Origin of the sequence: Tenacibaculum halocynthiae, assembly GCF_964512825.1 — a bacterium.
GTDB classification, from domain to species: Bacteria; Bacteroidota; Bacteroidia; order Flavobacteriales; family Flavobacteriaceae; genus Polaribacter; species Polaribacter halocynthiae.
Genome location: NZ_CAZELG010000021.1, coordinates 57,672 through 115,342 on the forward strand (window position 1 = coordinate 57,672; position 57,671 = coordinate 115,342).

Here is a 57,671-nt window from a genome sequence, read left to right on the forward strand (position 1 = left end):
TGTGGTATAACATCAACCCAGTTTTCTTTTGAAGTTTTCTTTTCTGGAGTTTTCATTAATTTAAAATTAGTAGCCCCATCCTTATTGGTTTTTATATAAAAATGATCTTCATAATGTGCTATATCATATTCTAAATTGCGCTCACGAGGATGAATAACCTTAAAATTTCCATTAGGCTTATCTGCTTCTAATACTTGATATTCCGAAGAAACAGTATTGTACGAACCTATTACTATGTATTTTTTTGATTTTGTTTTAGTTACAAAAGTACCAAAGGTTTCATCTTCTTCCTCAAATACTAACACATCATCTTTAGTATCAGTTCCCAAAATATGTTTATATATTTGTGAACTTCGTAAAGTTACAGGATCTTTTTTAGTATAAAACAACGTTTTATTATCATTTGCCCATACAGATCCTCCAGTAGTATTTTCTATCTTATCAGAATAAATTTCTCCTGATTCTAAATTTTTAACCTGAATAATATATTGACGTCTACTAACTGTATCTACAGCAAAAGTAGTCAGCTTATTATTTGGAGATATACTTAACCCTCCTAGTTGAAAATATTCATGTCCCTTTGCTTCATCATTTACATTAAACATGATTTCTTCCTTTGCCTCTAAATTTTCTTTTTTTCGGCTAAAAATAGGATATTGCTGACCTTTTTCATAACGAGTTATATAAAAATAACCATTACTTTTATAAGGTACTGATTCATCATCTTCTTTTATTCTTCCTTTCATTTCTTGAAACAACTGCTCTTGAAAATCATTAGTTTCAACAGTCATTTTATCATAGAAATCATTTTCGGCATTCAAATAATCATACACTTTTTGAGTTTGATTATCTTTAACTTCTGCATTTTTTTGCTCGTCTGTTAAACGCATCCAAAAGTAATTATCCTCTCTAATATCACCGTGTTTCTCTAGCTTAGTTAATTGCTTTTCAGCTACTGGTGCTTTAATGTCTTTTTTCATTATATCATTTTTGCAGAATGCAAAAATAAGATTAAAAGCCATAGCAGGTAGCATTATTTTTTTCATTTTTATCAAGAATGATTAAAACTCTTATGAAAATACTACATTTGTTATTGAATAAATATGTAAATAATAAATCAATGTTTGGAGATATTTCTGGTATGATGGGTAAATTAAAAGAAGCCCAAGAAAAAGTAGAAGAAACAAAAAAAAGATTAAATACTGTTTTAATCGATGAAACTGTTGCTAATAATAATATAAAAGTTACTGTAACTGCCAATAGAGAAATTAAAGCTATTACAATTAATGAAACCTTACTTGAAGACCGAGAAGAACTAGAAGATTATTTAATTTTAGCATTAAATAAAGCTTTAAAAAGAGCTGGTGAAATAAATGAGCAAGAATTAGCTATTGCTGCTAAAACTGGTATGCCAAATATTCCCGGAATGGATATGTTTAAATAAAAAATATGTTTTTAAAGTTAGAAGATTACATGTTACCATGTTTAAATAAAAAACTCTTTGGAGTTGATTGTTTAGGCTGTGGTTTTCAAAGAGCGATTGTGCATGTTTTAAAAGGTGAGTTTATCGATGCTTTTAAAATGTATCCTGCAATCTATTCATTATTATTTTTTTTAATATATATTCTTCTAAATTTTAAATTCAAATTTAATAATTCTCAAAAAACAGTTCGTTTCTTACTTTTATTAAACTTAATTTTAATAGTAGGAAACTTTATTTTAAAAATACTATAAACTATGGAACCTAAACAATTACAATACGGACCTCTTATTTATATTTTGGCTATTGTAGGACTTCCTTTATGTTGCTGTGCTGGAATTGGTATTATACCTTCTGGTATTGCCTTTTACATTGCTCATACTGAATTAAAAAAATACTACGAAGATCCTGAATCATATACTAACCAAGACAGTATTTATACTGGTAAAATAGTTGCTTTGGTTATTTTAATTATTAATGTTTTGTATTTAGCCTATACTGCTTATCAAATATACACTATAGGTTGGGACAATATCATGGAGCAATCACGACAAATGATGGAACAATACGAGCAATAAAAAATTAACCTATAAAACTAAAAACACCATTCTATTATATATATAAACTAGGATGGTGTTTTTAATTTATACTATTTTTTATCTAAGTAATTGAATACTTAAAAGATAAACTCCTTCATCAAAAAATTGTTAATTAAAACACTTCTATTTCTAAATAGAAATAATTTAAAACTCTTATTTTCGCCATTCTCCCCCACAAAATTACTTTTAATTTAGAGCACTTAAAGCGCACGAATGGATAACGAAAAAAACTGGCTACATTATTATAAAAACAGTTTATTTGATAGTGAAAACTTGGCTATTGATATTTCAAGAATCAAAAATTTATTTCATCAAAATAATGCTGATTTAACCACAGCTCTTTTAAACCCAAAACAAGCTAATGAACTATTAGATGTAGAGGAAAGAAGAATAAATAGGTTAAAAGGAATTAGTAAAAAAGATAGTCCTAAATGGCATGAAGTAAGCGAAACTCAAATTCTTATTGCCCCATTTCATTTACAATATCAAACTGATAATCCTAACTTTAAACAACGAACAATATATCCTTTTTGGGTAGCGGCAAAAGTAGACCGTTCAGGAAACTTATCTCCACCAAACGATTTGTTCCCTCTTATTGTTCGTAACTATTTAGATCCTATTGCAGATGTAAAAAATGATTTCATTTTTTCGTCCTTAGATACTGTCATGATGGCTAGAGATATTGAACAACCTGAACCTCCATATGGAAGTGAGTTAATAGGTTGGGATGATTACTGGACGTATGTAAATGAGGTCTTTTCAGAAATTACTTTTAGTAATCTATCTAATTATAAAAAAGAAAAATATACCACCGAATATAAACTCACTTATTTTTCTATTAGCTCAAAAATATCTACAGCCAAAAGTATTTTATTCTTATATCAAAACTTATTAAATGAGACTGAAGAATTACCTGTATTATCTAAAATAATAAATCCTTTTAATAGAGCCAGAAAAGAACCAATAACAGACTATGGTTTTTTAAATTATAATCATTTACATTTAGGACAAATGTCTAATGAATTTCCTTTATCTATAAGTCAACGTAAAACATTATTATCTTATTTAACTGCTGAAGAAAACTCAGTAACTGCAGTAAATGGCCCACCAGGAACAGGCAAGACTACATTACTACAAAGTTTAGTAGCTACAGAAGTTGTTAAAGCTGCTATTAAAGGAGAAGATGCTCCAATTATCTTAGCTTGCTCTAATAACAACCAAGCTGTTACAAATATTATTGATAGCTTTATTAACTCAGAAAGTAGTATGGGAGAATTAGCTGAACGTTGGGTTCCTGATTTTAATGGTTACGCTACTTATTTACCCTCTAACTCCAAAAGTGAAAAATACTTAAAGAATATTAATTTTTTAAAAGGTAATTTATTTGGGCATGAAGGAACTTTATGTGATTTAGAAAATGAAAAATACGTTTACGAAGCTGAATATTATTTTTTAACGAAGTATAATAATTATTTTGGAGTAGAAACTAATTCCTTAGAAGATGCCTGTATGCATTTACAGGAAGAAATAATTACTATTGAAAACCATCTTATTGATAGTGTAGATTTTTCTAGTGATTACCTAAATTATATTGACAAAATTAATGCGATATTAGTAAACAAAGAGGATCTTATTGAAAAAAACACGTTTAAAATATCTAAACTACAAGAATGGAGAACTCTTTTTACTGAACTTAAATCTTATGCTAAAGACAGTGATTTTATTAATAAAATTAAAACTCATTTTATAGTAACCTCTTCAAAAAATAAAGAGATAGAAAGTTCTGATTATATTTTTAAAATTAATGAAGATGTTATTTCTAATAATGAATCTGCTTTCTCTTTTATAAAAGACTGTATTTATAATGTAAATATGGTGCTACAAGCTAACTTAAAATTAAACAACTGGAAACTTGAAAATAACATTCAAGGGTACCCTTTTGTTTCCGAAGAAAAAATGTGGCATTATGAATATGAAAAAGCAAAGAATAAAGACAAAACACATCGTTTTTTTTATGACGAAATTGACCTTGGCTTACGTCATACTGCTTTTTTATTAGCTACTCATTATTGGGAAGCTCGCTGGTTACTTGAAACCATTGATCTTATTGAAAATGATACAGAAAAAGGAACTGGTGAAAATGTTATTAAAGCCAAATGGAAAAGAAGAGCAATGCTTACACCATGCTTTGTTGCTACTTTTTACATGGCTCCTACACACTTTTTATATAGTCAATTTCAAGGCGAAAATGAAGAAGGTAAACCTGTTTTTGAATACCTTCCTTTGTATAATTTTTTAGATTTATTAATCATTGACGAAGCAGGACAAGTAACACCAGAAGTAAGTATCCCAGTTTTTTCATTAGCAAAAAAAGCTTTTGTTGTTGGTGATTTAAAACAAATTGAACCTATTTGGTCCATTCCACCAAAAATTGATATTGGTAATTTAACATCTTTAAATATTATAGAAGAAGAAAAAGAAAATGAGCACTTACATGAGCTAGGCTTTTTAGCTTCTAGTGGTAGTATTATGAAAATGGCTCAAAATGCTTGTGAATTTGAAACCTCAATAGCTTCAAAGAAAGAAACTGGCTTAATACTTCTAGAACACAGAAGGTGTAATGATGAAATTATTGGTTTTTGTAACGAATTAGCTTATGAAGGTATTTTAAAGCCTATGAAAGGTAAAGCTAAAGAAGATCAAATTTTTCAATCGATGATAGCTTATCATGTTGAAGGGGTTAGTGAACGTAAATATAATAGTAGATGTAATTTAAATGAAGTAAAAGCAATCATTTCTTGGCTACAACAAAATAAAGAAGCAATACAAGAAGCTTATGATGTAACTTCTATTGAAAGTGTTTTAGGAATAATCACCCCATTTGCAAGTCAAAAAGGAGAGTTATCGAAAGCCTTGATAGAAGCAGGTTTTAAAGTGAATCAAATAAAACTTGGAACTGTACACGCTCTTCAAGGCGCAGAACGCAATATCATATTATTTAGTTCTGTATACAGTAATGAAGATGAAGGTACTATGTTTTTTGACAAAGACAACAAACCTAACATGCTAAACGTAGCGGTTTCAAGAGCAAAAGATAGTTTCATTTTATTTGGAGATACGAGGATTTTTGATGAAACCAAAAACACTCCATCTGGAGTTTTAAAAAAGCATCTAAATATTTTAGAAATGGTTAATTAAACCAATAAAAAAAAGGAGTAATTTAAATTACTCCTTTTTTTTAACACTAAGAATAAAATTAATTTTTAAACTCAGAAATTGTTTTCTTTATAATAGAGATACAATCCATCAACTGCTCCTCATCCATTACTAATGGTGGTGCAAAACGAATAATATTTCCATGAGTTGGTTTTGCTAATAAACCATTATCACGTAATTTAATACATATATCCCAAGCTGTAGAACTATCTTCAGTATCATTAATTAAAATAGCATTTAATAACCCTTTACCTCTAACAGATTTTACTAAATCAGTTTGGTTTGCAAATTCAGATAATTCTGCTCTAAAAATTTTCCCTAAGCGTTCAGCGTTTTCTTCTAAACTTTCTTCTTTAACAACTTCTAATGCAGCTATAGCTACAGCAGCAGCAATAGGGTTACCTCCAAAAGTAGAACCATGGTTACCAGGTTTAATAACATTCATAACAACATCATTAGCTAATACTCCTGAAACTGGATATGCTCCTCCACTTAATGCTTTTCCTAATATTAAAATATCTGGTTTTACATTTTCATGATCAACGGCTAACATTTTACCAGTTCTAGCAATTCCTGTTTGAACTTCATCAGCAATAAAAAGTACATTATGTTTTTCACATAATGCCTTAGCAGCGGCTAAATATCCTTCAGAAGGAACATATACACCTGCTTCACCTTGAATAGGCTCTACTAAGAATCCTGCTATATTATTTTCATTCTCTAAAGCTTCTTCTAAAGCCTTCAAGTTATTATACTCAATTTTGATAAATCCATTAGTAAATGGTCCAAAGTTCTTACGAGCTACTGGATCATTTGAAAAAGAGATAATTGTTGTTGTACGTCCGTGAAAGTTATTTTCACAAACTACAATTTGAGCATCATTTTCATTAATTCCTTTTACTTCATAAGCCCATTTTCTACACAATTTCAAAGCAGTTTCTACAGCTTCTGCTCCTGTGTTCATTGGTAATAATTTATCAAAACCAAAAAGTTCGGTAGCAAACTTTTCATATTTACCTAACATGTCATTATAAAATGCACGAGAAGTTAATGTTAATGTTTGTGCTTGATTTACCATTGCACCAACAATTTTTGGATGACAATGTCCTTGGTTTACTGCTGAATAAGCTGATAAAAAATCGTAATACTTTTTTCCTTCAACATCCCATACATACACACCTTCACCTCTACTCAACACTACTGGTAGTGGGTGATAATTGTGTGCTCCATACTTGTTTTCTAAATCGATCGCTTGTTGCGAAGTTAATTGGTCTAAAACAGCCATTTTTAATAATTTGTAATTTATAAAATAACCATTCCTTATCTACCTTTATCCTTTCGAAGAATTCCGAAAATTCAGCGTGGGAAAGAAATCATCCCTAATTTAGCAAAAGTACTAAATTTAAATCTAAGGTAAGTTGACTTTTTACATTTTTCACATGTTTACTACTATAAACAAGAGTGAAAGTGTATTTATCTTTTTTTTATTCATACTATATTAATAGAACTCTTTTACACAACAAAAGCTAAAAACCACCTTTGAAAAATAGTTTTTAGCTTTATATTTTATTAACACTAATTAATATCAAAACGAACTCCTAAAGAAATATTTCGAGTTTCTGTACCTTTAAATAATGGATTTAAATCATATTTAGCATACAAACCAATACCTTCATAAGCAAGATACGTACTCAGCCCATAATTAACTGTGTTCATATTAAAATCTCCTTTCTGTACTTCTTCTACACGTATTGATTCATTATTTTCAAACTCCAAGTACTGTCTTGTTCCTAACTTAAAACCAAAGAATCCTCCTATCCCAAACCTTAATCCATCATGAGTTTTATCAATAACTCTTCCATCAGACAACTTTTTATTTTTTGAAAAATCAAATTCTAAATGCATCGGAAACGTCATTTGAACATGCCTCAACCTACTTTCTGATAATGACTTCACATGTTGTTCTAAATTTGTAACTCCATTATTTACAACGTGGTGTTGATTGTTTTTAGCTCTTAAGTTGTTCCATAAAAAAGACAACCCATATTTAAAATATAACTTAGATGCTTCTTTACTAAATCTAGTTTTAAATGTAAAACCTAGTTCATAAAAATGTGATTGCCAAAACCTATATTGTGAATTATTTAAAGAGTTAAACTCATTATTCTCTAACACATTATTTACTCCAAAAGCAAACACAAATTGTGAGGTTGTTCTTTTATTATATTTTTTCTTTTTCCTTTTTTTATTTTTTCCGTCAAAAACAATAATATCATTATCAAAGAAACGGATACTAAAAGAGTCGTCCTCTTCTACACTAGCAATTTTACCATTTGTTTTATCCTGAACTAACTCTTGAAGTTTATGCTCTTGCAAACTAACTTTTACCTCTATTTGCTTTGCATGATAATTAGCTGCTTCGTTTTTTTGTAACAAAGCTTGTTCTTTTGTTATTTTATTCTCTTTTAAGTCTTTGTTTATTAATTTAATTTTTTGCTTTAGTGAATCTTTTTGTTGTCTCGTAATTTTATCAATTTTTTTTGATATTTTACTTACTTCTTTTTCAAATACTCTTTCTTGAGAAAAGGCAATAGTTGTGCTAAACAACACTAGTATTAGTATTATTCTTATCATTTTGTTTTGTTTTTAGATGTTAAAAAATTAAGCTAATTTATTTTTAGTAAGACCTTACATCTTATTTGTTTCTATCAGCAACAGCGATAGCAATATCAGATATTTTTAGTTTTATTTTACGCATAAAACTTCCTCTAAATTGATCATTAATCAAGTCGCTTTCTACCTCTGCTAAAATTGTTTCCGGATTAATTTTAAGGTTTGACTTTTTTAATTCTCTTTCAATTGTATTAATGATTTTATTTCTATTTAATTTATGCTTAGCATAGTATTCTTTTACTTCATCAACATTATGCGTTACAGCAAATAGTAAATCTTTACCACTAACTTTTATTGTATTTATATTTATTGGTTTTTTACTTTTTTCTTTACTAGCACTAGCTATCAAAGTTTCAATTTTCACATTTTTTTCTTTATCAACTTTAATAAAAGTATCCTCATTCTTTTTTATATTTATTTTTCTATCAATTTTTCTTAAATTATTTTTCTCTATTTTGACTTCTGGTATTGGAATATACTCTTGTTTAGCAATTGTAATTGTTTCTTCATTAATTAAGTTATCTATACTTTTTAATGTATCAACTTTTAATATCTCTAATTTAGTGTTTACTAAAATTGGTTTTATTTTTTCTTTCGAATTAAATTTGAAATAAGAAAAACCAATACTTAACAATAGTAATAAACTAGCTGCATAGCCGTAATAAATCTTTTTTTTATTTTTGGTTTTATATTGATTCTCATCCAGCTGATTACTTAATCGTTCCCAGGCTGAATTAGATGGCTCTATAGACCTGTTATCAAGCTTACTTTTAATTATTTTATCTATTCTATCTTCCTTCATTTTCTAACTTGTTCATTTTAATATAATTTGCTTGCAACCATTTCCTAGCTTTAAACAACTGTGACTTTGATGTACTTTCAGAAATCTTTAATTTTTTAGCTATTTCAGAATGCTTATATCCCTCTATTGCATATAAATTAAAAACTACTTTATATCCGTTAGGTAACTTATCTATTAACTTTTGAATATCCTCAACACTTGTATTTTCTAAACTATCAATCGACTGCCCATCAAAAACATATTCCTTATCAGTAAGTTCTAAAATATTCTTCTTTTTTAAATACGTTAAACATGTGTTTACCATTATTTTACGAATCCAACCTTCAAAACTGCCTTGAAATTTAAATTTATCAATATTCGTAAAAACCTTAAAAAAACCTGATAACATCATTTCTTCTGCATGGTAATCATCTTTAACATACTGTCTGCATACGCCTAACATTTTAGGAGAATACTCTTCAAATATTTCTTTTTGAGCTTCTCTGTCTTGCTTACAAGCTTTTTTTATAAGCTTTGAAGTAGTGTTATGTAATGATATTACTTTCAATTCAGTTACAAATAATTTGTGCTTTCAAATATAAAGACGATTGTAAAATAAAAAAGGTTGCCTACAAAAATAAAAACTCTCCAATTTATTTTTAAAATGGAGAGTTCTCACTAAAATTAGAATGATAAAAACGGGGGGACTACTTATTTCTTTTCTTATTCTCTATAAATTTAAGGGTTAAAACCACAACAAAAACAGGAAAAACACTGATTAACAAATATTTACCAAAATCAAATTGATTTAACATATAAAAAATAAAATTTAAACTTCTTTTTACTCTTCAATTATATTATTAAGATATTTGCATATTTAAATTTGATTTATGAGCTTCATTGTATATATAATTTCTTATCCTTTCCTTTGGTTACTTTCAAGATTACCAATACGTATTTTATATATAATTTCTGATTTTTTTTATTTCATAATATATTATGTTGTTGGCTATAGAAAGAAAGTAGTAAAAAGTAACTTAGAATTAGTATTCCCTTTAAAAACTGATTCAGAAATAACACAACTTTCAAAACAATTTTTCAGGCATCTTATAGATTTAATGATTGAAAGTGTCAAATCTTTTTCTATTAGTGAAAAAGAAATTTTAAAACGCTACAAGTACAAAAATCCTGAACTTATAAATAATTTAGCTAAACAAGGTAAAAGTATTGCTTTAGTTGGAGCACATAAAGGTAACTGGGAGTGGATTGTTAGTTTACCTTTTGCTATAGATATAGATGTTTATGGTTCATACACCAAACTTGCGAATCCTTATTTTGAAAAAAAAATTAAAAAAGCTAGATCTAGATTTGGATTTATAGGAATAAAAACCACGGAAACTGTAAAAAAAATTCACTTAAATAGTCTAAAGAAAAAACAAGGTTTATACATATTATTGAGTGATCAATCTCCTATGGTACATAAATCTCATTATTGGAAAGAATTTTTTGGTGTAAAAGTACCTATTCATACTGGTGCTGAAATGCTTGCTAAAAAATATGATTTTGCAGTGGTTTATTATAATACGACAAAAATTAAAAGAGGGTATTACGAAAGTGAATTTACACTAATTACTGACACTCCAAAAAAGTATGAAAAGTTTGAACTAATGGATGAATATTTATCTATTACAGAAAAAGTGATAAAAGAACAACCTGCCTATTATTTATGGTCTCATAAACGCTTTAAACATAAAGATAAATATAATCAATGGTTAAATTCAAGAAAAAAATAAATTATTATACACTTTTATCTATACACACTTCCTTTATTTCATTAATAAAACAATAAAAATATCAAGCTTAATATTCAATAAATTATTCATTGAATTTTATAAAAACAATCATTTAAAAACATAAAACATTACTACGTTTTATAAAAAATTTGATTTAATAAAAGTTTTTTATAACTTTATGTGCTTAAAACCAAACCTACTACCCCTTAACCATGAGAAACTTTTTAAAAGCTTTTCTCGTTTTTTTATGTTGGGCTGCTTTAGCTCTCTTTCTTTACAATCCTAATGAAAATTATGATTCGTTAGAGACTAAAGTAAATGCAATAGAAAATAAACAGTCAAGTTTATCGAATAAAAAAACTGATACTACAAAAAAGGAGATTTTAAAAAAAGCTGAGATAACTAAGGCTATTTTAAAAAAGCAAGTTAAAATGAACGCCAATACTTTTCCTTTGGTTTTTAATGACAAATTTATAACTAATTCAGCACATACAAGAGTACTTCTTCCTAAGAAATTTTACTATTTTAAAGATTCTATATTTAACTTTTTAAACAGTAATAATGGTAAGGAAATAGTTATAAATGCAGTTTACAAAGTAAATGAAATATTGACTGATAAAACTAATTTTGGAATAGCAAGAGCAAACAATCTCAAAAACAAATTAGTTAAATATGGTATAAACTCAAATAGAATTACATCTAAAGCAACGGTAAAAGAATATAAATACGATAAAGAAGGATATTATGCAGATGGCGTAACCATATTGGTTAAAAATATCTCTGAAAGTAAACGTGTTCTTATAGAAAAAGAAATTTCACACAAAACACTATACATTTCTTTTAGAAAAAGTAGTTTAGAGCCAACTAAAGCCTTGTTAACTTACACTTTTGAAATTAAGAATTACCTTAAAAAGCATTTGTCTAAGAAAATAACAATTATTGGACACACTGACAATCAAGGTAACACTGAAACTAATCAACTTATTGGATTAGAAAGAGCTAACCTTGTTGCTGAGTACTTTACTAAAAACGGTATAGATAAAAATAGAATTAGCGTTCAATCTAAAGGAGAAACCTCTCCTATTACCAACAATAAAACTCTAAAAGCTAGAAAAAAGAATAGACGAATTGAAGTAATAATTAATTAACCTCCCCTTAAACATGATTTTATTTTTAACAACCAAAACATCACATTTACTTGAATTCTTTTTTTGGATGTTGGGTTCCTTTTTAATTGGTTATATATTTTCTTGGTTTTATTTCAAGAATAAATACAAATCAGAATTAAACGAAAACTCAGAAACAATAACAGAATTAAGAAATGAAATGCAATCAACCATACGTGCGAAAAAAACCGTAGAAAGAGGTGGTATAGAAATAAAACAACCTAAAGAGCTTGACTTTAATAAAATTGGTATTGCTACTGAAAAAGACAAAAATGATTTAACCCAAATTAAAGGAATTGGTGGTTTTATTGAAACAAAACTAAATAGCATAGGCATTTATACCTATAAACAAATAAACAATCTTACCAATGAAGACATAATCACTATAACAGATTTAATTCAATTCTTTCCAGGTAGAATTGTTCGAGATAATTGGAAAGGACAAGCAAAAGATCTTTTAAATAGTAAGGGAAAATAAAAATATTTCTCTAATAAACACTTATTTATTAGGGAAATATTTTTATTATTTTTAACCATAAATTAATTACTATTCATACTTCTTCATTTCTTCATCATAAAACTCGCCTGCTTTATCCATTAAATCGGCCAATTCTGTAGCCACATCCTCTTCTTTTTCACCAGTTAAATCTTCAAACCATTCTATTTCATCATCTTTAAGATTAATTAAAAAACGAGGATATTCAGTATGTAATACAAAAACATCGTCAGGATGATTACTATTATCTGCTAGTAAAAATTTAGGTAAGTTCATTATTGTTTATCAGTTTTAAAGTTAAATAATTAAATCGTAAATATAAAAGAATTGAAGCTGTGGTTAATCCAGCTAGTAACCCTAACCAAATTCCAAAACTACCATACATGCTTTCCTTACCAAAATAAAAACTAATAGGAAAACCAATAATCCAATAAGATATAAATGTTATTATTGTTGGTATTTTAACGTCTTGTAACCCACGTAAAGCCCCCAATACCATTACCTGAATACTATCGCTAATTTGAAAAAAAGCTGCAGCTATTAATAAATTCGATGCCAACTTTAACACTTCCATATTATCAGCGTAATTTTCTACATCATTTGAATCTATATATAAATGTGGTAAATATTCATGTAACGCAAAAAATAAAAAGCAAAAACCGACAGCTAATATTGTTCCTAATAAAAATATAGAAAAAGCTATTCTTCTTAATTCATTATATTTTTGTAGCCCTTTTTGGTTACCTACTCTAATCATAGAGGTGACTCCTAAGCCCATCGCAACCATGAATGTCATTGATGAAAGGTTCAAGGCAATTTGATTAGCTGCTTGTGGATTTTTACCTAACAAACCACTCAACCAAATAGCCGCTGTAAAAATAGCTACTTCAAAAAACATTTGCATGGCACTTGGTGCTCCTAAATTTATAATTTTTCTCAACATTAAACTATCTAAAACAAATAATTTAATATTTGTTACAAGTTTTTTAGATCGTTCATTTTTAGTCAACAACCACCACAAATAAATGACCATTATAAATCTTGACAATAGAGTTCCATATGCTGCTCCTACAATTCCCATTGCTGGGAACCCAAACTTTCCAAAAATTAATACATAGTTTAATAAAACATTAGAAACATTTGCTAATAAGGTAGCATACATAGGATACTTAGTCATAGACATTCCATCACTAAATTGTTTAAATCCTTGGAAAATAATCATAGGAATTAAAGAAAAAGCCACTAAATCTAAGTATGGAATTGCTAAATCAACTACTTCAGTTGGTTGCTTCATAAAATATAATAAAGGCTTAGAGAAATAAACTCCTAAAAACATTAAAACTCCCATACTTATGCATAAAAATAATCCATGCTTAAATGTTGACTTTGCCTTATCAAAGTTGTTTGATGAATCTGCTTCAGCTATTAAAGGAGTTATAGCTGTAGAGAAACCAATTCCTAGCGACATAGCTATAAACATAAAACTATTCCCTAATGATACTGCTGCTAACTCTGCTGTTCCTAATTGCCCCACCATTATGTTATCTACAAAACTAACAAACGTATGTCCTAACATGCCCAACATTACTGGTGCTGCAAGTTTCCAATTATAACTAAACTCAGATGTGTATTCCTTAAAATTCAATTTGTTTTACTCTATTATTTTTAATCTGCGAAGATACTTCTTTTTAAAGGTCAAAATATTTTATTACCTCCATTTTTTAAATTATTTAACTACCTTTGAAAACTGATTAAATTTGAAAAAAATGGCAAAAATAACATTACAAGGAAATCCTTTAGAGACTGTTGGAAACTTACCGAACACAAATACAAAAGCACCTGATTTTAATTTAATAGCTGGTGATTTATCCGAAAAAAAATTAAGCGATTTTTCTGGTAACAAGCTAATTTTAAATATATTTCCAAGTGTAGATACTGGAACTTGTGCTACTTCAGTTAGAGAGTTTAATAAAAAAGCTGCTAGTTTAGAAAACACCAAAGTTTTATGTATTTCAAGAGATTTGCCTTTTGCTCAAGGACGTTTTTGTGGAGCTGAAGGTATTGAAAACGTTGTAATGCTATCTGATTTCGCGACTGGTGATTTTGGTAAACATTATGGATTAGAAATAGCTAATGGTCCTTTAAAAAGTTTACATTCTCGTTGTATAGTTGTAGTTAACGAAGAAGGAAACGTAACATATACTGAACAAGTAAGTGAAGTAGTTGATGAACCTAATTATGACGCTGCCTTAAAAGCATTATAGTTTTATATGAAAAACCCAAATGATGGATTTATAAAAGGTAGATTAAGAAGTATCAAATTTGCTGTTAAAGGAATGTGGCTATTACTAACTACAGAAGATAGTATTAAAGCTCAAACTTTTATAGGTTTATTAAGTACTTTAATGGGATTCTACTTTTCTATATCAACTACCGAATGGATGATTCAATTATTAACAATTGGCCTAGTTTTAGTAGCTGAAGCTTTAAACACAGCTGTAGAAAAAGTAGCCGATTTCATACATCCAGATTATCATAAAAAAATAGGTTTTATAAAAGATATTGCAGCAGGAGCACCTGCTTTTGCTGCTCTTATTGCACTTATTATTGCAAGTATTATTTACGTTCCTAAAATTATAGCTATATTTTAGCGTTTAGACTATTGTCAATTAACATATATGGTAAAAAAAAAGAAGACAACTGTTAAAAGTAAAAAAAGTGAAATCTCTATATTTACTAAGATTGGGGTATTTATTAAGAACAGACAAAACCAAACTATTTTTGGTGCTTTTCTAATCCTTTTCTCAATTTTTTTAACCGTAGCTTTTATTTCTTTTTTCTATTCATGGCAAGAAGATCAAAGCTCATTACAGCAATTCTCTAACAGGCAATTACCAACTCAAAATTTATTAGGTAAAGTAGGTGCAAAATTAAGTAACCTTATAGTATTTAGAGGTTTTGGACTAGGTGCTTTCATTTTAAATGTTATACTTTTTTTTACTGGAGCACGAATACTTTTACAAACTAATTTAAGAAAAATTATTACTTCATGGAACTGGGGATTATTAGGTATGCTTTGGACTGCTATTTCTCTTGGTTTTGTTGAAAGTAAATATGCTGTTTTATCAGGTATAATTGGGTTTGAACTTAATGAATACCTTCAAACATTTATAGGTAAAACGGGATTAATTATTTTATTACTTTTTTTCTTTATAGCTTATTTAATTATTCGATTTAGTATTGACCCTGACGCTATAGTTGAGAACATAGATGCTAAAAAACAACAAAAAGAAGCTGAAAAAGCTGCTAAAATTGAGCAAGAAGCTATTGAAAAAACTGCTAGAGAAATTCATAAAGAAGAGGCTGATAATGAGAAATCTGATTTTGAACTTTCAGTAGAAAACCTACAGCCTACTATAACAAACCATTCTAATGTTAATCAACAGTCAATTAAAAAAGAAGATGACAAAGAGATTTCTTTAGATATTACCTCTACCGAAACTCCTGAGTTAAAAATTTCTGAAGAAACTATAAAAGAAGTTGAAGTTGCAATTGAAAAAATTGCTGAAGAAAAAAGTGTGTCGGAAAATTTATCTGACCAATTAGTAAAAGATTTTGGAGAATTCGATCCTAAATTAGAATTAGGTAACTTTAAATTCCCAACATTTAACTTATTAAAGGAATATCATGAAAGTATCTCTGTAGACCCTGCTGAATTAGAAGCTAATAAAAATCAAATTGTAGAAACTTTAAAGAACTACAAAATTGGTATTGCTCAAATAAAAGCAACAGTTGGTCCTACTATTACTTTGTATGAAATTGTACCCGAAGCTGGGGTACGAATTTCAAAAATAAAAAATTTAGAAGATGATATCGCTTTATCATTAGCCGCTTTAGGTATTCGTATTATTGCTCCTATTCCAGGAAAAGGAACTATTGGTATCGAAGTACCAAATAAAAAATCTACCATAGTTTCAATGCATTCTGTTATTTCTTCTAAGAAATTTCAAGAATCACCTATGGAATTACCTATCGCTTTTGGTAAAACCATTTCTAATGAAACTTTTGTTGTTGATTTAGCTAAAATGCCTCACTTATTAATGGCTGGTGCAACTGGACAAGGTAAATCAGTAGGTTTAAACGCTATATTAACTTCACTCTTATATAAAAAACACCCAGCTGAAGTAAAATTTGTACTGGTAGATCCTAAAAAAGTAGAACTTACTTTATTTAATAAAATTGAGCGTCATTATCTTGCTAAATTACCTGATGAAGGAGAAGCAATTATAACAGATACAACCAAAGTTGTAAATACTTTAAATTCATTATGTATTGAAATGGATGCTCGCTACGATCTTCTTAAAAATGCAATGGTTCGTAACATTAAAGAGTATAACACTAAATTTAAAGCTAGAAAATTGAATCCTGAAAATGGTCATCAATTTTTACCATATATCGTTTTAGTAATTGATGAATTTGCCGATTTAATTATGACAGCAGGTAAGGAAGTAGAAACACCTATTGCTCGTTTAGCACAATTAGCTCGTGCCATTGGAATTCATTTAATCGTAGCAACTCAAAGACCTTCCGTTAACGTAATTACTGGTATTATTAAAGCAAATTTCCCTTCTCGAATAGCCTTCAGAGTAACTTCAAAGATAGATAGTAGAACTATTTTGGATGCTCCTGGTGCTGATCAATTAATAGGTAGAGGTGATATGTTATATTCTGGAGGAAATGATATTACACGTATTCAATGTGCATTTGTAGATACTCCTGAGGTTGAAAAAATAACTGATTTTATTGGTTCACAACGTGCATATCCTGACGCACATTTGCTTCCTGAGTATGTTGGTGAAGATGGTGGCACAAATGTTGATATTGATATAGCAGATCGCGACAAATTATTTAAAGATGCTGCTGAAGTTATTGTAACGGCTCAACAAGGTTCAGCTTCATTATTACAACGTAAACTAAAATTAGGGTATAATAGAGCAGGTAGATTAATTGATCAATTAGAAGCTGCTGGTATTGTAGGCCCTTTTGAAGGTAGTAAAGCTAGGCAAGTTTTAGTTCCTGATTTAGTATCTTTAGATCAATTACTAGAAAACGAAAAAAACAACAATTAAAATCCGAAAACGGAAATCATATATCAAATGAAAAACATAGGTTTATTTTTTATAGGAATATTTATAAGTTTTAATACAATAGCTCAAGATTCTTCGTCAAAAGCAAAACTTTTACTAGATGAAGTTTCTACAAAAATGGGAGCATATAAAAATATGGTAATAGGCTTTAACTCTACTTTAGTAAATAAAGAAGCTGGCATAACAAACGATCCTCCTATTCGTGGTAATATAACAATCGCTGGAGAAAAATATAATTTAGAATATTTAGGTAACAACTTTTTATTTGATGGTAAAAAGCTTGCGGTAATTAACCATGATGAAAAAGAAATAAATATTTCTAATGGAGACCTTGAAGAAGAAGATGGATTCATCTACCCTTCAAAACTTCTAACTTTTTATAAAGAAGGTTATAATTACAAAATGGGAAAATTAAAGAATCATAAAGGGCGTAAAGTTCAATATGTTGATCTAACTCCAATTGATAGTAACTCTGATATTATAAAAGTAAAACTTGGTATAGATGCAAAAACAAAACATATATATAAGTTAGTACAAATAGGATCAAATGGAGCTGAAACTACATTTACAATTACTAAATTTAAAAGTAATCAACCTATTTCAGAAAAATACTTCTCTTTCAATAAAGAAAAATACACTAGTCAAGGTTACTTAATTGACTAAATAATCTAAAAGTTTTGTTATTATTTAAACAATAACAAAACTTTTAGGTTTTTATAAAACTAACAAACTACCTTTGTTTCTGTGAAAACACTAGACAGATATATTTTAAAAAGTTTTTTAATTCCTTTTTTAACAACTTTTCTAATTATATTATTTGTATTAATAATGCAAATGCTATGGTTAGCTTTTGATAATTTTGCAGGTAAAGGAATTGGTATTTTTATAATACTTAAGTTTTTGTGGTACTCTACTCTTATGGCTGCACCACAGGCCTTACCTATTGGTGTATTACTATCTTCAATAATGACTTTAGGTAGTTTATCAGAAAACTACGAATTTGCAGCAGCAAAATCAGCAGGAGTATCTTTACAAAGAATGGTTCGTCCTCTCGTTTTCTTAGCTGTCTTTTTAAGCTCTATTAATTTTTTATTTTTAAATTATGTATACCCATATGCAGTTTTAAAACAACTAAATTTAAAAGCTAATATAAAAAAGAAACAGCCTGCTTTAGCATTAGTGCCTGGTAGTTTTAATACAGAAATACCTAATTATCAAATTAAATTTGAAGAAAAATACGGTGAAGAAAAAAACTTATTAAAAAAAGTTTTAATTTATGACTTATCTTCTAAAAGAGGGAATAATAAAATAATTACAGCTAAAAGAGGTAAAATTACTTCAGAACAAGGTAGTCGTTATATGACCTTGATACTTAATGATGGATATTATTTTGAACATCATAGAAAATCAGGAGAAACATTTGAAGAAAGGAAAAAAATGCCTGCCTCTCATGCTAATTTTGAAGAATACATTATAAATATTGATATCTCTTCACTTGACAATACAGATTTAGATGAATTAAAATATACAAAAAACTTCAACATGCTAAGTTTAGGGCAATTAAAAGATACTATTCCTGCCCTTAAAAAAGGATATGATGAATATATTGCTAGTAGAGCTAAAAACCTATTTCTTACTCTAGATGTTGAAGACCTTCATAACTACCCAGATTCTCTTATTAACAAAGAGTTATCTCCAACCATATTAAACAACTTTGAACTTAGAGAGAAAACTAACATTTTAAACATTGCTATTTCTAAAATAGATAGAACTTTAAGTAATAATAAATCATATAAAGAACCTTTAAAAAACAGAAGAAAATGGCTTAACCACCATGACATTGAATATTATAATAGAATAGCCTTTTCTTTATCTTGTCTTTTATTATTTTTTATTGGAGCTCCATTAGGTTCTATTATAAGAAAAGGTGGAATGGGACTTCCTATGATTTTAGCTATCTCAATATATGTTTTGTATTTTTTCACAAATACATTTGGAAGAAATATGGCAGAAGAGAGTTCTGTAACTGCCTTATTAGGTTCTTGGTTAGCTGTAGTTTTAATGTTACCTTTAGCCCTTACATTAACTATAAGAGCTGCTAAAGACAAAGGGTTATTCAGTATTAGTAACTTATTTATACCAATAACAACATTTTTTAAAAATATATTCTCTAAAAAAGAGAAAACAACTTAACTAAATGACAACACATACAACTCCTAAAATTCAATTAAATTCAATTGAAGAAGCTATAGAAGATATAAAAAAAGGTAGAGTTATTATTGTAGTAGATGATGAAGATCGAGAAAATGAAGGTGATTTTCTTGCTGCTGCAGAAAAAATTACTCCAGAAATGGTTAATTTTATGGCTACACATGGACGCGGATTAATTTGTACTCCCTTAACTGAAAGTAGATGTAAAGAGCTAGAACTAGGTATGATGGTTAGTAACAATACTGACCCTATGGAAACTGCTTTTACTGTATCTGTTGATTTAAGAGGTAATGGAGTAACTACAGGTATTTCTGCATCTGATAGAGCCAAAACTATTGAAGCTTTAGTTAATTCTAAAACTAGATCATTTGATTTAGCAAGACCTGGTCATATTTTTCCTCTAAGAGCTAAAAACGGAGGTGTTTTAAGAAGAACTGGCCACACAGAAGCTGCTATTGATTTTGCTCGTTTAGCTGGTTTAAAACCTGCTGGTGTTATTGTTGAAATAATGAATGAAGATGGAACAATGGCCCGTTTACCTCAACTTTTAGAGGTTGCAAAAAAATTCGACTTAAAAATTGTTTCTATTGAAGATTTAGTTGCTTACAGAATGGAGCATGATTCTTTAATAGAGAAAAAAGAAGATTATACTATTCAAACTCGTTTTGGTGATTTTCGTTTACGTGCTTACCAACAAACAACTAATAACCAAGTTCATATAGCATTAACAAAAGGAAGTTGGACTAAAAATGAATCAATATTAACAAGAATTAATTCAACTCTAGTAAATAACGATATACTTGGTACATTAACCAATAATGCTGATAAAAAACTTGATCAAATGTTTAAGGTGATAAATGAAGAAGGGAGAGGTGCTATTCTTTTTATAAATCAGCAAGCTCAATCTTTAAATTTATTAAACAGACTTAAAAGCTTAAAAGAAAATCAAGCAAATGGTATAATGAAAGCTCCAAATGTTGTAATGGATAATAGAGATTTTGGTATTGGAGCTCAAATTCTTCATGATTTACACATTCATAAACTACGTTTAGTATCTAATTCTCAACAAACTAAACGTGTTGGTATGATTGGATACGGTTTAGAAATAGTTGACTACGTTAATTATTAATTTTACTTTAAAAACAATTTATTTCTTTTTAGGAATAAAAATATAACGCCTAAAGTTATAAACAATAATATCCATACCCAGTTACTGTAATTAGTACTGGGTATTATTTTTATACTATCTGGATTTCCAATTAATATTACAGATGCCCAAAAATATGGTGATGTTTCACTTAATTGATGCGTTTTTAAATAGTCTTTCTTTGCTATATTTAGAGCCTTCAACTTTGTTTTACCTGCACTTAATTCTTTATAAAATACTTTTAAAATTTCATTAGTTGACTTTTCATTTGCTTTCCATTGTGTTGTAATCACACTCTTTGCTCCTCCTCTAAAAAAACCTCTAGACAAACTCATAATTCCCTCACCTATTTCTTGTTTTCCTGAAGCTCCATTACAAGCATCTAAAACTACTAACTCTGCATTATTTGACAAACTCAATAACTCCTTTAAATTAATTTTTTTATCCCGGAAAGCTATCCATGGATCATTATCTATTTTATTTAAACCAGCATGAGTGTTTAAATGTATTATTGAATAATTTTTTAACTCTTTTATAAAAGTTTCTTTTGTAGATTTCTCCTCTATAAATAACTCAGTTTCACAAATTGATGCAACTTCTTGCATTGCCTTTTTACTTCTTTTAAGTGATTGAAGAGTTTTTTGATTAAAATCTACTGGAGCAAATGCCAATATTTTATCAATCGATTTCTTAGTGTTCCTATTTAATTTTTCAAATACTGAAGCTGATAATAAATAATTAATCTCTGTATGCTCTAATAAGTATTCACCTGTTAAGGCATCTGGAATTAATGCTTCAAAATTAATACGTTGTAATTTATAATCTGGAATTACTATTAATCCTTTATTTTTTATTTTCTTAATAGAATTTTTAAAAGGAAATAGTTTTAAAAATACATTATTTGCTAACCTCTTGTATTTTTCTTTATCATCTTTATAAATAAAATATTTAGACATTTTATTTTTTAAACTATCAACTTGATTAATTAATTCTGGTACGTTTTCTAATTTGTAAAATATTTTTTCATTCTCATTACAAAAAATTCCAAAACCTCTTTTTTCATTTAAAATATACTCTACCAAGTTTTTTTCTTTACCTATATGTTGTCTAATACTTTCTTCTAAACTAATTATTAAAGATTCTTTTTTGTTACTGCCCTTAGTATTATTTAATCCTTCTAATAATAATAAAGCCTTATTTTTTTCCATAAAATAAAATGCTTGAGAAACATCATTTTTATAATACGATAAAGTAACAGCTTTCATGTAAAAACTAGCTGCTTTGCGTATCCAAAACAGCTTAGAAGTATCAACAATACTTTCTAATCTAATAAACGAAATAAGTTTATCAACTAAAATACTTATTTCAATTGCTTTATTTAAATCATCATTTTTTAAAGTCGATTCATAATTTTTAATACTAGCTTCTACGTTTTCTATTAAATAGTCAAGAATATCTAACGTATAATCTGAATTCGTAATTTCTTTTAAACTAAGTACGGTTTCATCATAACCTCTATCTAAAAGAATGCCTATCGCCTTTTTATTATAACGTATTTTAATTTCAGGAGTTAAATAATCTCCCATATTACTATTTACAGCAGCAATTGCTTTTTTATCTGTTTTAATTTCTAATGCTTTATCAAAAAAATAATTTGCTTTTTTCCTTTTCTTTAACTTATTATATACCCTTCCTATATTACTGTATACTCTACCTACATTACCAAAATCATTCTTTTCTTCATAAACTTTTAGTACCTGTTTATACAACTCAATAACTTTAAATGGCTTATTTAAGTTTTCGTAAATATTTGCTAAATTATTTTTATAGCCTATATCAGTAGAAAGATAATTATGATTTTTTAAAATATTATCAATACTGTTTATATGATAATTTATTTCTTCTAAATACCTTTTTGTTTCATCTATATAACTATAAGTAGCAATCACTGCTTCATGAGCTTTTAATAAAGTTCTTGGATCTTTATAAGATGTATAGTTTTCAATTACTTTATTAAAATTTATTAAAGCATTAAAATAATCACCTTTATTAGTAAAAATAAACCCTAAATCTATATATGATTTATAAGTAAATTTATTTTTTACAGGTTGACTTTGCAGTTTTATAATTATTTCTTTTTGCTTTTTCTCATTACCCTGAACCTTATAGTAATAGTTTAAATTATAAAAACTATTATTTAATTTATAATAGTTAATTGAATCAGTATCTATTCTTATACTAATTGATTTCTGTGTAACAGAAATTGCTTTTTCATAATTATTTTCAAATGAATATAAAATACCTTGCTTATGATAAGCATACGATATATTCTCTTTAGTTAAATTTTCTCTTTTAGTTATAAATTCTTCTAAAATTTGAGTTTTTAATGTATTCTCAATATTTAATTTATAAATAGAATCGATTTCTTTTTCTTGATTTAGTTTACTTTGACTAAAGGATTTTTGATGAATGATTAAAAACGATAAAAAAAGAAAAAGAAATCGATTCATAAGTATCTCATTATTATTATGGAATACTAATTTAACAATTTATTATATTTTACAGGTCTCGAATACAATTGATTTACACCTATAACATTTAATGCGTCTATAATTTGGTTGGGACTATATAACATTCCAGACTCAAATAATACTTTGGCAGAAATTGCTGTTACTAAAGGTGCAGCGTATGAAGTTCCTGAAATATATACAGGAGTGCCTAAAATATCATAAAACAAAATATTGTGGCCAGGAGCATAAAAATCTACGGTATTTATTCCATAATTGGAAAAAGAAGCAATATTATTTCTCTCTGAATCTGATGCTGCTATTGCTAAAATATTACCTTGTGGATATGATGAAGGATAATGACTTACATAATCATTATTAACACCAGAATTTCCTGCTGAAGTAACAATTAAAACATTATTATATTCTGTAATTAAGTCATTAAAAATAGAGTTAACATATGTATTATTATCATACCAACCTAAACTCATTTGAACAATATGAACTCTTGGTAAAGCATATTTTAAACCACATAAAATATTAAAATAGCTAGCTATCCCGTTTTGATCACATACTTTTACTGGTAAAATTTGATGTGGCACCCCTTGTTCATTCAATTTATTGTTAACAATATAAGTAACTTTTGTTCCATGAATTAATTCATAATCATCATAAAAATCATTGTCGTGATTTACAAAATCCCATCCCGATAATTCATTAGCCATATTAACCCCAGAAGAATTATATAAAAAAGGAGTTACAAACAATGGATAGTTCGCATTGACTCCAGTATCTAACACACCAATTGTTACTCCCGTATTATTCGGTACAATTTGAGATATAAAACTATTATTATCAGTATTTGACATTCCTGAATTATTTTCATTTTCTAAATGAAATACAAATTCATTATCTACATTTGAAATATCCCCTTCCGGGCCTCCACTTCCACCTTGTATAGTTAATTTTTTATCTTCAACATCCGCATTACTTCCAAAATCCCATTTCTCTATTAATTTATCATCACATAAATCACAAAATTGGTATTTGACAACCTCATAGAGTTTTCTCAATTTTTGTTTTTTACTAGTACTTACCCCTTCTCTAAACTTAATAATAAGTTCAGTTTTTGAATATCTTGGTGTTGGTAGAATAACTTTTTTTGTTTTAATCATTCTTGATTTTGCTTGATTTTCTGTTAATTCAGTATCATTTACTGTACACTCAACAAAGCCTAAACATAGAGTTAAAACAAATAATAATTTTAAGAGTTTCATTGTTTTTCTGTTTATAATTATTTTAGGAAACTTAGTAATATTACTATTTTTAATTTATATTACTATAATTATAGGCTTAAAATTATTAAAATCATTACCCATTTATTTTATTAAATTAATTTATTTTTGAACTATATTTTAAATTTATGACAGAAAGTGAAAGGTATTTAAATGCTTTATTGAAAGGGAATGAAAAAATAACTGCAGAGATATACACAAAATTTTATAGAAAAGTTAGTTCTTTTATTTTAGCCAATAAAGGAAAAGAAGAAGATGTAGAAGATGTTTTTCATGATGCCTTAATGTACTTAATAGTTGCTCATAAAAAACAAGCCTTAAAAATAAACTCTTTTGAAGGCTATTTTTTCACCATTTGTAAAAACATTTGGAAAACTTCATTAAAAAATAAAAATAAACAGGTAATAAATAATAATGTTTTACCACTAGAAGATAAAGATGATGATTTAAGCTTATTAATTATTCAACAAGAAAGAAGAGATTTATATCGAGATGCTTTTCATAAACTCTCTTCAAATTGTAAAGAAATTTTAGGTAACTATTTTAATGGAATGGGGTATCAAGAATTATTAGAAGAGTTTTCGTATAGTACAATAAATACTATTAGACAACGAGTTTTTAAATGTAAAACTAAGTTGATTTCATTAATAAAAAAGGATCGTCGTTATAATAAACTAAAGTGATGGAAGAAAAAACACAAGAAGAAATTGAACGTTACTTACATAACGAAATGAACATAGAAGAACGTTCTGTTTTTGAAAAAAAAATAAAATCAGATGAATTGCTTAAAGAAGAAGTTTTACTTCAAATTGCAATTCATGAATCTTTTGAGGATCCTAGCATTCAACACAATCAAAATATTTATAACATCAATTTAATTAATGACATTAAACAACAATTAAAGTCAGATGAATTAAGACAAACTTCAAAATTTATTAAAGAAAGTACTAAAAAACATAAAAACTCAAATAAAAAAACTATAAAACTAGTAACCAAGTTTATTGCTTCAATAGCTGCGGTTATTTTAATTTCTTTTATGTTATTTTACAACTCCCAACAAAATTCTCTAAGTTTATATAATGAATATGCTGATTGGAACAACCTACCTTCTTTAATTGAAAAAGGAGAAAGTAATACTCTTTCAGAATTAGAAATACTGTACAACGCTAAAGAATATAAAAAAATTATTGCTTTTAATATACCTACAAATAAAGCTCCTTATGAATTAATCTACATAGGAACTTCTTATGTCAAGTTAAACGATTTTAAAAATGCTTCTATTATTTTTGACAAATTAATAAACACTAACTCATTAGAAAGCTCAAGAGGGTATTGGTATAAGCTTTTAATTCTTTTGAATCAGAATAAATTAACTGATGCTAAAAAAACGTTAACTATAATCCTTAATAACAAAGAAAATTATAATTATACGAAAGCTAAAGAGCTCTCAGAGAAAATTAAAAATATAAAATAGGAGATTTATTTAATTAACAGTTGATTTTCTAATTGAATAATTAGTTCTTTAGATGCTGGTGTGTTTTGTAATTTAAGTTCGTTTATCATTTGTTGAATGGTTGCCTTATCATGTACTTGAGAAGAATTCTCAAGTATAAAAAAGCGTTCCTTTTCAGCAAGAGAAAAAAATAAGTTATCTGACCATTGGTTTCTTTCTAAATCAATAACTAAATGAATTCTATCTGTATCTCCTAAATTTGAAACTGAATGTATATAGTTTACGTTTGTATACCAACATTCTCCAACTTTCATATCAACAATTTCATCATCTAATAAAAAAGTTACCTTATTATTAGTAATTATAGGAACATGGATACGAAAACAATTGTCTTCATATCCAAGTTTATAATCTCTATGAGGTTTTATTTTTGAGCCTTTTTCTAAGTTTAGTAATCTTACTGAAATTAATGAACTTTTAAAGGTATTTATAACTTCTTTAAGATATGGACATTCTTTTAAGAAAGGAGTTTCAGTTATTTTTACTTTTTCTATGGACGCATAAATATTATTCTCATCACCATTTTCAGCATATAAAGCTATTGATTTCCAACTCCCTTCGTAACCTGTTTTATTAAAATGATCATTCCATTTAGAAGTAACAATTGTTTGTAACTCATTCTGAAGTTTTTCAACATTAAACTGAAAAGGTAATTTTAAAAACCTAACTCCTTTTTCTTTTTCCATTATTTATCCTAGCATTTCACTTTTAACTCTAGTAAATTCTTTCATTATATCATCTAATACATCTTTAGCTGGTTTTATTTTATGAATTAATCCTGCTATTTGTCCTATCTCTAATTCGCCTTCCTCTAAATCACCTTCAAACATTCCTCGTTTAGCACGAGCCCTCCCCAATAAATCTTTAATTTCTTCTATTGTAGGGTTCTTCTGATACAGTTCTTGTACTTCATTGTAAAATTTATTCTTTACCAATCTAACAGGAGCTAACTCTTTTAATGTTAAATGAGTACCTCCATCTTTAACCTCAACTATTGTTTCTTTAAATTTATCATGAGCTGATGACTCTATCGTAGCTGCAAAACGGCTACCTACTTGTACTCCATCTGCACCTAATACCATTGCTGCTAACATTCCTCTACCTGACCCTATTCCTCCAGCTGCAATTACAGGTATTTTAACTTGTTCTTTAACCATGGGGATTAATGTAAAAGTAGTTGTTTCTTCACGCCCATTATGTCCGCCAGCTTCAAACCCTTCACATACCACTGCATCAACTCCAGCTGCTTCAGCTTTTAAAGCAAACTTCACAGAGCTTACAACATGAACAACTGTAATACCTATATCTTTTAAAAAATTTGTCCATGTTTTAGGGTTTCCTGCTGAAGTAAAAACAATTTTCACTCCTTCTTCAATAATAATATCCATGATTTTTTCTATATCAGGATACAACATTGGTACATTAACTCCAAAAGGTTTATTTGTAGCTTTCTTACATTTTTGAATGTGCTCTCTTAATACATCAGGGTACATTGAACCTGCACCTATTAATCCTAAACCTCCTGCATTAGAAACTGCTGAAGCAAGTTTCCAACCACTTACCCATATCATTCCTCCTTGAATAATAGGGTATTCTATATTAAATAATGTTGTTATTTTATTTTGCATTAATTAAAACTTGTATAAAAATGAAATGGTGTACTAAAATGAACGGGGACTTTTCTACTCATATGAATAGCTGGTTCCCATCCTTTTATATTTTTGAAATAAATTTTTAACCTATTTTTTAAATCTATTGGTATTTTATCACTTGTATTTACAATCATTTTTCCTTTAGAGGTTACTATGAAATTTAAATAAACTCTTCCATTTATCTGAAAACCTGATGTAATTAATGTACTGTACATTTTTTTAATTCTTTTAAAAAAAACCTTACTATCTCCTCCTTTAAATAAAAGTTTTTTACGCTCTATCAACTCTTTTTTTACTTTTACACCATTTTCGTTATATAATAATGTTTTCATTAACTTCCCTTTAGAAAAATATTGCCTACAGGCTATATTCCCGTTAGTATGGTAATACTTCCATATTCCAGTCTTTACTCCATTAATATAAAATAATGTATTATCTACACCTCCATTATAAAACCATGATTTAACAATACCATTTAAATCACCATCTTTATTAAACGAAAATGTCTTTTTTAAATTTCCATTTCTATAAAATTCAACAAATTTCCCTTGTGGGTTTTTCTTATCTTTAAATTTATAAGCTCCTCTTTTTGCTAATTTTCCATTTCTAAAATAAAGTGATCCTACCCAAATAGTATCCTTTTTTACTATAGTTTCTATAAATTTAGCTTCTTTTTTTCTTTTTGTAATTTTTTCTTTATGATTTATATAATTTACAATTGAATCTTTTTGACTAAATAAATTATTTACACATAACAACAATAATGTTATAATAATAAAATTCTTTTTCAATTTTAATTTCTTATTTTTTTATAAACTTAATTTTTTCAATTTTCCTTCCACTTTTAATTTGTAATATATATACACCTTTATTAAGTGATGACACATTTATTATATTAGAGTTAGAAATGTTCTTGTATACTTCTTGTCCTAGAACGCTATAAACAATTACCTCATTAATAGTATCAGTAAAAGAAATTATTAAATGATCCTTTACAGGGTTTGGAAATATCTTAAACTCTTCTTTGTCATTATCTTCTGATGACAATGTTTTATTATACGCCTGTTCCAAATCTGGTACACCATACCCATACTGATTTGTTGGATTGCTATATTTATCTGCAGACTCTCTAATCATATTCATTATTTCTACATTCGTTTTTGAAGGAAAAGCTTGCCAAAAAGACGCTACTGCTCCAGCCATAACCGGTGAAGAAAAAGAAGTTCCATTTGATGTTGATGGAATTCCTGTTTGATGATTGATAACATAAACATTACGTCCATGTGCTAAAACATCTGGTTTTACCCTTCCATCTGCTGTAGGTCCAAATGAACTAAAAGAGGCTATCGTTTCTGTGGCATCAACAGCTCCAATCGTAAAAACAGAAGCAGCATCTGCTGGAGCAGAAATATATTTCCATGATTTATTACCATCATTCCCAGCTGAAGTAACCAATATCATACCTCTTGAAACTCCTATTTCTGCTCCTCTTGAAATAAAAGCTGTTTTCCCATCCATATCAGCATAGGTATGACTATAATTTGCGTTATCAAATGTAGTATACCCTAAAGATGTATTAATTACATCTACACCTAAACTATCTGACCTTTCAGCAGCCTCAACCCACAAACTTTCTTCTAAAGGTCCTTCATTAGAAACATCTTCTGTAATAAAAAGATAAAACGATGCGTCAGGCGCTGTTCCTACAAATTGATCTTTAATATATCCTGAAATATCTGACAAAACATTAGTTCCGTGATTATGACCTGAATAAAAGTTAGTACTTCTGTTAACAAAGTCATAACCTCCAAGAATTTTATTATTATCTCTAATCCTTTTAAAAGCACTTAATATATTTACATTTGGAAAACCTGCATCAATAACAGCTATTTGCATTCCCTTACCTGTAAAACCTTTTTTATGTAAAAAATCAGCTTTTATCATAGTTATTTGACTAGAAGTTAACCCATAATTGAAGTCTTCTTTTACTGATGAAAATTTATTATAATGTGATGCTTTCACTTTTTTTGTTGAAACAGTAGTTCTAGCGTTTAATGATCTATTAGCAAATTCAATTTTATCTATAAAATTAAATGTAGTTTTTAAAGCATCAATTTTTGATTTTTCTCCTCTAATATGAATTGCATTTAACCATTTTGACTTTGCTAAAACTGTTATACCATCAGCTCCTTTAATTTGATTATAATAACTACTATGTACTGGTACATCCTTTTCGTCTAATGCTATCTTCTGTTTCGTTCTCCTATCTAAAGAACGTTGGGATAACATAGTTAAAGGATTAGATAAATAGTTAGAAGCACTAGGTTTATCTTTCAAAATAACCCATGCATCTTCTTGAGAAAAGAGATAAGAGCTAAATAATAAAACGCAAAAAAGTAGTAATTTTTTCATGTTGACTAAATTACTACTTTTATTATTATTTTTATAAAAACAAGCTAACTAATAACTCCTGAACCCAGTAACTCTTCTTCTTTATACCAAGCTACAAATTGACCTTCTTGAATTGCTGATTGTGGATTATCAAATTCAACATATAATCCTTTTTCAACTTTATGTAACATTGCTTTTTCTAATTTTTGACGATAGCGTATCCTTCCTTCTACTTCCAAAGTTTCACCAGATTTTAATGCTAAATCTTTACGTACCCAATGTAATTCTTCATTAGAAACAAATAAAACATTACGGTATAATCCTTTATGATTTTTTCCTTCTCCAGTATAAATTACATTTTCATCAACATCAGTTTCTATAACAAATAAAGGTTCTTTTGTTCCTCCTACTGCTAATCCTTTACGTTGTCCTTTTGTAAAATAATGAGCTCCTTGATGTTTTCCTACAACTTTACCATCTTCTTTCGTATAAACGAACTTTGTAGAAAAATACGCTAATTCAGCCTCTTTATTTTCAAATTGAGTGACTGAACGATTATATCCCTCAAAATCTGAGGGTATTTGAATAATAACCCCTTCTTTTGGTTGTAATTTTTGCTGTAAAAAATCTGGTAAACGTACTTTACCTATAAAACATAAACCTTGACTATCTTTTTTATCAGCTGTTATTAAATCTGCCTCTTTAGCTATCTCTCTAACCTCTGGCTTCGTTAATTCACCAATTGGAAATAAAGCTTTTGATAATTGTTTTTGAGATAACTGACATAAAAAATACGATTGATCTTTATTAGTATCCTTACCACCTAATAATTTATATACAGGCTTACCATCAATAATTTCTTCTGCTTTTCTACAGTAATGTCCTGTAGCAACATAATCTGCTCCTAAACTTAATGCAATATCCATAAATACATCAAATTTAATTTCACGATTACATAAAACATCAGGATTAGGAGTTCTTCCTTTCTCATACTCATTAAACATATAATCTACAATACGTACTTTATATTGTTCACTTAAATCAACAGTTTGAAATGGAATTCCTAATTTTTCAGCAACAATCATTGCATCATTACTATCTTCTAACCACGGACATTCATCAGATATAGTTACAGTATCATCGTGCCAATTCTTCATGAATAAACCTATAACCTCATACCCTTGCTCTTTTAATAAGTGTGCCGTAACACTACTATCAACACCACCTGAAAGTCCTACTACTACTCTTTTCATTATTTACTTTTAGTGAGGTGCAAATTTACGAATACCTTTTCAATAATTAATCATTTCAATATAATTCCAATTAACACAGAAATCAACTGAAATTTCACCCGAAAAGGGTTACCCCTTTTTTTTAAGTTCTCTTTAATTTTACACAAAAAACTAACCTATATAATTATGAAGAAAAGTATTTATTTTTTTACCCTAATTCTACATTCAGTTATATTAATTGCTCAAAACAATTGTAATTGTGATCATTACATATCCAATTTGAGTGCTACAAATTTCAACCTTATTAATGGTAACTCATTTGATTATAAACCTGGTGATATTTTTTGTATTGCTAGTGGTGAATATAAAGGGATTAGACTAGTTAATTTTAATGGATCACAAAACAACCCTTTAATTTTTAAAAATGATGGAGGAAAAGTTATTTTCTCTGAAACAACATATCCAGCTATAGAATTAAAAGAAAGTACTTTTATAAAATTTACAGGTACTGGTAATACTGAAAACAAATATGGATTTATTGTTACAGCAAATACAACTGCTATAGGAATTACTGAGTTTAGTAGTGATATAGAAATGGATCATATTAAAGTAGAACGTGCTGGTTTCGCTGGTTTTATGGCAAAAACAAATCCGAGATGTAATAACCCAAAAACCTGGAGAAGAAATGGATTTATTATGAAAAACATTAAACTTCATGATAATTATATAAAAGACACTGAAGGTGAAGGGTTTTATATAGGTAGCACAGATGGATATAAAGTTAAAACAAGATTAAAATGTAATGATGAATATGCTTTTCCTCATTGGTTAGAAAACATTGAAATATATAATAATAGTATTGAAAATGTTGGCTGGGATGGTATTCAAGTAAATTTAGTGAGAAAAAATGGACAAATTTATAATAATACTATAACTGGTTATGGTACATCTACAAATAATGGATATCAAAAATTTGCAATGAGTATTGGAGGTGGTCGTTACTCAGTTTATAATAATTATATCAAAAACTTAAACGATGGTAAAGGAATGCAGTTTATAAGTACTCAAAGTGGTACAATGATATATAATAACGTGATGATTAATCCAAAATCTGATGCTATTTTTATACATAGTAGGCATCAATTGGAAGACAAAACTAGAGCCTATTATGTTTTAAACAATACAATTATAAACCCTGAAAAATCAGGCGTTAAATTATATACTCATATTACAGAAAGTTCAAATCCAAATTTATTAAATACACTACAATCTTCTATTCCTAGTTATTTTGTAAATAATATTATTGTAAATCCAGGTAATAATTATGAAACTACTGGAACATGGAAAAATATTGATGAAAACTATTTTGACTTTAATGCTCCAGATGAAAAAAACATGCTGAAAAAATATATCAGTTCTAATTTACTTTCAAAAAATATTGATACACTTGGTTTTTCAGATTCATTAAATAATAATTATACTCCAAAAAACAGTAGCTCTAGTATGGTAGATACAGGTGAAGATTTAGTGAAATTTGGTATTACTAATGATTTTAATGGAATTAGCAGACCTCAAAACAATGCATTTGATATTGGAGCTTACGAACTAAAAAATGTGAGTAACTCTCTTCATGTAAAATCATTTAAACCTGAATCAAAAATCATCACTACTCTTTACCCAAACCCAACAAATAATTATATAATCATTAATACTTTTTTAAAAATTAATTCAGCTGTATTTTATGATATAAAAGGAAATTTTATTGAAAAAAAGGAAAATCCTTCAAATAAAATCTCTATTTCAAATTTGAAAGAAGGGCTTTATTTTATACGAATAAACTACGAAAACACAACTGAAGTTTTACAAATTATAAAAAAATAATATTAAAAAGAGCTATTGCATTTATAAATACAATAGCTCTTTAAAAAAATATTAAATATGTAAGTTTATTTATTTTTCAACTCAGATAACTTATTTTTCTTCTTCTTTGTAACTACTTCACCATCCATATAAAATTCCCATTTACCATCTCTCTTACCTTTTTTATAGTTCCCTTTTTCTTTTATATTTCCTTTCAAATCATAGTATTTCCCTTCACCATGTAATTTTCCTTCTTCATAGCTTACATCTTCTATCAAAACACCATCTTCAGTAAAAACTTTAGAAGTTCCATGTTTTTTCCCTTGACTATAATATGTTTCTTCTGTTAGCTTTCCATTAGTATAGTAGTTTTTTAATACTCCATTCAATTTTCCATTAGCATAATTCTCTTCAGAAATAATTTTTTTTCCATTAGAAAAATAATAAAGCCATGTACCTTCTCTATTTTTTCCTTTCATTTTTCCTTTACTCTTTAACTTCCCTGTAATAGTATAAAACTTTACATCAGCTACATTATTAACTAAAGAAAACTCCTTAATAATAGTTGGTTGAGTTGATGAAGTAATTGAATAAAATTTAAAAATTCCTATTTCTTTACCATCTTTAAACTCACCTTGATATCTAATTTTTCCGTTTTTATAAAACTTTTTCCAAACTCCAGTTCTTTTACCTTTATTATTAAATTGATTTGTTTTTTGAGCACTCATCGTTACTGTAAAAAACATTACTAATAAAATTGTGATTGAAAATATCCTTTTTATATTTATCATTTTGTTACTCCTTTTACGATTCAAATTTACATAAACCATACCAATATGAGTATTGATTTTTTAATTACTGTACTAAAAAATATGGATAACCCTGCAAGAGTTAATCGAAATAACGCAGCAAATATTGTATTAGAACAACCTGAGTTAGTAAATTTCTTAGTTGAATTAACTTTTGACACTAGCAATAAAATTTCAATAAAAGCTGCTTGGGTATTAGAATGGATTTGTACTCATCATGGTATAAATAACATACATCTATATCTTGATATATTTACTGAAAATATTTCAAAAGTGTATTTTGATAGTGCTATAAGACCTTGTGCTAAAATATGTGAACATTTAGCCACAGCATATACCTCCAAAAAAGAAAATGATACCAAATTTAATTTAACAGAAAATCATATTGATAAAATTGTTGAAACTGGGTTTGACTGGCTTATTACCGATCAAAAAATAGCTGTTAGAGCATATACAATGACTACTCTTTATTTATTCGGCTTACATAAAAGTTGGATTCACCCCGAACTAAAACACTTAATTAGTACTAAAATAATACATGAAAGTAAAGGTTGCAAAGCTAGAGGCACTAAAATATTAGAACTAATTAGTAAACATTCATAAAACATTCATTTCGGAAACAAATTTACTTCTTTCGAAAACTTTTCAACTTTTATATCATCAAATCATTCTACATTGATAACAATATTAATAATTAAATTATAAGTTATGTTAAAAAAAATTTTAAGTTTAAGTGGTGTTCAAGAGTTAAATAATGCTAAAAAAAAAGTAATCAATGGAGGTGCCAATGATTATTTATGCTTTAAAGCTGATGGATCAAGTTTTAATTCTGGTACTGATGTATCGTCTTCTTCAGTGAACTGTTCACCTATTGCAGAAGTTGCTGCTAGTGATGATGACTATTTTGAGTTTAATTACAACGATCATATTAGACCATAATTTTAAAAGAAATCAAACTATAATAGCCATGTAAAAAACATGGCTATTTTTAATTAGATATTAGTAGGCTTTCTATACCCTTGAAAAGGTTGTTTTAACAACTCTTTTAAATTAGAGTTGATTTCTTCATCTGGAAATGTATCAACACCGTATACTATTTTTTCGCGGTCTAATTCCATGTAAGTACCAAATACTCTATCCCAAATAGAAAAAATATTCCCATAATTACTATCAGTATAAGGCAATAAATTATGATGATGCACTTTATGCATATCTGGAGAAACTATAACATAACTCAATATCTTATCTAATTTTTTAGGTATTTTAATATTTGCATGATTGAATTGAGTTAAAACTAAAGAACAAGATTGATACAACATAACAACTGCAATAGGAGCTCCTACTAAAAACACACCTAATAAAGTAAATATGAATCGTATTATACTTTCAATAGGATGATGTCTGTTTGCTGTTGTGGTGTCTACTTTATGATCTGTATGATGCACTAAATGTACCATCCATAACGGCTTTACCTTGTGCTCTACAAAATGTGCTAAATAAGCTCCAAAAAAATCTAAGAAAAATACTCCTAAAAAAACATAAAGCCATAATGGCATTTTAGGTAAACTATTTATTAGTCCAAAGTTATTTTCTTGCACCCAATCAGCCGTTTTTAATAATAAAAAAGCCAACAAAAAATTAATTACAATAGTAGTTCCTGTAAAAAACAAATTAGGAAATGAATGTTTCCATTTATTGTACTTAAAATTAAATAATGGTATGGCGCCTTCGAGTAACCAAAAAAAAGTTATTCCTCCAACAAGTATTAAACTTCTATGAGCTGAAGGAATTGTTTCAAAATAATTTATAAGGGTTTCCAATATGTACTAGTTTTCCTTAAAAATAAAAAAAAGTTTTGAGTTAGTCTTTTCTTTTTTAATAATCTACAATTTTTGTAAAAAAACTTCTACTTCATCTTTTTGATGTAAAGTTTAATTTTTTTTCCTAATCGAAATCTACTTGACCTAACTAACCGCTTCAAGTAATACATTTCTAAGAGTAGATATTTTTTTATTTGATAACCCTAATTTTATAAAGCTACATAATTCTCGCCCTGACTTACTTAAAGTTGAAAAATATTTTTCTAAATATCTGTCTTTTTATTTTTTACTAAGTTATATTCAAGCTTCTTAAAATTAAAAATAACACCCCTTACACCAATTCATTACACTAAAAATTCTATCGTTGCTTTTTAGCTCTAGGTGATCTTCTAACTTTTTCATTAGATTTTAAAGGTAAGCGCTTTTTTAATTCTTCAACAATTCTATAAGTAGCAGGGCAAATCTCAGTATTGTTTATTGTTAAATCTGAAATTTGAGCAAACTTTTTACGATTGGTATGTGGATATTCAGCGCATGCCTTTGGCCGAACATCATAAATATAACAAGAATTATCTCGTTCATCTAAAAAAGTACAGGGTGCAGATTTCAACACCATAAAATCGTCTGAATCTCTTTCTAAATATTGATCAACAAAGTTATGAACTTTCATTTTTAAATGTTTTGCTACTCGTTCAATATCTTTATCAGTAAAAATTGGAGATGTTGTTTTGCAACAATTACCACAGTCTAAACAATCGGTTTTTTCAAACTCTTCATCATGAATTTCTCTAACTATTAAGTCTAAACGTTTTGGCGTTCTCTTTTTTAAAAGTTGAAAATATTTTTTATTCTCTTCTAAAGCGTCTTTTGCTAATTTCTCTAAATTTTCTAAATCTTTATCCATCATTCAACAGTTTAAATATAACTATAATTCTATTAATTATTTTCTTAAAATCTAAAAGAAAACTAGACGCCTTTTTAGCATTTTAAATCATTGCAAAAATACCTATATAAATTGTTAGAATCACTTTAAATATCATCCAAATAAATTATGTAATTTTGCACATCAATTTTTAATAAATAATGAGTATTCAAACCTTAATAGAAACTAAAGTAAAAGAAGGATTTTTAGCCTTGTATAATATTGAAATTCCAAGTGTTGAATTTCAAGCAACTCGTAAAGATTTTGAAGGAGACATCACTGTTGTTGTGTTCCCTTTACTGCGGTACAAAAAAGGAAATCCAGTTCAAATTGGTGAAGATTTAGGTAAGTACTTAGTAGAAAACATAGAAGAAATAACTAATTATAATGTAGTTAAAGGTTTTTTAAATTTAGTAATTGACGATTCTTTTTATGTAAACTTCTTTAACCAAATTTCAACTAACACTTCATATGGCTTTGTAAATGAAAACAAGATTGATGCCCGTATGGTTGAATATTCATCTCCTAACACCAACAAACCTTTACATTTAGGGCATGTTAGAAATGTGTTACTTGGATATTCGGTTGCTGCAATATTAAAAGCATCTGGAAAAAAAGTTTACAAAACTCAGATTATTAACGACCGTGGTATTCATATTTGTAAGTCTATGTTGGCTTGGGAAAAATTCGGTAACGGAGAAACTCCTAACTCAACAGGTTTAAAAGGTGATAAATTAGTAGGTAATTATTATGTGAAGTTTGACCAAGAATATAAAAAAGAGATTGCTGCGTTAATTGCTTCTGGTATTTCTGAAGATGATGCAAAAAAGCAAGCTCCGTTATTTATCGAAGCTCAAGAAATGCTTCGTAAATGGGAATCTGGTGATGAAAAAGTTGTTGCTTTATGGGAAACTATGAATGGATGGGTGTATAAAGGTTTCGATGTTACTTATAAAAATATAGGTGTAGATTTCGATAAATTATACTACGAGAGTAATACTTACTTATTAGGTAAAGATGTTATTGAAGAGGGGTTAAAAACGAATGTTTTTTTTAAAAAGGAAGATGGTTCTGTTTGGTGTAATTTAACTGATGAAGGTTTAGATGAAAAACTAGTATTACGTTCAGATGGAACTGCTGTTTATATGACGCAAGATATTGGTACTGCCATTCAACGTTCTAAAGACATGCCTGATGTTGGTGGAATGGTATATACAGTTGGTAATGAACAAGATTATCACTTTAAAGTATTATTCTTAATTCTTAAAAAGTTAGGGTATTCTTGGGCTAGTCAACTGCATCATTTAAGTTACGGAATGGTTGATTTACCTTCTGGAAAAATGAAATCTCGTGAAGGTACAGTAGTAGATGCAGATGATTTAATGGATGAAATGACTGATACAGCGCGTACTATTTCTCAAGAATTAGGGAAATTAGAAGGATATTCTAATGAAGAGAAAGAAGAATTGTATAAAATTATTGGATTAGGAGCTTTAAAATATTTTATATTAAAAGTAGATCCTAAAAAGAGAATTTTATTTGATCCAAAATCTTCGGTAGATTTTCAAGGAAATACAGGGCCTTTTATTCAATACACCTATGCTAGAATTCAATCAATTATAAGAAAAGCAACTTTTGATTATTCTCAACCTGTAGCTATTGAATTACACGATAAAGAAAAAGAATTAATTAAGCAATTAGAATTATATCCTGAAATAATTCAGCAAGCTGCTAATAATTATTCACCAGCAGTTATTGCAAATTACACCTACGAATTGGTTAAAGAGTTTAATTCTTTCTACCAAAACGTACATATTTTAGGAGAAGAAGATCAAGATAAAAAAACATTTAGAGTTCAGCTAGCTAAAAAAGTTGCTGATACTATAAAATCTGCATTTAATTTATTAGGAATTCAGGTTCCTGAAAGAATGTAGAAAAGTTAGCAGGTATTCCTGCGTTAGGGATTAGAGCGGCATCCTTTTTAAAACATTATAAAGTAAGCGTCTTTACGAGGACAAGGGACGAAGTAATCTCATAGGATTAAGAGATTACCACAGTTTACAAAAAAGTAAACTTCGTAATGACACGTTTTAAAAAGATATAGAGGAAAGCCCGTTAAAACGCCCAAAACAATTTATTTGTGATTTTTATTAGTAAAATCATTGAAACCGTAGAATAATAATATAACAAACAACAAGTAAAATAAACGACATGAAATACGACGTATTAATAATCGGAAGTGGTCCTGGAGGTTATGTAACAGCTATTAGAGCATCTCAATTAGGGTTTAAAACTGCTGTAATAGAAAAAGAAAACTTAGGTGGAATTTGTTTAAACTGGGGATGTATTCCTACAAAAGCTTTATTAAAATCTGCTCAAGTATATGATTATTTAAAACATGTTGACGAGTATGGATTAAAAGCTGAAGCTATTGATAAAGACTTTGAAGCTGTAATTAAACGTAGTCGTGGTGTTGCTGAAGGAATGAGCAAAGGAGTTCAGTTCTTAATGAAGAAAAATAAAATTGACATCATTGATGGTTTTGGTAAAGTAAAAACTGGTAAAAAAGTAGATGTTACTGCTGAAGATGGAACTGTTACTGAATATAGTGCTGATACTATTATTATAGCTACAGGTGCTCGTTCAAGAGTGTTACCAAACTTACCTCAAGATGGTAAAAAAGTAATTGGTTACCGTGAAGCTATGAGTTTGCCAAAACAACCAAAGTCTATGATTGTTGTAGGTTCTGGTGCTATTGGTGTTGAGTTTGCACACTTCTATAATTCTATGGGAACTGAGGTAACTATCGTTGAATTTATGCCAACTATTGTTCCTGTTGAAGATAAAGATGTTTCTAAACAAATGGAACGTTCTTTTAAGAAATCAGGTATTAAAATAATGACAAGTTCTTCTGTTGAATCTGTAGATACTTCTGGAGAAGGAGTAAAAGCAACAGTTAAAACTAAAAAAGGAGAACAAATTTTAGAAGCTGACATCGTATTATCCGCTGTTGGTATTAAAACTAACATCGAAAACATTGGTTTAGAAGATGTTGGAATTATTACTGATAGAGATAAAATTTTAGTAAACGATTGGTATCAAACTAATATCCCTGGATACTACGCAATTGGTGATGTAACTCCTGGGCCTGCACTTGCTCACGTTGCTTCTGCTGAAGGAATTACTTGTGTTGAAAAATTAGCAGGTTTACATACAGAAGCTATTGACTATGGAAACATTCCTGGTTGTACCTATGCTACTCCAGAAATTGCTTCAGTTGGATTAACTGAGGCCAAGGCAAAAGAAGCTGGTTATGAATTAAAAGTTGGTAAATTCCCATTCTCTGCATCAGGAAAAGCAAAAGCAGCTGGAACTCCAGATGGTTTTGTTAAAGTAATTTTCGATGCTAAATATGGTGAATGGTTAGGTTGCCATATGATTGGAGCTGGTGTTACAGATATGATTGCAGAAGCAGTTTTAGGTCGTAAATTAGAAACTACAGGACATGAAGTTTTAAAAGCTATTCACCCTCACCCTACTATGAGTGAAGCGGTAATGGAAGCTGTTGCTGATGCTTATGATGAAGTAATTCATTTGTAAAACATACTTTATATATATTTTATTAAAAACCGAAGTTTTTCACTTCGGTTTTTTGTGTAAAAAAATACTCATTAGTAGGTATTTGAATTATAAACATAAACTTGTAAATTTCGGTCTGTAACTAACTCAGACTTACAATGAAAACTTTCTTCACTTTTATCTTTTTTTTATTAAATAGCTTAAATATTTTTTCGCAAGTAGATATAGAAAAATGTAAAATAGTATCTAATCTAGACGAGGTAGTTTACAAAATGGACATGCGAAAAGACTCCTCTATAATTGATTATATAAAGCTTGTTACTTTACCTAAAATACTTAATAATAAATTTGATTTAAAAAGTATTGAAACTAACTTAGATTGTATAATTCATACAGAAACAATCACTTGGATTCAACACATATATAGTTCTAGAATAACTTCATTAGAAAACCACATTAGAAATCGTCAATTTGAAATGATCCAAAATGATTCTAATAATGGATATGATAGATCTATTAGTGAAATGAAAAAAATACTTTCCATTTTAAATAAAAGAATGCATAATATAATTTCATATGAATTCACCTCATATCAACATAGGGATTCAAAAGAAAAATGGGTAAAATTTATATATTTTGATCACACTAATGATGTTTTAGCAATTTATAACAATGATAGGGATTTAACAGGAGCTTCTAGATTTGAAATTGGTACTGATAAATTTAAACTTCGTTTATTTGCTGACAGGAATGATGATTGGTATAATTTAACTTCTAAAAGTTGGTATACTTATCAAACTGTTTTTGTTGGAGGTGAAGCTTACACTCCTGATTTAGACTCACCTCTACTCAAAACAGAAGAATCATTTAATCCTTATGATAGACCTTTTGCTTCTTTTATTTATTTTGGATGGAGTAGGCATGGTGTTTTTCGTACTGGTAAATTTAAATATAGTATTGAATGGAAACTTGGTACAATCGGTTCATTAAAACCTAATAATGTACAGTCTGCAATTCATAGAGATTTAACAATAGGTACTAGAAAGCCATATGGTTGGAAAAGTCAAATTGCATCCGGAGGAAGAATAGGTATTAACTATAACTTTAATCTTGAATATCTACTATTTAATGAAAGGAAACGATATATCCCATTTACTTCAGTATTTAGCGATTTCAAAATTGGAACTCAATTTACATCTATAGGTTTGGGTATCAACTTTTCAAATAAAAATTTCAAAACTAGAGGAGGAATAAATATTCCTCTTTTAAAAAACAACAATTTAAATTGTATAGTAAATTTAAAATCTGAGTTAAGATATATAGTTCATAACTCAATGTTAGAAGGTTATGGTATCTTCAAAAGAACTCCTGATGAAGACCCTTCTTCACCTATAGATATTCATTTTCTAAAAAGTAATGAAATAAATAGATTCTTAAGTATAACAGAATTATCTATAGGTTTAGATTTTAAATATTTCGGTTTCATTTATAGTTTCAATATCATGAGTCCTGAATATTTCATAAAAAATATTCCAAAAAATAATTTACCTAAGAATAACAGTAGTTGGAATCATGTTGGTAAAATAGGCTTAATTTTTAAGATATAACAAAATATATATCAAAAATGTAATAAAGCGACAAGTCTAACTTTAGGCTTATCGCTTGACTTTTCAACTTACTTATATTATTTTAATATAGAAAACCCATTTTACCTTGTTTATAATCTCTTAAAGCTTCCATTATTTCAGTTTGTGAATTCATTACATAGGGCCCCCAAGATGTAACTTTCTCTTTAATTGGTTCACCAGAAAGAAACAACAATACACTTCCTTTTTCAGCTTCTAACTCAATCCTACTTCCTTCTTCTTTAAAAGTTATCATTTGGTTTTCACCTTTCAATAAAGTCGTTTCTTTATTTATAATAGCTTTACCTTGTAATAAATACACAAGTGCTTTATGACCTTCAGGAACATCAAACTCAATTTCTCCGTTATTTTTAGCTTCAATAGTGAATACATTTACTGAAGTTTGCGTTTTTATTAACCCTTGTTTATTCTTCTGTCCTCCAGCAATTACTTTTAATAAAATACTTTTATCAATATTTTCAACAATAGGTATCTGTGATGCTTTAATATGCTGATAGTTAGCAGGAATCATTTTTTTATTAGCAGGAAGATTAAGCCACAATTGGATTCCTTCTAAATCTCCGGTTTTTTCAATAAATTCTTTTGTAGGTCCTTCAGAATGTACAATTCCTCTACCTGCTGTTACCCATTGAACATCACCTGCTTCTACAATCACTTCGTTACCTAAAGAATCTCTATGCAACTGTTCTCCTTTAAACAATAAAGTTATTGGTTCAAAACCTCTATGAGGATGTGCACCTACATCAAAAGGATTATTAAAAGGACTAATAGCATAAGGCCCATAATGATGAAGTAATAAAAAAGGATCAACCATTTCTATACCTTCAACTGGCAAAGGTTGTCGTAACCTAATATTCCCCATATTTACTATAGGACTCTCACTTATTTTATGAACTATTTTTAAATCCATTTTATTATTTTTATCTTAATTTATCTAATAAATCACTTAACTGTACAGCTTCTTCTTCAGTTAAATTTTCAAAAAAATCAAATTCAATGGTATTACCAATATCAGATAGTAATGTTAAACCACTTTCAGAAATTTTTATAAACACTACTCTTCTATCTGTATTGCATCTATATCTTTCTATAAACTTTTTATCACATAATTTATCCATTAAACGTGTTGCATTGGGTGCACGTTCAATCATTCTATCTTTTATTAATTGTACTTTTACTGGCTTACCTGCTCCTCGTAAAATTCTAAGAATATTATATTGCTGTGGTGAAATACCATAAGGTTTAAAAAATTCATTCTCCTTACTCGTCAACCAATTTGCAGTATATTTAATATTAATAAAAGCTTTTACTTTATCATTTGGAAACGTTGATTTAATGTCTTTTGAAATATCTCCCATTTCTTTTATTTTTTCTCTTACAAAATTATAAAAACCTTAAATAATTACCAAGGAATATATTTACAATTCATAATATGTAAACTCAAATTATAATGAAGTTTTTAACTTATTAACCAATTCTTTTAGTTGGTCATTATACTCTTCATTAATTAAACCACCGTCTTTAAAATTTTCAGAAAAAGAGGGTAAAGAAAAATCTGCTACAATTCTTCCTCCCATATAAGGAAAACCAGCTTTTGCTATAGATAGAACTGAACTTCCTCCTCTAGCCCCAGGTGAAGTTGCCATTAAAAGCATTGGAATATTATTCCACAATTTTTGCTGAATTCTTGACATCCAATCGTATGTATTTTTAAAAACTGCTGAAAAATTACCATTATGCTCTGCTAAAGAAAGTATAATACCATCAGCACTATGAATTTCATCTAAGAACTTACTTGCATTTTTTGGAATACCATTATTTGTTTCTTCATCAATTCCGTAAACTGGAAGTGTAAAATCATTTAAATCTAAAACTGATACTTCAACATTATCTAACAAACCACTTGCATACTCTGCTAATTGTTTATTAATTGAATTAACACTATTACTACCTGCAAATACCACTACTTTTTTCATTTTTTATTTAATTTTTGAAATTATAGGTGTTTCACCCTTTACCATTTTTGCTACTGGACATTTACCAGCTATTTCCAATAATCTTTTTCTTTGTTTATCAGTTACTTCTTTTTCAAAAGAAATTTCTTCTTCTAATATTTTTTGTACACCTTCAGAAGTTAATTTTTCCTTTTGATAAACATTAACTGTTATTTTACCTAAATCCCACCCTTTGTGTTTTGCATACATCCTAAGTGTTATTGATACACATCCACCTATTGCTGTTAATAAATACTCAACTGGTGTAGGACCGTTATCATCACCTCCTTTATTAGTTGGTTCATCTATAACTACAAAGTGATTTCTCATTTTAGACTCAGCTAAATAATCACGATTACTCAATGTTACTTTAGAAACTGTTGTTGCCATATTATGCTTTCTTATCAAAGATATAAGAAACAACCAATAAAATTAATGCCACTAAAGCTGCAAATTGCCCACCATCTGAAATCATTACATGCGCAAAAAACGCCAAAATAAAAGCAAAAAAGAATCCTGCATACGCCCATTCTCTGAAAAACTTTCCTTTAAAAAACCAAATGGCAATTAAACCTAAAATTTTTGCAATTGCGTATGGATATATTATATAAGTTGGATATCCAAATCCTGTGAACATTCCTGCAACTTCTGCATGATTAAAAAAATACATTCCTGCTGAAAACAACATTAACAAAGTCAATAAACCTGTTGATACGTAAAAAATAATTTTATTCTTATTCATTGTGTTATATTTTAAATTCAATGCAAATATACATTTTATTCTCCATGGTATATAATTTTATGGAAAATATTATTTATACTAATATAAATTAATTTGATATTAAAAATTTATATATTTGCATAAGTACTTATATAAATACTTATTTAAAATATGATAGACGCATTAAAAGGTATAGGAGAAATTGGCATGGGCTCACGACTTAAAAGGGTTAGTGACTATATGATGCGAGAAACTCAACTAGTATATAACGAATTTAATATAGATTTCGACCCCTATTTATTTCCTGTTTTCAAAATCATTAAAAATAAAAATGGTGTTACGAATACTGAGATTAATGCTAGTTTAAAAACATCACAACCCGCAACTACTCAAACTCTTAACAAACTGATAAAAAAACAACTTATAATACTAAAAGAAGATAAACATGATAAGAGAAAGAAAATTATTTTCCTATCAAAAAAAGGAATTGAACTAATACAAAAGATAACTCCACTTTGGGAAAGTATTGAACATATTATTAAAGAATACACCGCTATACAATCAAATTCATTAATTGAGCATCTAAATATTTTAGAAGAAAAATTTAATCAAAAAGATTTTAGTCAAGCGATAATTGAACATGTAAAAATGAATACAACAACAAAAACAATTGAAATTGTAGATTTTAAAAATGAGTACTCAACTTCTTTCTACAACTTAAATATTGAATGGTTAAAATCCTTCTTTTATGTAGAAGCTTTTGATGAAGAAGTATTAAGTAATCCTGAAAAATATATTATTAATAAAAGAGGACATATTTTCTTTGCAAAATTAGGCGCTGAAATTGTTGGAACCGTTGCTCTAATGCCAAAAGATGGTACTTATGAGTTAACAAAAATGGCAGTGTCACCAAATTACAGAGGCCATAAAATTGGTCAACTATTAATGCAACATTGCATTGACTTTGCTACTAAAAATAACTTTAAGAGCTTAATATTATACTCTAATAGAAAACTTGAAAACGCTATTTATATTTATAGGAAATATAACTTCATTGAAATTCCTGTTGAAGAAGACTCTCCATATGAACGAAGTGATATTAAAATGAAATTAAACCTAAACTAACTTTTAAATTATGAAAATAGAATTAAATAAAGAGGCTAATAAATTACAAAACTATTTTTCCCCTAAAATAATTTCTGAAGTTAATGATGAATACGTTAAAATAGCAAAAATTAAAGGTCAAGAAATTCCTTGGCACAATCATGATAAAGAAGATGAGTTATTTTATATTATTGAAGGTTCTCTTTTAATGGAAATAGAAAATAAACCTAATTTTATAATGAATACTGGCGATTTATTTGTTGTACCAAAAGGTATAAACCATAGAGTTTCTTCATCTGAAGATTGTTTAATCATGCTTATTGAAACTAAATCTGCAAAACATACTGGCGATGTAGAATCTACAATTACAAAATCTATTGATGACCAAAAATATTAGTATTTATTATAGTAAGCATTAAAACTTCAATCGATACATCTAAATCTTTATTAGATAAAATTCAATCACTATGATTAAAACAATCTAGTGAATAGGTAATAAATTGTTAATACTAATTAGAAAAAATGAGTGAAATTCAAAATAAAATGTTTCAAGAAATTAGAAGCAAAGAAATATTTAACCAAGTACAACAATATTCGTATGAATATTTAAATTCTATTTTTAATAGGAACGTTTATCCTTCAGAAGAAGCACTAGATAATTTGTCTGTTTTTAATGAAGAACTTCCTGAAAATTCAACAAAAGCTACAAAAGTTATTGAGCAATTAAATACATATGGTAACCCAGCTACTACTGCAACATTAGGCGGTAGGTATTTTGGTTTTGTAGCTGGGAGTGCTGTTCCGGTAGGATTAGCTGCAAAAAATCTAGGCACATACTGGGATCAAGCACCAGCAATGAATGTTCTTTCTCCCATTGGTAGTAAATTAGAATCTGTTGTAGAAAAATGGCTTGTAAATTTATTTAATTTACCAAAAAAAACCTCAGCAGGATTTGTTAGTGGAACATCAACAGCAAACTTATGTGGTTTAGCTGCTGCTAGATATCGAATTTTGGAAAGAAACAATTGGAATATCAATGAAAAAGGGCTTAGAAATTCACCCAAAATAAGAATTGTTACAAGTAAACAAGCACATTCAACAGTTTTAAAAGCTGTAGGTATTTTAGGCTTAGGCAAAGAAAATATAGAATGGGTAGATGTAGATAAACAAGGGAGAATTATACCCGAAGAAATTCCTGAATTGGATGCAAACACTATTTTGGTATTACAGGCTGGTAATGTAAACAGTGGAGCTTTCGATAATTTTGAAATTATTTGTGAAAAAGCTAAAAAAGCCAATACTTGGGTACATATTGATGGAGCCTTCGGATTATGGGCCGAAGCAGTAAATGAATTAAAATATTTAACTAAAGGGCTTGAAAATGCTTCCTCTTGGGCTGTAGATGGTCATAAAACATTAAATACTCCGTATGATTGTGGAATTATACTATGTGCAGATCAAGAAGCTATGACTTCTGCACTTCATATGTCTGGTAGTTATATTGTAGAAAGCTCGGAAAGGGATGGGATGTTTTATACTCCTGAAATGTCTCGTAGAGCAAGAATAATAGAGTTATGGTCAATAATGAAATATCTAGGAAAAAAAGGAATCGATGAAATGATTTTAACAATGAACCAAAGAGCTAAACAGTTTGCCAATGAAATAGAAAAAATAACTGGCTTTTATGTTGAAAATGAAATTGTTTTTAATCAAGTAATTGTAAGATGTGATTCAGATAAAATTACAGAGAATGTTTTACTTAATATTCAACAGTTAAGAGAATGTTGGTTAGGAGGTTCAATATGGTTTGAAAAAAAAGTAATGAGAGTTAGTATTTGCTCTTGGGCAACAACAGAAAGTGATATTACAAAAGCTGTCAAATCATTTGAAAAAGCACTAGAAATATCAAAAAAATAAATACTTTTTTATTTAATTTGAATAGAACACCTTTTAAGTTATTAATTAACTATACCTCATAATTATTAAAAATTTGATTTTAAAAAACATAATAAACAATTGTAACTGGAAAGATATTCAACTTGAGTTAATAAAATATTATCCTGAATTGAAAAATTCACTTCCAGATTTTAAAAAAGTATTTATAGAATTAAATAATCTTCCTATTGTAGAAAATGAATTTATTCTTTTTATACAGAAAGTAGAAATTGAAGGCGAAGATTTTTATATTCGAATTTCTGGAATTGGTGAAATTAATGAGTTAGGTAATTCATATAATATTTCAGCTATAAACTGGAAAAAATGGCTTGCCATGAAAATTCACCCAATTAGTTTAAAAAACTTTACAAATGCTGAAATAATTGCACACTCATTGTATGAAATGACTTTTTCTGGTTTTAGTAGAAATGAAATTGAATCCAATCTAAAAAAGATTGAAAATTAATTACCAAACAAAATGATTATATTTGGTTTAATGGCAATTAAAAAAGTATAATCTCATTTTATTTTAAAGTAATTATAAAATAAATTAATGAAAATAAAAAAAGTTACGATTCAAGATATTGAAAGCTTAAAAGAAATAAGTAAATTGACTTTTATTGAAACTTATTCTTCTAAAAACAGCTATGAAAATATGGCTAAATATTTGGAAAATGAATTTTCTACTGAAAAAATTACAACTGATTTAATAAATCCTAATGTTGAGTTTTATTTTGCTACGCTTAACAAAAAAATAGTAGGATATTTAAAAATTAATTTCGGGGAAGCTCAAACAGAAATAAAAGAAGAAAATACTCTTGAAATTGAACGTATCTATGTGTTAAAAGAATTTCATAGAAAAAGAATTGGGCAAGCCCTTTATGAGAAAACCATTGAGTTGGCTATAAAAAAAAACATGGAATACATTTGGTTAGGAGTTTGGGAACAAAACCATAAGGCCATCCGCTTTTATGAAAAAAATAATTTTATTGCTTTTGATAAGCATGTTTTTATGCTTGGTAATGACAAACAAACTGACATTATAATGAAATTAGATATAAAAAAAGCATAATTAGCTATTTAAAAAAACTACTGAAGATTAAAAATGAAATTCACACTACTACTCTACTTTTCATTATACGCCTCTGTATCATTCGCGTGCCTATCTACAACTCAATTTAAAATATTTCCTATCGGTATAAGTAATTCAAAAATAATAACTTTTGATGTTTATATTTATAGAGGAGGATACATAGACAAGAAGAATACTGATGATTTTGTATTTCCTAAAACCTCGTGGTCTTTAAAGTCTTTTATCGGAATTTATGATTTAAATGGAAAATTAATATCTAAAGAAGCTCTAGATGTATCAGAAATAAGAAAAGACGAATACCTTAAAGGACTTAAAATTTCTTACAAAAAGGGAATTCAAACTATAAAAAGCAAATTTAAAAATTTAACTTTTTTTGAACCTGAATATATTTCTTTTTGTAATTTTCAAAAAAAATGTGAAATTTTAGAAATTATTCATACTAAGAAAACTCAAAAGAATTTTTTAATCTATCAAAATAAAAAACAACTAATAAACTTAAATAGATTCAAAGAATTTAAAAGAAGTATGCAATATTCTGATGACTTAACTTCTTATTATATAAGTTCAACTAGAACATATAAAACTGATAAATTTGAAATTGTAATTGGGCATTTACAAAATGGACAGGGATTATCTACACACCAAACTTCAATTAATAAAAACAATAGCGAAAATAACAAGCTAGAAAACAAACCAGATTTTGAGTTCAATAAATTAGAAAATGCTGTTTATAAAGAACCTTTATTACATCATGCATATGGGTTTGATTTTCTTATTGTTTCCAAAAAACAAAAAAGGTAGTTTTGTTTCAGAACTACCTTTTTTCTAACTAATTTATTATTTATTCCAGTAAACAGAAGTCTGTCCGTATTGAAAATGAATAGGTTGATGTGATGGATCTTGTTGAAACATATATAACTCATGTGGAGGCTTTTCAAATAACATAATAATATCTGATCCTCCAAACCTAAACTTTCCAAACTCTTGGCCTTTAACTACTTTTTGACCTTGAAGCTCAGTATACATATCAACACCTGATACTTGGCACATTCCTATTGGTAAAATAGCTACTTTTCCTACTTCTGGACCTGCATCCATAATTACCAATCCTCTTGCTTGTGTAAACTCATATCCATTTTCTCCACCATCTGGAGCATCAAACTGTCCATTTGAAGCAGTTTCTACATTTAAATATACTTTACCTTCTACTGGTAAAATTTCTAAAATCTCACCACTTACTGGTGTATGAAAGCGATGATAATCAAACGGACTTAAGAAATAATGTATAAATGTACCTCCATAAAAATTCTCACCATATTTACTAAACTGCAATAGCTCATCTACAGTTCCAATAGTATGAGTTCCTTTCAATGTAATTTCATCAACATTTCCTTCTTTATCAATTGGATAAAAAGCTTTAAAAGTACAATCTGCTGGAGACACAATAGTTGTATTATCTTCAGGGCTTGCTATAGGACGTAATGGAGATATTCCTGTTTTTGGATCTGCTTGATTAAACTCTCTATAAAAAAATTGATTGAAAGTTTTCCAACTTTTTTCGTTATCTGAATATAAAGGAAAATTATAAACGCTTTCTCCTAAACTATTTTTATCATCTTTAAACGATTTTAAAGTTTCATCATTTAATGATGCTTCAGTATCTAAGAAAGTACCCCAAGCATTTGCAAAACTCACCAACCAATTGGCAAATTCAGGATAGCTTTGCATTGTTTTTCCTTCTGAGTCTTCTTGATCTATTAACCAATATGATTGGCAAAGTAAATCATACACTTTTTGATTGTATCCATTTTTTGTTCCATCACTTGTCCAAGCATTTGGATATTCAGGATCTCTACTTTCATTAGGAATCATTTTCACATAAAGATCTAAATAATCATAATAAGCATCAACAGTTACTGGCCAACCTTTACCTTTAAACTCTTTATCAATTGCTTTGTAAAGATCATTGTTTAAAGGAGGTATATTTTTATCAGGACTACCATATTTAGATAATTCAACTGCCTTTTTTAATGATTCTCCCAAACTTTTTGACATTGCTGAATCGCCATCTAAAATACTTTTCAGTTGCTCAACAACTGCTTCATGAGTTTTAATAGTTTTCACTGCCTCCATAATTAATAAAGTTTTAAATAATTCCTACTCTTTTAAAATAGGTTTTTCGGATACCACCTATAAAAACAATCATAGCCAATCAATCAAAATCTAGTATTATTTACTTTAAATATTAAATGATTAAACAACATCTGACACAATAAGCTCGACTAATAATTATAGAGTCAGACAATTCAAATTTGTAGAATTAATAAGTTTATTTTAAAAAAAATGTCATGAATATATAGTTTTCACTCATAAAAGCAACAATTATAGTAATAGGAGAAATAAAATAATCAGTAATACAACTATACCTAAAACTTAGGCAGTTATTAATACTCTTTTAAAACAGGTAATTGAATATTAATAACTGTGAGATAAGTTCTAATATTTATTCTCTGTTTGTTTTCTTAAAAACTGTAGATTTCTTTTTAAAAGTCATGAATATAAATAGAATACCATTACATTTATTAAGTAATTAAATAAAGCAACAATGTTTTCTGAAATATCTAAATTTTTCAAAACTGAATACCCCTTAAATGAACATGGGTTAGAAGAACTTTTTTCTCTATTTAAAATAGACCATTATAAAAAAGGAAACTTGATACTAAAAGAAAATGAGAAAGAAAAACAACTACGCTTTCTTAACAAAGGTTTAGTTAGAGAGTTTTATTCAAACCATGAGAAAGAAATCAACATAAATTTTTATACAAAACCCCTATTCATTACTGATTTATTAACTTTTAATCAAAACTCTACTACTCTTAAAAATCAAGAATGTCTCTCTTCTGTAGAAATTTTAAGTATTGAAAGAAAATCATTTTTTAATCTTTTAAAAAAATATGAATGTGGAAAATCATTTGTTGAAGCGTCATTTCAAAAACTATTAAAGCAAAAAGAATTACTTGAATTTAACCGTATTACCAAAACACCAGAAGAATTATATAATGAACTAATTATATATAAATCCGATTGGCTTCAATCTATACCTCAATACCATATTGCTTCATACCTAAACATAACTCCTGAAACATTGAGTCGTATTAGAAAAAGAATTTCTTGATTTGAATCAATGGTCATTATTTATTTAGAATAGACATTTGTATAAATATTATACGTATGTTAAAAATTCATCATATTAGAAACGCTACAATGGTTTTAGAAACCGAAAAAGACGTTATTTTAATAGACCCAATGCTAGGTGACCAGGGAATCATGCCTAGTTTTACACTTTTTAGGTATAAGGCTAGAAAAAATCCTACCATTTCTTTACCAAACAATACCAATTCAATATTAAATAAAGTAACTCATTGTTTGATTACACACCAACATCCTGATCATATTGACAATAAAGGAATACAGTTTTTAATTCAGAAAAACATTCCTGTTACTTGTAGTGTAAAAGATAAAAAAGCTTTTCTAAAAAAAGGGTTAAACGTAGTTAAAACATTAAAATACTGGGAGCAACAAAGTTTTTTAGGAGGTACAATTGAGGGAATTCCTGCTAAACATGGATATGGTTTTGTATCTAAATTAATGGGTAAAGTAATTGGGTTCTATATAAAATTACCTAATCAAAAATCAATTTACTTAAGTTCTGATACAATTTATACAGCTTCAGTTGATAAAGTTTTAATAAACTATAAACCAGCAATAAGCGTTTTAGCTTGTGGTACAGCTCAATTTGACTTGTTTAATAAACTTATTATGAATGTAGATGACATTTTAAAATTTGTAAAAAATACAAATGGTAAAGTTATTGCAAATCACATGGAGTCAATAAATCACTGTCCATTAACTAGAAAAAAATTAAAAAATATTTTAATAAAAAATAAATTAATAAATAAAGTCTGGATTCCTGAAGATGGAGAGTTTTTAGAAATAACCTAATACCTAAATCTAATAGCTTTACTACAAAAAACTCCACCAAAAGGTGGAGTTTCACTTCAAAATAACATAAAATTTATTACTTATAATAAATAATACATTCTCTTTAATTCTATTTAACTTTATAACTACACCTACGCTACAGCTATTTTCTTGCCACTTCCTATTTCCTTTTTAACTTCTTTAGTTTCAAATTGATTCGAAGTGTTTTTTGCTCCACCAGCTTTAAGCGCTTTATCTCCTGCAAAAAATGTTTTATGATCATCTCCTAAATTAGAACCTGCCATTCGTTGGTGTTTTACACAAGCAACTCCTTTTCTTATTTCTTGCCTTTGTACCCCTTTTACGTAAGCTAACATACCATCTTCTCCAAAATATCCTTTTGTTAAATCATTCATATGTAAAGCTGTTGTATGATACGTAGGTAACGTAATTAAATGATGGAATATCCCAGCTTCTCTTGCCCCGTCAATTTGAAAAGTTTTTATTTTTTCATCAGCACGATGACATAATTCTGAACCATCATATTGCTCATCCATTAAATTATTCCTGTCATATGGCGTCATATTCTCACCTTCAGCAAGCATCTCTTCATATACTTGATTTCTAAAATTAAGTGTCCAATTAAATGAAGGAGAATTATTATACACCAATTTAGCATTTGGTACAACTTCTCTAACCCTATTTACCATATGAGCTATTTGTCCAACATGAGGTGTAGGCGTTTCAATCCATAATAAATCAGCTCCATTTTGTAAACTTGTTATACAATCCAATACTACTCTATCTATATTTGAACCTTCTTTAAACTTATACAAACCGTTTGCTAATCTAACTGGACGTACCAACTTCCCTCCTCTTTTTATCAAAACTTCATTCTCTCTAATTTCATCAATTGTAACTTCTTTACATTCAATAAAATTTAAATATTTAGAAGCTAAATCACCTGGTTCATTACTTACAGGTAATTTTTGAGTTAACCCCGCTCCTTCAGAATCTGTTCTAGCAACTATAATTCCATCATTAACTCCTAATTCTAAAAATGCATATCGAATAGCATTCAATTTTGCTATAAAATCTTCATGAGGAACTGTTACTTTACCGTCTTGGTGCCCACATTGTTTTGCATCAGAAACTTGGTTTTCAATTTGAATAGCACAAGCACCAGCTTGAATCATTTTTTTTGCCAATAAGTATGTTGCTTCTTCATTTCCAAAACCAGCATCAATGTCTGCTATAATAGGAACAACATGTGTTTCATAATTGTCTATTTCATATTGCACATTTTCGCCCAATTCTAACCTTCGAAATAAATCGTTTAATTCAATGGCATCAGCTTGGCGTAAAAAATCATAAATTTCTTCAATTAAAGCTGGTACCGCTGTTTTTTCATGCATCGACTGATCAGGAAGTGGGCCAAACTCTGATCTTAAAGCTGCAACCATCCAACCTGAAAGGTATAAATACCTTTTATTGGTAGTTTTATAATGTTTTTTTACAGAAATCATTTTTTGTTGAGCAACAAACCCATGCCAACAACCAAGTGATTGTGTATATTCAGATGAATTTGCATCATATGCTGCCATATCTTCCCTCATTATACTTGCTGTATATTTAGCAATATCTAATCCTGTTTTAAAACGATTTTGAGAAACCATCCTTGCTGCATTCTGTGGATTAATAGCATTCCATGAACTCCCATATTTTTCCTTAAGACTTCTTACAGTTTCTAATGCAGAACTATAACTTTCGTGTGCTATTTTTTTCATAATTTTGTAATTGATAAAGGTTATTAATTGTATTGATAACTTGCCCTGTTCATGTTGCCGCATTGCAGGGCTATTTTTATAAATATTTATACGCTGGTAAGGTTAAAAACTCTTCAAATTCATTAGATAATACTAATGAATCAAATAATTCAATAGCTCTTTTATAATTTCCTTCAGAAAAAACCACATCTCCAACTAAATTTTTTATTTTCTTTATTTCTGATTTTTTATACTCATTATACATTGGCTCAGTAAATGTTCTTCCATCCTCTAACATTACTTCACTTTTTAACCATTGCCAAATTTGAGTTCTTGAAATTTCAGCAGTAGCTGCATCTTCCATTAAGTTATATAGTGCTGCTGCTCCATTACCAGATAACCAACTTTCTATATATAAAATACCTACATTTATATTTTTTCTTATACCATCTTCTGAAATTGTTCCTTCAGGTAACTCTACCAATGCTTTCTCAGTAATATTTAATTCACTTAATTGTTTATCTATTTGGTTCTTATTAGGCATATACTCATTGAACATATCCATTGCTGTAGAAACTAAGCCAGGGTGTGCCACCCAAGTTCCATCGTGCCCATTAATAACTTCTTGTTCTTTGTCTTTTTTAACTTTCAAAAAAGCAACTTTGTTAGCCTCTTCATTATTTTTTACAGGAATTTGAGCTGCCATCCCTCCCATTGCATGAACTCCACGCTTATGGCAAGTTTGAATTACTTTTAAAGAATATGCATTCATAAAAGGAGTACTCATAGTTACTTGATCTCTATTCGGAACCATAAATCCTTTATGGTTTCTAAACTTCTTTATATATGAAAAAATATAATCCCAGCGACCACAATTTAATCCTGCCATATGATCTCTCAATTCATATATAATTTCATCTAACTGAAAACTTGCAGTTATAGTTTCAATTAAAACAGTTGCTTTTATTGTTTTTTGTGGTACTTCCATATAATCTTGAGCAAATACAAAAACATCATTCCACCAACGAGCTTCAAAATAATGTTCAAGCTTTGGTAAGTAAAAATAGGTTGCAGAATTAATAGCTAATAAACTTTTAATATTATGAAAGAAGAAAAGTCCAAAATCAACTAATGCACCTGACATTTTTTCTCCTTCTACTTCTATATGTTTGTCTTCTAAATGCAAACCTCTTGGACGAACAAGTAACGTAGCTACTTCTTTATTTAAACTATAAGTTTTATCTTTTTTCTCATTATAAAAAGAAATTGTTTTGTTTACTGCATCACGAAGATTTACTTGTCCGTTTAACAAATTAGTAATTGTTGGAGAATTACTATCTTCAAAGTCTGCCATAAATGTTTTTGCTCCAGAATTTAGTGCATTGATCACCATTTTTCTATCAACTGGCCCAGTAATTTCTACTCGTCTATCTAACAAGTCCTCTGGTAATTCAGCACAAGTCCAATTAGTTTCTCTTATGTTTTTAGTTTCTTTTGGAAATTCAGGAAAATTTCCAGCATCAAAATATGCTTGATAAATTTTTCTATCCTCTAAAAGTGAAATCCTATTGGCATTGAATTTCTTATGTAACTCAATTAAAAAATGCAAGGCCTCGTCTGTTAAAATATCTTGATAGATATCTGTTTTAAAACCTTTTAAATTAATTTCTTTAACTAATGCTGCTGCTTTCATAATTATCATTTTTAAGAATTACACCGCAATGATAAAAAATATTTCTGAACTCCACAAGCGAACGTTCGCTATTTTTATTAAATTTTTAAAAATAATTTATTCGCTTATTATTTATATATTTGTTTTTATGCATATTGAAGACGAATACATTAGATTAATTTTTGGTTTAAAATTAAAGCAAATACGAACTGAGAAAAAGCTATCTTTATTTGGATTAGCAAAACTTACAGGGCTCTCAAAATCGTATTTAAATGAAATTGAAAAAGGAAAAAAATACCCCAAAACAGATAAAATTGTTTTGCTTTCAGAAAATTTAGATGTGCCTTATGATCATTTAGTTTCTTTAAAATTAGATAAAAATTTAGCTCCTATTGGTGAAATACTACAATCACAAATACTAAAAGAAATCCCTTTTGAGTTATTTGGTATTCAAGAAAAAAATTTAATTGATATTGTTGCTAATGCTCCAGCAAAAGTAAATGCGTTCATTAGTACTATTATTAAAATATCTCAAAACTACAACTTAACTAGAGAGAGTTTCTTCTTAGCATCACTTCGTTCTTACCAAGAAGCTCATAATAATTATTTTGAAGAAATTGAAGATCATGTTGAAGCTTTTGCTAAAGCTTATCATATAGATTTATCATCTAAAATTGAATCTTCTGACCTAGAAGAAATTTTAATTGAAGAATTCAACTACACGATTGACAATGAAGAACTTTCTAAATACTCAAACTTAAACGAGCTTCGTAACTTATATATTCCAGCAAAAAAAACACTTTTAATAAGTAAAGAAATATCAGAAGCTCAAAAAGCTTTTATTTACGCGAAAGAAATTGCTTACAATTTTTTAAAAATTGAAAATAGATTATTTACTTTCCCATGGATAAAATTTGAAAGCTTTGATCAAGTTTTAAATAATTTTATAGCTTCATACTTTGCTGGCGCTTTGATCATTTCAAAACAAAACTTAGTTCATGAATTAAAAACCTTTTTTGAATCTAAAACTTGGAGTAATGAAAATTTTAATATAATGATGAGAAAGTATAATTGTTCAGCTGAATCTTTTTATCAGCGTTTAACAAATATCCTTCCTAAATATTTCAATATTAAAAATTTATTTTTTCTACGTTTCACCCATAAAGTAGACTCCCCTAAATACAAACTAACTAAAGAGTTACACATTACACAACAGCAAACACCACATGCTAATAGAAATAATGAACACTATTGTAGACGCTGGATTTCAATTAATTCTATTCAAAATTTAGAAAACTCGAATGCATCAACATCTTTTGGTATTCAAACATCTTCTTATGAGAATTCAACTAATGAATATTTAGTACTATCATCAGCCACATCAGACCCTTTTAAAAAGGATGTAAGTAGAAGTATTTCTATTGGTTTACTTATATCACCACATTTAAAGAAAAGATTAAAATTTGCAAA

Annotated in this window: 55 protein-coding genes (2 of these 55 cut by a window edge); 30 read left to right on the top strand and 25 right to left on the bottom strand. The window is 28.1% G+C overall.

Annotated elements, in window-relative coordinates; genetic code table 11:
- Window positions 1–1,022: the 5' end (the start) of a S9 family peptidase gene (locus tag ACKTTQ_RS07300; RefSeq protein ID WP_255405282.1), read on the bottom strand. The gene continues 1,117 nt to the left of window position 1, outside the view; the window shows 1,022 of its 2,139 coding nt (coding positions 1–1,022); its start codon is at window positions 1,020–1,022; the stop codon falls past the left edge of the window.
- Between the two features lie 98 nt (window positions 1,023–1,120).
- Between ACKTTQ_RS07300 and ACKTTQ_RS07305 the strand changes: the two genes are divergently transcribed.
- The 4 genes from ACKTTQ_RS07305 to ACKTTQ_RS07320 all read left to right on the top strand — a co-directional run bounded on the left by ACKTTQ_RS07305 (window position 1,121) and on the right by ACKTTQ_RS07320 (window position 5,277).
- Entirely contained in the window at window positions 1,121–1,444 is a 324-nt protein-coding gene (locus ACKTTQ_RS07305; RefSeq protein WP_093871431.1) for a YbaB/EbfC family nucleoid-associated protein, read from the top strand.
- 5 nt (window positions 1,445–1,449) lie between these two features.
- Window positions 1,450–1,734: a DUF2752 domain-containing protein gene (locus ACKTTQ_RS07310; protein ID WP_299134422.1), complete on the top strand. Its 285-nt coding sequence runs from the start codon at window positions 1,450–1,452 to the stop codon at window positions 1,732–1,734.
- Window positions 1,735–1,737: 3 nt separating this feature from the next.
- Complete coding sequence (locus ACKTTQ_RS07315) at window positions 1,738–2,058, top strand: CCC motif membrane protein (RefSeq protein WP_408048796.1); 321 nt, start codon at window positions 1,738–1,740, stop codon at window positions 2,056–2,058.
- Window positions 2,059–2,292: 234 nt separating this feature from the next.
- A complete protein-coding gene (locus ACKTTQ_RS07320) occupies window positions 2,293–5,277 on the top strand; it encodes a DEAD/DEAH box helicase (protein WP_408048797.1) in 2,985 nt (994 codons plus the stop codon).
- A gap of 58 nt (window positions 5,278–5,335) precedes the next feature.
- Here ACKTTQ_RS07320 and rocD read toward each other — a convergent pair whose 3' ends face one another.
- The 4 genes from rocD to ACKTTQ_RS07340 form a co-directional block, all read right to left on the bottom strand.
- Window positions 5,336–6,580, bottom strand: a complete 1,245-nt coding sequence (gene rocD / locus ACKTTQ_RS07325; protein WP_093871434.1) for an ornithine--oxo-acid transaminase — start codon at window positions 6,578–6,580, stop codon at window positions 5,336–5,338.
- 290 nt (window positions 6,581–6,870) lie between these two features.
- The gene (locus ACKTTQ_RS07330) at window positions 6,871–7,929 is read right to left on the bottom strand and encodes a hypothetical protein (RefSeq protein ID WP_408048798.1); all 1,059 of its coding nucleotides are present in this window, start codon (window positions 7,927–7,929) and stop codon (window positions 6,871–6,873) included.
- Window positions 7,930–7,990: 61 nt separating this feature from the next.
- A complete protein-coding gene (locus ACKTTQ_RS07335) occupies window positions 7,991–8,770 on the bottom strand; it encodes a hypothetical protein (protein ID WP_408048799.1) in 780 nt (259 codons plus the stop codon).
- On the bottom strand, window positions 8,757–9,317 hold the full coding sequence (locus ACKTTQ_RS07340) for an RNA polymerase sigma factor (protein ID WP_093871437.1): 561 nt from the start codon (window positions 9,315–9,317) through the stop codon (window positions 8,757–8,759). The genes ACKTTQ_RS07335 and ACKTTQ_RS07340 overlap by 14 nt, the downstream gene beginning before the upstream one ends.
- 322 nt (window positions 9,318–9,639) lie before the next feature.
- On the opposite strand from ACKTTQ_RS07340, the gene ACKTTQ_RS07345 reads away from it, so the two are divergent.
- The 3 genes from ACKTTQ_RS07345 (at window position 9,640) to ACKTTQ_RS07355 (ending at window position 12,186) form a co-directional block, all read left to right on the top strand.
- Complete coding sequence (locus tag ACKTTQ_RS07345; RefSeq protein ID WP_093871438.1) at window positions 9,640–10,542, top strand: lysophospholipid acyltransferase family protein; 903 nt, start codon at window positions 9,640–9,642, stop codon at window positions 10,540–10,542.
- A gap of 212 nt (window positions 10,543–10,754) precedes the next feature.
- A complete protein-coding gene (locus ACKTTQ_RS07350; protein WP_408048800.1) occupies window positions 10,755–11,690 on the top strand; it encodes an OmpA family protein in 936 nt (311 codons plus the stop codon).
- Between the two features lie 13 nt (window positions 11,691–11,703).
- Window positions 11,704–12,186 (top strand): hypothetical protein, encoded by a 483-nt coding sequence (locus ACKTTQ_RS07355; protein WP_408048801.1) that lies wholly within the window; start codon window positions 11,704–11,706, stop codon window positions 12,184–12,186.
- 69 nt (window positions 12,187–12,255) lie between these two features.
- Here ACKTTQ_RS07355 and ACKTTQ_RS07360 read toward each other — a convergent pair whose 3' ends face one another.
- Complete coding sequence (locus tag ACKTTQ_RS07360; RefSeq protein ID WP_093871441.1) at window positions 12,256–12,480, bottom strand: hypothetical protein; 225 nt, start codon at window positions 12,478–12,480, stop codon at window positions 12,256–12,258.
- Window positions 12,467–13,849, bottom strand: a complete 1,383-nt coding sequence (locus ACKTTQ_RS07365; RefSeq protein ID WP_299134440.1) for an MATE family efflux transporter — start codon at window positions 13,847–13,849, stop codon at window positions 12,467–12,469. The genes ACKTTQ_RS07360 and ACKTTQ_RS07365 overlap by 14 nt, the downstream gene beginning before the upstream one ends.
- A 121-nt stretch (window positions 13,850–13,970) precedes the next feature.
- On the opposite strand from ACKTTQ_RS07365, the gene tpx reads away from it, so the two are divergent.
- From tpx to ribB, 6 genes are all read left to right on the top strand, one after another.
- A complete protein-coding gene (gene tpx / locus ACKTTQ_RS07370) occupies window positions 13,971–14,468 on the top strand; it encodes a thiol peroxidase (RefSeq protein ID WP_093871442.1) in 498 nt (165 codons plus the stop codon).
- 6 nt (window positions 14,469–14,474) lie between these two features.
- Complete coding sequence (locus ACKTTQ_RS07375; protein ID WP_093871443.1) at window positions 14,475–14,855, top strand: diacylglycerol kinase family protein; 381 nt, start codon at window positions 14,475–14,477, stop codon at window positions 14,853–14,855.
- Between the two features lie 27 nt (window positions 14,856–14,882).
- The gene (locus ACKTTQ_RS07380) at window positions 14,883–17,333 is read left to right on the top strand and encodes an FtsK/SpoIIIE family DNA translocase (protein WP_093871444.1); all 2,451 of its coding nucleotides are present in this window, start codon (window positions 14,883–14,885) and stop codon (window positions 17,331–17,333) included.
- Between the two features lie 27 nt (window positions 17,334–17,360).
- Window positions 17,361–18,014, top strand: a complete 654-nt coding sequence (locus tag ACKTTQ_RS07385) for a LolA family protein (protein WP_093871445.1) — start codon at window positions 17,361–17,363, stop codon at window positions 18,012–18,014.
- A gap of 81 nt (window positions 18,015–18,095) precedes the next feature.
- Complete coding sequence (locus ACKTTQ_RS07390; RefSeq protein WP_093871446.1) at window positions 18,096–19,544, top strand: LptF/LptG family permease; 1,449 nt, start codon at window positions 18,096–18,098, stop codon at window positions 19,542–19,544.
- A 4-nt stretch (window positions 19,545–19,548) separates the two neighbouring features.
- Window positions 19,549–20,691, top strand: a complete 1,143-nt coding sequence (ribB, locus tag ACKTTQ_RS07395) for a 3,4-dihydroxy-2-butanone-4-phosphate synthase (RefSeq protein ID WP_299134450.1) — start codon at window positions 19,549–19,551, stop codon at window positions 20,689–20,691.
- A 2-nt stretch (window positions 20,692–20,693) separates the two neighbouring features.
- On the opposite strand, the gene ACKTTQ_RS07400 is transcribed toward ribB, so the two are convergent.
- Both ACKTTQ_RS07400 and ACKTTQ_RS07405 read right to left on the bottom strand, forming a co-directional pair.
- Window positions 20,694–23,219 carry a CHAT domain-containing protein gene (locus ACKTTQ_RS07400; RefSeq protein ID WP_408048802.1) on the bottom strand — a complete coding sequence of 842 codons (2,526 nt, stop codon included), beginning with the start codon at window positions 23,217–23,219 and terminating at the stop codon, window positions 20,694–20,696.
- Window positions 23,220–23,245: 26 nt separating this feature from the next.
- On the bottom strand, window positions 23,246–24,493 hold the full coding sequence (locus ACKTTQ_RS07405) for a S8 family peptidase (RefSeq protein ID WP_408048803.1): 1,248 nt from the start codon (window positions 24,491–24,493) through the stop codon (window positions 23,246–23,248).
- A 146-nt stretch (window positions 24,494–24,639) separates the two neighbouring features.
- Between ACKTTQ_RS07405 and ACKTTQ_RS07410 the strand changes: the two genes are divergently transcribed.
- Window positions 24,640–25,194: an RNA polymerase sigma factor gene (locus ACKTTQ_RS07410; RefSeq protein WP_093871450.1), complete on the top strand. Its 555-nt coding sequence runs from the start codon at window positions 24,640–24,642 to the stop codon at window positions 25,192–25,194.
- Window positions 25,194–25,985, top strand: a complete 792-nt coding sequence (locus ACKTTQ_RS07415) for a tetratricopeptide repeat protein (RefSeq protein WP_408048804.1) — start codon at window positions 25,194–25,196, stop codon at window positions 25,983–25,985. The genes ACKTTQ_RS07410 and ACKTTQ_RS07415 overlap by 1 nt, the downstream gene beginning before the upstream one ends.
- 5 nt (window positions 25,986–25,990) lie before the next feature.
- On the opposite strand, the gene ACKTTQ_RS07420 is transcribed toward ACKTTQ_RS07415, so the two are convergent.
- From ACKTTQ_RS07420 to mnmA, 5 genes are read right to left on the bottom strand one after another with little or no spacing between them, the layout of a single operon-like run.
- Window positions 25,991–26,710 carry an aspartyl/asparaginyl beta-hydroxylase domain-containing protein gene (locus ACKTTQ_RS07420; RefSeq protein ID WP_408048805.1) on the bottom strand — a complete coding sequence of 240 codons (720 nt, stop codon included), beginning with the start codon at window positions 26,708–26,710 and terminating at the stop codon, window positions 25,991–25,993.
- A 3-nt stretch (window positions 26,711–26,713) separates the two neighbouring features.
- On the bottom strand, window positions 26,714–27,652 hold the full coding sequence (locus ACKTTQ_RS07425; protein ID WP_408048806.1) for an NAD(P)H-dependent flavin oxidoreductase: 939 nt from the start codon (window positions 27,650–27,652) through the stop codon (window positions 26,714–26,716).
- Entirely contained in the window at window positions 27,652–28,467 is an 816-nt protein-coding gene (locus ACKTTQ_RS07430; RefSeq protein ID WP_113785913.1) for a toxin-antitoxin system YwqK family antitoxin, read from the bottom strand. The genes ACKTTQ_RS07425 and ACKTTQ_RS07430 overlap by 1 nt, the downstream gene beginning before the upstream one ends.
- Window positions 28,468–28,477: 10 nt before the next feature.
- Window positions 28,478–30,088, bottom strand: a complete 1,611-nt coding sequence (locus tag ACKTTQ_RS07435) for a S8 family serine peptidase (RefSeq protein WP_093871455.1) — start codon at window positions 30,086–30,088, stop codon at window positions 28,478–28,480.
- A gap of 44 nt (window positions 30,089–30,132) precedes the next feature.
- Window positions 30,133–31,320, bottom strand: coding sequence for a tRNA 2-thiouridine(34) synthase MnmA (mnmA, locus tag ACKTTQ_RS07440; protein ID WP_113785915.1), 1,188 nt, complete (start codon window positions 31,318–31,320; stop codon window positions 30,133–30,135).
- Window positions 31,321–31,485: 165 nt separating this feature from the next.
- Between mnmA and ACKTTQ_RS07445 the strand changes: the two genes are divergently transcribed.
- A complete protein-coding gene (locus tag ACKTTQ_RS07445) occupies window positions 31,486–33,180 on the top strand; it encodes a T9SS type A sorting domain-containing protein (protein ID WP_408048807.1) in 1,695 nt (564 codons plus the stop codon).
- Window positions 33,181–33,245: 65 nt separating this feature from the next.
- Here ACKTTQ_RS07445 and ACKTTQ_RS07450 read toward each other — a convergent pair whose 3' ends face one another.
- Window positions 33,246–33,950 carry a toxin-antitoxin system YwqK family antitoxin gene (locus ACKTTQ_RS07450; protein ID WP_408048808.1) on the bottom strand — a complete coding sequence of 235 codons (705 nt, stop codon included), beginning with the start codon at window positions 33,948–33,950 and terminating at the stop codon, window positions 33,246–33,248.
- A 45-nt stretch (window positions 33,951–33,995) separates the two neighbouring features.
- Between ACKTTQ_RS07450 and ACKTTQ_RS07455 the strand changes: the two genes are divergently transcribed.
- Window positions 33,996–34,571, top strand: coding sequence for an adenylosuccinate lyase (locus ACKTTQ_RS07455; protein ID WP_408048809.1), 576 nt, complete (start codon window positions 33,996–33,998; stop codon window positions 34,569–34,571).
- Window positions 34,572–34,676: 105 nt separating this feature from the next.
- Window positions 34,677–34,907 carry a hypothetical protein gene (locus ACKTTQ_RS07460; RefSeq protein ID WP_113785919.1) on the top strand — a complete coding sequence of 77 codons (231 nt, stop codon included), beginning with the start codon at window positions 34,677–34,679 and terminating at the stop codon, window positions 34,905–34,907.
- Between the two features lie 53 nt (window positions 34,908–34,960).
- Here ACKTTQ_RS07460 and ACKTTQ_RS07465 read toward each other — a convergent pair whose 3' ends face one another.
- On the bottom strand, window positions 34,961–35,788 hold the full coding sequence (locus ACKTTQ_RS07465) for a sterol desaturase family protein (protein ID WP_408048810.1): 828 nt from the start codon (window positions 35,786–35,788) through the stop codon (window positions 34,961–34,963).
- A 358-nt stretch (window positions 35,789–36,146) separates the two neighbouring features.
- The gene (locus tag ACKTTQ_RS07470; RefSeq protein WP_093871463.1) at window positions 36,147–36,692 is read right to left on the bottom strand and encodes a YkgJ family cysteine cluster protein; all 546 of its coding nucleotides are present in this window, start codon (window positions 36,690–36,692) and stop codon (window positions 36,147–36,149) included.
- 179 nt (window positions 36,693–36,871) lie between these two features.
- Here ACKTTQ_RS07470 and argS point away from each other — a divergent pair, with 179 nt between their 5' ends.
- From argS to ACKTTQ_RS07485, 3 genes are all read left to right on the top strand, one after another.
- Window positions 36,872–38,644, top strand: a complete 1,773-nt coding sequence (argS, locus tag ACKTTQ_RS07475) for an arginine--tRNA ligase (protein ID WP_408048811.1) — start codon at window positions 36,872–36,874, stop codon at window positions 38,642–38,644.
- Window positions 38,645–38,921: 277 nt separating this feature from the next.
- Window positions 38,922–40,310 carry a dihydrolipoyl dehydrogenase gene (gene lpdA / locus ACKTTQ_RS07480; protein WP_093871465.1) on the top strand — a complete coding sequence of 463 codons (1,389 nt, stop codon included), beginning with the start codon at window positions 38,922–38,924 and terminating at the stop codon, window positions 40,308–40,310.
- A gap of 137 nt (window positions 40,311–40,447) precedes the next feature.
- Entirely contained in the window at window positions 40,448–41,896 is a 1,449-nt protein-coding gene (locus ACKTTQ_RS07485) for a lipid A-modifier LpxR family protein (protein WP_299134486.1), read from the top strand.
- Between the two features lie 82 nt (window positions 41,897–41,978).
- Here ACKTTQ_RS07485 and ACKTTQ_RS07490 read toward each other — a convergent pair whose 3' ends face one another.
- The 5 genes from ACKTTQ_RS07490 to ACKTTQ_RS07510 all read right to left on the bottom strand — a co-directional run bounded on the left by ACKTTQ_RS07490 (window position 41,979) and on the right by ACKTTQ_RS07510 (window position 44,671).
- Window positions 41,979–42,845, bottom strand: coding sequence for a pirin family protein (locus ACKTTQ_RS07490; protein ID WP_093871468.1), 867 nt, complete (start codon window positions 42,843–42,845; stop codon window positions 41,979–41,981).
- 10 nt (window positions 42,846–42,855) lie between these two features.
- Window positions 42,856–43,293 (bottom strand): MarR family winged helix-turn-helix transcriptional regulator, encoded by a 438-nt coding sequence (locus ACKTTQ_RS07495; RefSeq protein WP_093871469.1) that lies wholly within the window; start codon window positions 43,291–43,293, stop codon window positions 42,856–42,858.
- 87 nt (window positions 43,294–43,380) lie between these two features.
- Complete coding sequence (locus ACKTTQ_RS07500) at window positions 43,381–43,911, bottom strand: NADPH-dependent FMN reductase (RefSeq protein WP_408048812.1); 531 nt, start codon at window positions 43,909–43,911, stop codon at window positions 43,381–43,383.
- Between the two features lie 3 nt (window positions 43,912–43,914).
- Complete coding sequence (locus ACKTTQ_RS07505) at window positions 43,915–44,319, bottom strand: OsmC family protein (protein ID WP_093871471.1); 405 nt, start codon at window positions 44,317–44,319, stop codon at window positions 43,915–43,917.
- 1 nt (window position 44,320) lies between these two features.
- Window positions 44,321–44,671, bottom strand: coding sequence for a DoxX family protein (locus tag ACKTTQ_RS07510; RefSeq protein WP_093871472.1), 351 nt, complete (start codon window positions 44,669–44,671; stop codon window positions 44,321–44,323).
- Window positions 44,672–44,821: 150 nt separating this feature from the next.
- On the opposite strand from ACKTTQ_RS07510, the gene ACKTTQ_RS07515 reads away from it, so the two are divergent.
- From ACKTTQ_RS07515 to ACKTTQ_RS07540, 6 genes are all read left to right on the top strand, one after another.
- Window positions 44,822–45,775, top strand: a complete 954-nt coding sequence (locus tag ACKTTQ_RS07515; protein ID WP_408048813.1) for a bifunctional helix-turn-helix transcriptional regulator/GNAT family N-acetyltransferase — start codon at window positions 44,822–44,824, stop codon at window positions 45,773–45,775.
- A 10-nt stretch (window positions 45,776–45,785) separates the two neighbouring features.
- Entirely contained in the window at window positions 45,786–46,151 is a 366-nt protein-coding gene (locus ACKTTQ_RS07520; protein WP_113785929.1) for a cupin domain-containing protein, read from the top strand.
- Between the two features lie 125 nt (window positions 46,152–46,276).
- Window positions 46,277–47,671 (top strand): pyridoxal phosphate-dependent decarboxylase family protein, encoded by a 1,395-nt coding sequence (locus tag ACKTTQ_RS07525; RefSeq protein ID WP_299134506.1) that lies wholly within the window; start codon window positions 46,277–46,279, stop codon window positions 47,669–47,671.
- Between the two features lie 73 nt (window positions 47,672–47,744).
- Complete coding sequence (locus ACKTTQ_RS07530; RefSeq protein ID WP_408048814.1) at window positions 47,745–48,155, top strand: DUF6557 family protein; 411 nt, start codon at window positions 47,745–47,747, stop codon at window positions 48,153–48,155.
- An 87-nt stretch (window positions 48,156–48,242) separates the two neighbouring features.
- The gene (locus ACKTTQ_RS07535) at window positions 48,243–48,761 is read left to right on the top strand and encodes a GNAT family N-acetyltransferase (RefSeq protein ID WP_408048815.1); all 519 of its coding nucleotides are present in this window, start codon (window positions 48,243–48,245) and stop codon (window positions 48,759–48,761) included.
- A gap of 33 nt (window positions 48,762–48,794) precedes the next feature.
- Window positions 48,795–49,583: a hypothetical protein gene (locus ACKTTQ_RS07540; RefSeq protein WP_408048816.1), complete on the top strand. Its 789-nt coding sequence runs from the start codon at window positions 48,795–48,797 to the stop codon at window positions 49,581–49,583.
- A 36-nt stretch (window positions 49,584–49,619) separates the two neighbouring features.
- On the opposite strand, the gene ACKTTQ_RS07545 is transcribed toward ACKTTQ_RS07540, so the two are convergent.
- Entirely contained in the window at window positions 49,620–50,915 is a 1,296-nt protein-coding gene (locus ACKTTQ_RS07545; protein WP_408048817.1) for a phosphatidylserine decarboxylase, read from the bottom strand.
- A gap of 472 nt (window positions 50,916–51,387) precedes the next feature.
- On the opposite strand from ACKTTQ_RS07545, the gene ACKTTQ_RS07550 reads away from it, so the two are divergent.
- Both ACKTTQ_RS07550 and ACKTTQ_RS07555 read left to right on the top strand, forming a co-directional pair.
- Window positions 51,388–51,957 carry a Crp/Fnr family transcriptional regulator gene (locus tag ACKTTQ_RS07550; protein ID WP_113785932.1) on the top strand — a complete coding sequence of 190 codons (570 nt, stop codon included), beginning with the start codon at window positions 51,388–51,390 and terminating at the stop codon, window positions 51,955–51,957.
- Between the two features lie 56 nt (window positions 51,958–52,013).
- Window positions 52,014–52,784: an MBL fold metallo-hydrolase gene (locus tag ACKTTQ_RS07555; protein WP_113785933.1), complete on the top strand. Its 771-nt coding sequence runs from the start codon at window positions 52,014–52,016 to the stop codon at window positions 52,782–52,784.
- 131 nt (window positions 52,785–52,915) lie between these two features.
- Here ACKTTQ_RS07555 and ACKTTQ_RS07560 read toward each other — a convergent pair whose 3' ends face one another.
- Window positions 52,916–54,550, bottom strand: a complete 1,635-nt coding sequence (locus ACKTTQ_RS07560) for an isocitrate lyase (protein WP_113785934.1) — start codon at window positions 54,548–54,550, stop codon at window positions 52,916–52,918.
- 76 nt (window positions 54,551–54,626) lie between these two features.
- A complete protein-coding gene (aceB, locus tag ACKTTQ_RS07565) occupies window positions 54,627–56,222 on the bottom strand; it encodes a malate synthase A (RefSeq protein WP_113785935.1) in 1,596 nt (531 codons plus the stop codon).
- Between the two features lie 127 nt (window positions 56,223–56,349).
- Between aceB and ACKTTQ_RS07570 the strand changes: the two genes are divergently transcribed.
- Window positions 56,350–57,671, top strand: the 5' portion of a protein-coding gene (locus ACKTTQ_RS07570; RefSeq protein ID WP_113785936.1) for a helix-turn-helix domain-containing protein. 160 nt of this gene lie beyond the right edge of the window; the window shows 1,322 of its 1,482 coding nt (coding positions 1–1,322); its start codon is at window positions 56,350–56,352; its stop codon lies beyond the right edge, outside the window.

Bases quoted from the DNA above. Each gene is read 5' to 3' on its own strand.
- ACKTTQ_RS07545 (WP_408048817.1), bottom strand. From the start codon at position 50,915: ATGGAGGCAGTGAAAACTATTAAAACTCATGAAGCAGTTGTTGAGCAA.
- ACKTTQ_RS07535 (WP_408048815.1), top strand. From the start codon at position 48,243: ATGAAAATAAAAAAAGTTACGATTCAAGATATTGAAAGCTTAAAAGAA.
- aceB (WP_113785935.1), bottom strand. From the start codon at position 56,222: ATGAAAGCAGCAGCATTAGTTAAAGAAATTAATTTAAAAGGTTTTAAA.
- ACKTTQ_RS07330 (WP_408048798.1), bottom strand. From the start codon at position 7,929: ATGATAAGAATAATACTAATACTAGTGTTGTTTAGCACAACTATTGCC.
- ACKTTQ_RS07510 (WP_093871472.1), bottom strand. From the start codon at position 44,671: ATGAATAAGAATAAAATTATTTTTTACGTATCAACAGGTTTATTGACT.
- ACKTTQ_RS07415 (WP_408048804.1), top strand. From the start codon at position 25,194: ATGGAAGAAAAAACACAAGAAGAAATTGAACGTTACTTACATAACGAA.
- ACKTTQ_RS07345 (WP_093871438.1), top strand. From the start codon at position 9,640: ATGAGCTTCATTGTATATATAATTTCTTATCCTTTCCTTTGGTTACTT.
- ACKTTQ_RS07385 (WP_093871445.1), top strand. From the start codon at position 17,361: ATGAAAAACATAGGTTTATTTTTTATAGGAATATTTATAAGTTTTAAT.
- ACKTTQ_RS07320 (WP_408048797.1), top strand. From the start codon at position 2,293: ATGGATAACGAAAAAAACTGGCTACATTATTATAAAAACAGTTTATTT.
- ACKTTQ_RS07490 (WP_093871468.1), bottom strand. From the start codon at position 42,845: ATGGATTTAAAAATAGTTCATAAAATAAGTGAGAGTCCTATAGTAAAT.
- ACKTTQ_RS07550 (WP_113785932.1), top strand. From the start codon at position 51,388: ATGTTTTCTGAAATATCTAAATTTTTCAAAACTGAATACCCCTTAAAT.
- ACKTTQ_RS07420 (WP_408048805.1), bottom strand. From the start codon at position 26,710: ATGGAAAAAGAAAAAGGAGTTAGGTTTTTAAAATTACCTTTTCAGTTT.
- ACKTTQ_RS07400 (WP_408048802.1), bottom strand. From the start codon at position 23,219: ATGAATCGATTTCTTTTTCTTTTTTTATCGTTTTTAATCATTCATCAA.
- ACKTTQ_RS07435 (WP_093871455.1), bottom strand. From the start codon at position 30,088: ATGAAAAAATTACTACTTTTTTGCGTTTTATTATTTAGCTCTTATCTC.
- ACKTTQ_RS07405 (WP_408048803.1), bottom strand. From the start codon at position 24,493: ATGAAACTCTTAAAATTATTATTTGTTTTAACTCTATGTTTAGGCTTT.
- ACKTTQ_RS07560 (WP_113785934.1), bottom strand. From the start codon at position 54,550: ATGAAAAAAATAGCACACGAAAGTTATAGTTCTGCATTAGAAACTGTA.
- rocD (WP_093871434.1), bottom strand. From the start codon at position 6,580: ATGGCTGTTTTAGACCAATTAACTTCGCAACAAGCGATCGATTTAGAA.
- ACKTTQ_RS07500 (WP_408048812.1), bottom strand. From the start codon at position 43,911: ATGAAAAAAGTAGTGGTATTTGCAGGTAGTAATAGTGTTAATTCAATT.
- ACKTTQ_RS07310 (WP_299134422.1), top strand. From the start codon at position 1,450: ATGTTTTTAAAGTTAGAAGATTACATGTTACCATGTTTAAATAAAAAA.
- ACKTTQ_RS07350 (WP_408048800.1), top strand. From the start codon at position 10,755: ATGAGAAACTTTTTAAAAGCTTTTCTCGTTTTTTTATGTTGGGCTGCT.
- ACKTTQ_RS07515 (WP_408048813.1), top strand. From the start codon at position 44,822: ATGATAGACGCATTAAAAGGTATAGGAGAAATTGGCATGGGCTCACGA.
- ACKTTQ_RS07540 (WP_408048816.1), top strand. From the start codon at position 48,795: ATGAAATTCACACTACTACTCTACTTTTCATTATACGCCTCTGTATCA.
- ACKTTQ_RS07470 (WP_093871463.1), bottom strand. From the start codon at position 36,692: ATGGATAAAGATTTAGAAAATTTAGAGAAATTAGCAAAAGACGCTTTA.
- lpdA (WP_093871465.1), top strand. From the start codon at position 38,922: ATGAAATACGACGTATTAATAATCGGAAGTGGTCCTGGAGGTTATGTA.
- ACKTTQ_RS07495 (WP_093871469.1), bottom strand. From the start codon at position 43,293: ATGGGAGATATTTCAAAAGACATTAAATCAACGTTTCCAAATGATAAA.
- ACKTTQ_RS07525 (WP_299134506.1), top strand. From the start codon at position 46,277: ATGAGTGAAATTCAAAATAAAATGTTTCAAGAAATTAGAAGCAAAGAA.
- ACKTTQ_RS07315 (WP_408048796.1), top strand. From the start codon at position 1,738: ATGGAACCTAAACAATTACAATACGGACCTCTTATTTATATTTTGGCT.
- ACKTTQ_RS07455 (WP_408048809.1), top strand. From the start codon at position 33,996: ATGAGTATTGATTTTTTAATTACTGTACTAAAAAATATGGATAACCCT.
- ACKTTQ_RS07485 (WP_299134486.1), top strand. From the start codon at position 40,448: ATGAAAACTTTCTTCACTTTTATCTTTTTTTTATTAAATAGCTTAAAT.
- ACKTTQ_RS07450 (WP_408048808.1), bottom strand. From the start codon at position 33,950: ATGATAAATATAAAAAGGATATTTTCAATCACAATTTTATTAGTAATG.
- ACKTTQ_RS07505 (WP_093871471.1), bottom strand. From the start codon at position 44,319: ATGGCAACAACAGTTTCTAAAGTAACATTGAGTAATCGTGATTATTTA.
- mnmA (WP_113785915.1), bottom strand. From the start codon at position 31,320: ATGAAAAGAGTAGTAGTAGGACTTTCAGGTGGTGTTGATAGTAGTGTT.
- tpx (WP_093871442.1), top strand. From the start codon at position 13,971: ATGGCAAAAATAACATTACAAGGAAATCCTTTAGAGACTGTTGGAAAC.
- ACKTTQ_RS07425 (WP_408048806.1), bottom strand. From the start codon at position 27,652: ATGCAAAATAAAATAACAACATTATTTAATATAGAATACCCTATTATT.
- ACKTTQ_RS07335 (WP_408048799.1), bottom strand. From the start codon at position 8,770: ATGAAGGAAGATAGAATAGATAAAATAATTAAAAGTAAGCTTGATAAC.
- ACKTTQ_RS07445 (WP_408048807.1), top strand. From the start codon at position 31,486: ATGAAGAAAAGTATTTATTTTTTTACCCTAATTCTACATTCAGTTATA.
- ACKTTQ_RS07410 (WP_093871450.1), top strand. From the start codon at position 24,640: ATGACAGAAAGTGAAAGGTATTTAAATGCTTTATTGAAAGGGAATGAA.
- ACKTTQ_RS07380 (WP_093871444.1), top strand. From the start codon at position 14,883: ATGGTAAAAAAAAAGAAGACAACTGTTAAAAGTAAAAAAAGTGAAATC.
- ACKTTQ_RS07460 (WP_113785919.1), top strand. From the start codon at position 34,677: ATGTTAAAAAAAATTTTAAGTTTAAGTGGTGTTCAAGAGTTAAATAAT.
- argS (WP_408048811.1), top strand. From the start codon at position 36,872: ATGAGTATTCAAACCTTAATAGAAACTAAAGTAAAAGAAGGATTTTTA.
- ribB (WP_299134450.1), top strand. From the start codon at position 19,549: ATGACAACACATACAACTCCTAAAATTCAATTAAATTCAATTGAAGAA.
- ACKTTQ_RS07520 (WP_113785929.1), top strand. From the start codon at position 45,786: ATGAAAATAGAATTAAATAAAGAGGCTAATAAATTACAAAACTATTTT.
- ACKTTQ_RS07555 (WP_113785933.1), top strand. From the start codon at position 52,014: ATGTTAAAAATTCATCATATTAGAAACGCTACAATGGTTTTAGAAACC.
- ACKTTQ_RS07360 (WP_093871441.1), bottom strand. From the start codon at position 12,480: ATGAACTTACCTAAATTTTTACTAGCAGATAATAGTAATCATCCTGAC.
- ACKTTQ_RS07375 (WP_093871443.1), top strand. From the start codon at position 14,475: ATGAAAAACCCAAATGATGGATTTATAAAAGGTAGATTAAGAAGTATC.
- ACKTTQ_RS07305 (WP_093871431.1), top strand. From the start codon at position 1,121: ATGTTTGGAGATATTTCTGGTATGATGGGTAAATTAAAAGAAGCCCAA.
- ACKTTQ_RS07355 (WP_408048801.1), top strand. From the start codon at position 11,704: ATGATTTTATTTTTAACAACCAAAACATCACATTTACTTGAATTCTTT.